Source organism: Silvania confinis (genome assembly GCF_025564085.1).
In the GTDB taxonomy this organism is placed as follows: Bacteria; Pseudomonadota; Gammaproteobacteria; order Enterobacterales; family Enterobacteriaceae; genus Enterobacter; species Enterobacter confinis.
Genome location: NZ_JAMGZJ010000078.1, coordinates 738,884 through 795,533 on the forward strand (window position 1 = coordinate 738,884; position 56,650 = coordinate 795,533).

Here is a 56,650-nt window from a genome sequence, read left to right on the forward strand (position 1 = left end):
CCGCGCATCGCTGGTGATGTACAACACAATGGAAGAGGTCGACAGACTGGTGGCCGGGCTGAAACGCACCCACCATCTGCTGGGCTAACAGAGAGGCAAGAGATGGCCGCATTGCCGGACAAAGAGAAATTACTGCGCAACTTTAATCGTTGCGCCAACTGGGAAGAAAAGTACCTCTATATTATTGAGCTGGGGCAGCGCATGCCTGCGCTCAGTGAGGACGAGCACCGCCCGGAAAACAGTATTCAGGGCTGTCAGAGTCAGGTGTGGATCGTCATGCGCCAGAACGAGGCCGGGGTGATTGAATTAACCGGCGACAGCGATGCGGCAATTGTAAAAGGCCTTATCGCGGTAGTGTTTATTCTCTACCAGCAGATGTCCGCTCAGGATATTGCTGCTTTTGACGTGCGCCCGTGGTTTGAACAGATGGCGCTGGCCCAGCACTTAACGCCCTCCCGCTCGCAGGGGCTGGAAGCGATGATCCGCGCAATCCGCTCCAAAGCCGCCAACATTAGCTAAACTATCAGGACAGCTCTCATTCTGTTTCGCGAGGCGGTTCCCGCCTCGCTGGTTTTTCAGCTTTCTGACGTTCTGTCAGTGCATAAGGAATCTCAGTATGAAGCGCGCGTCTCTTATCACTCTTATTCTTTTCGGTTCGCTCAGTGCGGTTAATAGCGTCAGAGCGATGGATTATCCCTTGCCCCCGGCAGGTAGCCGCCTGATTGGGCAAAATCAGACCTACACCATTCAGGAAGGCGATAATAACCTGCAGGCCATCGCGCGCCGGTTTAATACTGCCGCCCATATCATCCTTGAAACCAATAACACCATTGCACCGGTCTATCCGGCGCCCGGGACGGTGATCACCATCCCGACGCAAATGCTGCTCCCGGATACGCCGCGTGAAGGCATTGTGGTGAACCTGGCGGAACTGCGGCTGTACTACTTCCCACCGGGTGAAAACAGCGTGCAGGTTTATCCGTTGGGGATTGGTCAGTTAGGGCTGGAGACGCCGGTGTCGATCACCCGCGTCAGCCAGAAAATCCCCAATCCGACCTGGACGCCGACAGCGGGCATCAGAGCACGCTCATTAGCTCAGGGCATCAAACTGCCCCCGGTAGTACCCGCAGGGCCAAATAACCCGCTAGGGCGCTATGCGCTACGTCTGGGCATCGGTAACGGTGAATACCTCATTCACGGCACCAGCGCCCCGGACAGCGTCGGGCTGCGCGTCAGCTCCGGCTGTATGCGCATGAATGCCCCTGACATCAAAGCGCTGTTCGCGCAGGCTTCTGTTGGCACGCGGGTGCAAATTATTAATGAGCCGGTGAAGTTCTCGGTGGAGCCGGACGGTAAGCGCTACGTTGAGGTGCATCGCCCGTTGGCCATGCTGGAAGGTGAAAACCCACAAACGGTTCCGATTGCGCAACCCGCGGGTCTGGCATCCTTTGTGGCGGAGCAGGGTAGCGATAAAGTGCTGGTCAACAAGGCCTTGTCGCGTCGGGCAGGGATCCCGGTAGCGGTGTCGACAGGGGAAGGGCCGGTGGTCGAGAGTACCGGGCAGTCAGCGCTTAACCGTGAGGTGCCGGTGGCGGTGACGCAGGCGCTGCAGTGAAGGCAAATGCGGGGCAAAAAAAATGGCGCACAATGTGCGCCATTTTTATTAACAGGTACTATTACTTACGGTATTTAGTAGCCTGGTTGTCCAGACGCTGGTTAGCGCGTGCTGCGTCGTCTTTAGCAGCCTGAACGTCAGAACGCATTGCGTTCACGTCGTTGCTCAGCTGATCAACTTTAGCGTTCAGAGTCTGAACGTCAGAAGACAGTTGATCGATTTTAGCATTGCTTGAACAACCAGCAAGCATAGTAGAAGCCAGGATTACCGCGCCCAGTACCAGTTTAGTACGATTCATTATTAATACCCTCTAGATTGAGTTAATCTCCATGTAGCGTTACAAGTATTACACAAAGTTTTTTAGGTTGAGAATATTTTTTTGATGGGAATACGCCTATTTTTGATCGTTCGCTCAAAGAAGCATCTGTTTTGGCTATTTCATTAAAAATGCTGTATTAAAACAGACCATTTTCATCGGATTCATCTTAGAAAACGCACCCGTTAAATAGAGAAACTCGATTTGATTTTTTAATAAGTTTGTTTGATAGCGGAAATAAAAAAGCGTCCCGAGGGACGCTTTTTAAGCGAATTAATTCTTTCTGAATTATTACAGCACGTGAACAGATGCAGTATTGGTGGTTCCGCTTGGTACCAGCGCACCAGAAACCATCACCACAACGTCACCTTTCTGCGCCAGGCCACGTTCAACCAGCTGCAGGGCAACTTCTTTACCCAGACGGTAGAAATCGTCAGTAGACGCGATCTCTTTCACCAGGTGTGGAACGATACCTTTGCTCAGCACCAGCTGACGGGCAGTGATTTCGTTGGTGGTCAGCGCCAGAATGGTCGCGTTCGGGAAGTATTTACGCACAGCTTTAGCGGATTTACCGCCCTGGGTAGCGACAACGATCAGTGGCGCTTCCAGTTTCTCAGCGGTTTCAACCGCACCGCGGCAGACTGCTTCGGTGATGCGCATCTTACGGCTGTCGTTGTTGTTGTCCAGACGGCTGGTCATCACGCGGTCAGTACGTTCGCAGATGGTTGCCATGATGGTCACAGCTTCCAGCGGGTATTTACCCTTCGCGGATTCACCAGACAGCATCACTGCATCGGTACCGTCGAGGATGGCGTTGGCAACGTCGCCTGCTTCAGCGCGGGTTGGACGTGGGTTTTTGATCATTGAGTCCAGCATCTGCGTCGCGGTGATAACCACTTTACGCGCGCGAACACACTTCTCGATCATCATCTTCTGCGCGAAGATAACTTCTTCAACCGGGATCTCAACGCCCAGGTCACCACGTGCCACCATGATGCCGTCAGATGCTTCGAGGATTTCGTCGAAGTTGTTCAGGCCTTCCTGGTTTTCGATTTTGGAGATGATCTGGATGTGCTCGCCGCCGTGGGCTTTCAGGTGCTCACGGATTTCAACCACGTCAGAACGCTTACGGATGAAAGAGGCAGCAACGAAGTCAACGCCTTGCTCACAACCGAAGATCAGATCCTGTTTGTCTTTTTCAGCCAGTGCTGGCAGCGCGATGGAAACGCCCGGCAGGTTAACGCCTTTGTTTTCGCCCAGGTCGCCGTTGTTCAGCACTTTACAGACTACGTTTTTGCCTTCGATGGCGGTGACTTCCATGCCGATCAGGCCGTCATCCACCAGAATGGTGTTGCCAACGGACAGATCGCTGGTGAAGCCTTCGTAGGTCACAGCAACGGTTTCGCTGTTGCCGACTACGGACTTGTCAGTGGTGAAGGTGAAAGTCTGGCCCGCTTTCAGCGCAACGTCGTTGCCGCCTTCCAGCTTAATGGTACGGATTTCCGGACCTTTGGTGTCCAGCAGGATTGCTGCTTTTTTACCGGTCTTGCTAACGACGTTGCGCAGATTCTGGATACGCTGGCCGTGCTCAGCATAGTCGCCGTGAGAGAAGTTCAGACGCATAACGTTCATGCCGGCGTCCAGCATTTTGGTCAGCATCTCTTCAGATTCGGTTTTCGGGCCGATGGTGCAAACAATTTTCGTCTTTTTCATGACAGTCTTAGTCTTTAAGTTGAGAAAGTTGAGAAGGATTGGGAAATATCACTCCGGGGGCGCACTGCCGTGGAGTTAAACCTGTATTGCGAAATCTACGATGGCACGCACTAAGAATAGGTGACATCAAATGAGCGTGCCGAGGAATGTGTGCCTGAGTTTCAGCCCAACAGAGGAGAGGAAGTTGTATGCGTCTTTTTTTGCAGTCCAAGCGCTGAAACCATTCATCAGGAATTAGGGGCGCATTATACGCTGAAAAATACGCAAAAGGAAAATGAAAACAGCGTTTCAAAAATTTTATGTGCAGATTCACAAAGGATTGTTATCAAGGCGTTAAGGTTCGCGCTGGTGAAAACGACGTTAAGCAAAACTGCGGGCAAATACCTAAACATTCGTATTGGTTTTTGCATTTTTTGTTGAACGTTGCGCAACGTGCTACCGGATATTTCCGCACAGTGACTATTCATATCTGAAAATCAACTATTTGCCGTAGCCGGGCTTTGCGCCAGTCTGCGTGCGCCATATATCTTTTGGTTATATATCTATTCCTTTTTGGTCATTTAAAAAATGATAACTGCTGCTTACTATCGTTTGGACATCCATACTGCTAAACCGCTAAATGCGGCTCGGATAACAATAAGAATGATTGTTCTCAGGAATATTTCGAAGATTTTTGACAACGGAAAAGTGTCGCTGACGGCCGTTGATAGTGTGAACCTCTCTGTTGAGCAGGGGCAGATTTACGGCATTATTGGCTACAGCGGCGCCGGAAAAAGTACCTTGATCCGCCTGTTGAACGGTCTGGAACAACCGACCACCGGCAGCGTCACCATTAACGGCCATGACATTTCAGCGGCAAAGGGCGAAGCCCTGCGCCAGGCGCGACTGAAAATCAGCATGGTGTTTCAGCACTTCAACCTGCTGTGGTCGCGCACGGTTAACGAGAACATTGCGTTCTCGATGCAGATTGCCGGTGTGCCAAAAGCCAAAATTAAAGCCCGCGTTGCCGAGCTGGTAGAGTTGGTTGGCCTGAAAGGTCGCGAACAGGCTTACCCGTCCCAGTTGAGCGGCGGCCAAAAGCAGCGTGTCGGCATTGCCCGTGCGCTGGCCAACAACCCTGACGTGCTGCTCTGCGATGAAGCCACCTCGGCGCTGGATCCGCAGACCACCGATCAAATCCTCGATCTGCTGCTGGATATTAACCGCCGCTTCGGCCTGACCATTGTCCTCATCACACATGAGATGCACGTGGTGCGTAAAATTTGCGACCGCGTGGCGGTCATGGAGAACGGCAAAGTGGTGGAAGAGGGCGAGGTGCTGCAGGTATTTACCCATCCGCAGCAGGCCATCACCCAGCAGTTTGTCCGCCAGGTGAGCCAGTACGCTGAAGAAGAGACCTTTAACACCGAGCTGGCGAACGATCTGGAAGGCACGGTCATTAAGCTGACCTTTACCGGACACAGCACCCATAAGCCGGTTGTCGGTGAACTGACGCTGCGCTACGGCCTGCCGTTTAACATTCTGCACGGAAAAATGACCCAAACCGCCCATGGCGTTTTCGGTCAGCTGTGGCTGCACGTGGTGGCCACGGAAGAACAACTGAACAATATCCTCGCCGATTTGCAGCACAGTGATATTGAAGGCGAGGTAATTAAGCATGGCTGAGACACTTTTTCCGCACCTGAAATGGGACCAACTGTGGGCGGCCACGCTCGAAACATTGTACATGACCGCGCTGTCAGGCATCGCCACCTTTGTGCTGGGGCTGATCCTCGGTCTGGCGCTGTTCTTAACCGCCCGCGGCGGACTGTTTCACAACCGCGCGCTGTACAGCGTTATCTCCATTGTGGTGAACGTGTTTCGTTCCATCCCGTTCATCATTCTGATCGTCCTGCTGATCCCCTTCACCAAAACCGTGGTCGGCACCATTCTGGGCGCGAACGCCGCGCTGCCGGCGCTGATTGTCGGTGCCGCGCCGTTCTACGCCCGTCTGGTGGAGATCGCCCTGCGTGAAGTGGACAAAGGGGTGATTGAGGCGACCCGCTCGATGGGTGCCCGACTGAGCACCTTAATTTTTCGGGTTTTACTGCCAGAATCATCGCCTGCGCTGGTGTCAGGTATCACCGTTACGCTTATTGCGCTGGTCAGCTACAGCGCCATGGCCGGGGTGATTGGCGCGGGTGGTCTGGGAAATCTGGCTTATCTGGAAGGATTCCAGCGCAACCATGGTGACGTCACGCTGGTGGCAACGGTGACCATTTTAATCATCGTTTTCATTATCCAGCTCTGCGGCGATGCCATTACTTCTGTCTTAGACAAACGCTAATAATACAAACACACAGGAACCACATCATGAAAAAAACACTGACGTTGATCGCCGCAGCAACCCTGAGCGCCCTGAGCTTTGCTTCCTGGGCTGATACCCTGACTGTAGGCGCGTCCAACACGCCGCACGCCGAAATCCTCGAGCAGGCTAAGCCGATCCTCGCCAAACAGGGTATCGATCTGGAGATCAAACCGTTCCAGGATTACATCCTGCCGAACACCGCGCTGGCAGGTCGTGACATCGACGCCAACTATTTCCAGCACATTCCTTATCTGAACAGCGTCCTGAAAGATCACGCTGGCGATAAAACCTATGATTTTGTCAGCGCCGGTGCGATCCACATCGAACCAATCGGCATCTACTCTAAAAAATTCAAATCGCTGAAAGATCTGCCGGAAGGCGGCAAAATCATCATGCGTGATGCGGTGTCCGAAGAGGGGCGTATTCTCTCTATCTTCGAGAAAGAGGGCGTCATCAAACTGAAGCCGGGCATCGACAAAGTGACCGCGCGCATCAGCGACATCGTTGAGAACCCGAAAAAGCTGCAGTTCACCCCGAACGTTGAAGCAGCGCTGCTGCCGCAGATGTATAACAACGACGAAGGCGCGGCGGTGGTGATCAACGCCAACTACGCCATCGACGCCGGTCTGGACCCGGTTCACGATCCGATTGCGGTCGAAAGCGGTGAAAACAACCCGTACGCCAACATCATCACCGTGCACCGTGGCGACGAGAAGAAAAAAGATATCGTAGCCCTGGTGAACGTGCTGCACTCCAAAGAAATTCAGGATTGGATCCGCACCAAGTACAAAGGCGCGGTGATCCCGGTTAATAACTGATTCACGGCTACTTTTTGCAAGCCCGGCGAGTGTCTCGCCGGGCTTCTTTTTTGTATACAGCCGGTGAATCAATTAAGCTGACGTTTTAGGCAATGGAGTGAGAGTAATGGGCAATGTGACCAAAGACGAAGCGCTGTATCAGGAGATGTGTCGTGTGGTGGGCAAAGTCGTTCTTGAGATGCGCGACCTGGGGCAGGAGCCTAAGCATATCGTGATCGCCGGTGTTGTGCGCACCGCGCTGGCGAACCAGCGCGTGCCACGCAGTGAATTAACCACCCAGGCGATGGAGACGGTGGTTAAAGCGCTGGCCGGTTAACCCGTTTTACCAGCTGCTCAAGGGAGCAGCACAGCAGGTAATAGACCAGTCCCGTAAAGATAAAAATAGCCGCCGGGTAAATCTGCACCCGGTTGTTAACCTGTCCGGCAACGGTGGTTAGCTCCGGCACGTTGACAATAAAAGCAAGTGAAGTGTCCTTCAGCAGGCTGATAAAAATCCCTGTCAGCGACGGCAAAATGTTGCGCAGCGCCTGCGGCAACAGCAGTCGCCACAGCGTTTGCAGCGCGCTAAACCCCTGCGACTGCGCGGCCTCGTACTGACCGCCAGGTAACGCTCGCAGCCCCGCCAGCACCGAGTGCATCACCGCCGCCGCGCTAAACCACGCCAGCGCCAGCGTGACGGTTAACGCGCCGGGCAGATCGCCCCCGGTGAGAAGCGGCAGCAAATACCACATCCAGAAAATGACAAAAATCAGCGGGATCCCGCGAATCAGCTCTGCCCATGCGAAGAGCGTCTGGCGAATAACGCCCGGGAAACGCCAGGCGAGGCCCGCCAGCGCAATGCCCGCCGGGAGCGCCAGCGCCGCCGCGCCGCAGGCCATCAGCAGCGTCAGCAGCACGCCGCCTGGCTGCCCGGCACTGAGGCGCCCCCACAGCAGATAATCAAGGTTGTCGGTAATTACGCTAAACCCGGCTAACATGACTCTTTACTCCTTAACAGGGTGTTGGTTTTACGCCGCCGTCCGGGCGAAGGCCCCATCTTTGTCAGCAGCATGCCCAGCGCGATGCCGGTCAGCAGGTACAGCACTGTGCCGACGCTGAAGGCTTCCAGCGCGTGGGCGTTATAACTTTCGATCTGGCGCACCTGATAGGTGAGTTCGGCAAAGCCGATGCCGCTGGCCAGCGACGAGAGTTTCATCAGATTAAGGTACTGACCCACCACCGGCTGCCAGGCGTTGGCCAGGCCTTGCGGCAGCAGGATGTGTTGCAGTAGCCGCCATGACGAAAAACCCTGCGCCAGCGCCGCCTCTCGCTGGCCGCTGGAGACCGCCCGCATTCCCGCAGTGACCTCTTCGGTTAAAAACGCCGAGGTAAAGACCCCCAGCCCCCAGGCCGAGCAGAGAAACTCCGGTGTAAACCACCAGACGTTGCCCGGCAGCACCGACCAGGGGTGATCGGCCAGCACAAAGGCGCGAAAGGCCTGAGGCAGGCCGTTCCAGGCAGCGAAATACCAGAACAGAAGCTGCACCAGCAGCGGCGTGTTGCGAAACAGCGAAACCCATACGGCGACGACTGCCGCGCCGGGGCGGCCGCCCGCGAGGCGCAATCCGAGGCAGGCGAGGGCGAGAAAGCTGGCGACCAGCGCACCCGCCAGTGTCACCCACAGGGTGGTTAAGAAACCGGACAGGATCCACTGCAAGGGCTGGCCGGTCAGCACCCCTTGCCAGTCAAGGGTGGGCATTACACTGCGTCCTGATGAAGTGGATTGAGCACCTTCTGTAGAAAACGGCGCGCGCGCGGATGGGCGGGATGCTGAAAGAACTGCTCGGGAGGGGCCACTTCCAGAATCTGCCCCTCATCGATAAACACCACCCGATCGGCAATCTCGCGGGCGAACTGCATCTCGTGGGTGACCACAATCATGGTGATCCCGCTGTGGGCGAGGGCTTTCATCACCAACAGCACCTCGCCAATCATCTCGGGATCGAGCGCCGAGGTCGGCTCGTCAAACAGCACGATCTGCGGCGAGGAGGCCAGCGCCCGGGCAATCGCCACCCGCTGCTGCTGCCCGCCGGAGAGGGTATCGGGATACTGATCGGCTTTATCCGCCATCCCCACCTGACTGAGCAGGGCCCCGGCACGGGTCTGCGCCTGCGCCGACGACCAGCCGTGAACCTGCTCCAGCGCGAGGGTGATGTTTTGCCGGGCGGTCAGATGGGCGTAGAGATTAAACTGCTGAAACACAAAGCCGACCCGGCTGCGCAACTGCCGCAACGCCCGGCGGCTCAACTGGCGCGTCGGTTTCCCGTCGATCAAGATCTCGCCAGAGGTTAAGGTTTCGAGCTGGTTGATCAGCCGAATCAGGGTGGATTTGCCGGAGCCGGAAGGGCCGAGGATCGCCACCACCTCGCCGGGCGTGATGCTCAGGCTGACACCTTTCAGCACCGGGCGATCGCCGTAGCGCTTCACTACATCGCAAAAGGTGACGCTGGCCTGCTCCAGATGCGCAAAATCCGCGGCATCGGCCGCGGAAGATGAAAAGAGACCCGAGAACATCTTACTGGGCTTCTATTGTAAAGGCGCGCGGCTGCGGGGAAGGGGTCTGCGGGCCAAACCAGACGTCGTAAATTTTTGCCGCGTCGCCGCTGCCCTCCAGTTTGACCAGTTCGTCATTCACCACTTTCAGCAACGCGGTTTCGCCTTTTTTCACCCCGACGCCGATCTCTTCTTTACTGAGCAGGTCGGGCAGGATTTTGAAGCTGGCTTTATCTGGTGCCTGGGCCAGCAGACCCGCCAGAATGGTGCTGTCCTGGGTGATCGCCTGCACGTTGCCGTTGCGCAACGCGGTCAGTGCCAGCGGAATATCATCATAAGAGAGCACACGGGACTGCGGGAAGCGCTGATGCAGGGCCTGTTCCCCGGTGGTGCCTTTCACCGCGCCAATGCGTGCCTTACCGTAGGCATCCAGTTTATCCGCGCCGTTGGCCGGGACCAGGAACTGTTGGCCGGTCACAAAGTACGGGGTGGAAAAGTCGATTACCTGTGCGCGCTCCGGGGTGATGGTGATGTCCGCCACGATCAGGTCTGCTTTCCCGGACTGCAGCAGTGGAATGCGGTTTGCCGGGTTAGTGGCGACTAACTCCAGCTTAACCCCCAGGGCTTTCGCCAGCGCCTGGGCGAAATCAACGTCATAGCCGACGATCTCATGGCTTTTGGCATCCACCGAGCCGAACGGCGGGTTGGCGTCGAAGGTGGCTACTTTGACCACCCCGGCGGCTTTAATATCCGCCAGCTGATCTGCCTGCACCTGGGTTGAAAGCAAGCCGCCTGCGGTCAGCAGACCGAGTGCCAGCGCCAGTTTTGTCTGTATTGCCATAAAATTCACTGCCTCTGTGTTTTGGTTTTGTCCTGTTACGCTCCCATAACCTTTACGCCCGGCCAAATAAGAAAAATGACTTTGCTATATGAAAAAAGTGATTAGTGAACAGTGTGTTACGCGTAAGTAAATGACAGGCGGCCTTTTGCAGTTTGCGCACATTCTCTGCCGGTATTCGCATTTCCCTTTGCGCCCCGTTGCAGGTTTACTGAATGCAGGCTGAACACAGAGGAAAGCGGCAATGGGAAAATTACTGAGTACGTTACGACGGTTATTTGCAGGGCGAACCGAGGGTGCAGAGAACAGTGCGCAACGTGTTCTTGAGTCCATCTTGCCTGCTGCCAGCCTGTATGGCGTGGACATTGCCACTATCGATCCGGAGTGGTTCTATGACCAAACGCAACGCTGAACACCGCATGGTGCGGGAAACCTACTGGAACGAGGTGTGCGTCCTTAAAAACTAAACTGGATGTTAACATCCAAAATCACATCCTGGTTTTGTCCCCGGCTCCGCAACCTGCTAAGGTTTCTGGCGACCTCACTTAAGCCAGTTAAGCGGATGAACAACAAACATTTTATCCACCGCGGGATCCTCCTTGGGTTACTGCTCTTCCTGATCAGCAGCGCGTTGCTGTATGCCGAACAGATCCGCCGCCAGTTCTGGGCGCTGGATCAGCAGTTTGCCACCACCTTCTCGGAAGTGGGGGCGATGCTCACGCAAAACGAATCGATCTTACCCCTGCTTAATGGCGACGAAGATCTGGCTGCGCTGCGCAAAAAATTCCCGCAAATCGTCACCCTGCAAAAGACCACCGATCGCGCGCTCGACGCGGCGCGGGTGGAGTCTGCCGAAGGCGAGCAATACTGGCTGTACAACCCCTGGCGGCAAATTAGGGTGTTGATCGACCCGCAAACGGTGCTGCACGCCAACCCGCGTTTTTCCCACATTACCCTGCACCTCGACGGCACGCCGCCTGTTCAGCAAGACGCCTTCTGGCACTGGCAGCGACAGTTTTCGCAGCATACCCAGCCGTTTACGCTCGCCGCCAGTGCGCAACCCGCCTGGACGCAGATCCCGCTGCTGCCTTTCGTGCTGCTGTTTCTGGGCTGGACGATAGTCACCACCGCGGTCGGGGCCATCGTCTGGCAGCGAACGCAGCGGCAAAATGCCGACCGTCGTGCCCGCTATTATCAACATGCCCGTCTCAACACCCTGGGCGAGATCACCGCCGGGATTGTGCATGAGATCAACCAGCCGCTGACGGCCGTACAGACCTGGATCCAGGGGGCGCAGCGCCAACTGGTGCAGGGCAATTCTGCGGCAGTATCGCAGGCGCTGGCTGCCGCCCTGATCCAGACCCAACGGATTAACGCCCTGCTGACGCGCTTTCGCGAGCATGTAGCCGAGGAAGAGGTGACCCTGCGCGAGGTCGATCTGACCGAGTGCTGGCAGCATGTCGGGAATTTGCTGGAGCATGAGCGCAGCGCGAAACATATTCGTGTCACCCATGATTTTGCCCCGGACGCGCGCGCGCTGTTTGCCGACCGGCTGTGGCTGGAGCAGGTGCTGCATAATCTGCTTAGCAACGCCATCCAGGCCCAGCAGGACAAGCCCGCAGGCTGGGTGCACATCGCCAGCCGCGCAGAACGGGATCGCACCACGTTGACCGTCACCGACGGCGGGCCGGGCTTTACCCCGGAGGCGCTGGAGAATGCCTTTATGCCGTTCTACAGCGGACGCAAAGAGGGGATTGGGCTGGGCATGACCTTAACGGAGTCGTTATTGACCAGAATGAACGGCACTATTTCGCTGGATAACGCCCCGGACGGTGGGGCGCGGGTGATGCTGCAGTTTGATCGTCAGGGGAGTCGCACGCATGGATAACATTATTTACCTCATCGACGATGATGCGTCAGTTCGGGAGTCGCTGGTGTTCCTGCTGTCGGGAATGAACTGGCAGATAAAGGCGTTTGACAGTATCGCGGCGTTTACCACCGCACACGGTAGCGATACCGCGCTTACCGGCTGTCTGCTGCTGGATATGCGCATGCCAGGGAAAGGCGGCCTGGCCTGGCTGGAAGAGGGCAGATGGCCATGGCCGCTGCTGCCGGTGATCCTGATGACCGGGCATGGCACCATCGATGCCTGCCGACGCGCGTTTCACAATGGGGTGTTTGAGTTCTTCACCAAACCGCTGGATGCCGACAAGCTGATCGAGTCCGTTACCGCGGCGCTGGCAGAAAGCCAGCAGCGGGTGGGCGTATGGCAAGAGGTCACGCGGGTGCGGGCGCTGTTTGCCCAACTCAGCGCCCGCGAGTTCGAAGTACTGCACGCCCTGATGGACGGGGGCAGTAATAAAGAGGTCGCCGCGCGCCTGGATCTCTCTCCGCGTACGGTTGAAGCGCACCGGGCGGCGGTGTTCCTTAAGCTGGGTGTTGCCAGCCTGGTTCAGGCCATCCGGGAATATGACAAATTGCAATCCGTAGAACTACCAGGCTAGCTGCGTAATCGACCGAATAACATTCGTGCCGCCTCCCCGATATGCTTCAGGTGTTCCCACTGATAAGAGGATGTGCGATGAAAAAGGTAATGATGGCAGTAATCGGGGTTGCAGGGATGGTCGGCGTATCGGCGCACGCACAATCTGTGGCGCAAAACAGCCTGTCGCTGACTCAGGCGAACGCGCTGGCCAGCGCCGCCGTTCAGGCCTGTATGGCGAAAAACTACCAGGTGAGCGTCACGGTGGTGGATCGCGCCGGGGTGGTAAAAGCGGTACAGCGCACGGATAACGCCGGTCCGCATACCCTGAAGGCCAGCGAGATGAAAGCCTTTACCGCGCTGAGCACCAAAAATGCGTCGGGTAAAGTGATGGAGTCGGCGCAAAGCAACGCGGGCGCACAAAACCTGCGTGATATCCCGGGCCTGCTGCTGCTGGCCGGTGGCCTGCCGGTAAAAGAAGGGGATGATGTGATTGGCGCGATCGGTATTGGTGGCGCACCGGGTGGGCACCTGGATGAAGCCTGTGCCCAGCAGGCAATTGACAGCCTGAAGAAGTCGTAATACCCGTCCTGGCAAACATGCTGCATATTGCCCGGCGGCGCTTCGCTTGCCCGGGCCTACGGTCAGGTTTTGTAGGCCGGCTAAGGCGAAGCCGCCACCCGGCAAAAAGGCGGGCACTACAAAAAAAGCCCCGGATAATCCGGGGCTTTTTGCTAGATCTTGCAGGCGTCGCCGCAGTCATCGTCCGCCACTATCGCCTGCGCTTTTTTATCCGCATCGTCCAGACGTTCCGCGTTGCGCTCTTCTGCTTCTTCCAGTCCGTTAAATACCAGATTGTCGAGATCAATTTCCATCATGTACCTGCTTTATTCAGTTTTTGTTCCAGCTCGTATTATAGGGTAAAACCGGCGCAGGAGGCACCCCGCCGCGCAGAGCGCACATAAGGATAATCCTTGCCATACTCAGGCATTAACCCGGTAAAGGAGCGGCAATGATTACCCTATGCCAGACCTGCGGCACGTCCTATGACCAGCCGACAGAACCCAAACGGTGCCCCATTTGTGAAGATGAACGCCAGTATGTGCCCTCGACAGGCCAGGCGTGGATCGCGTTTGACGCCCTGACCGCAACCCATAGCAATAAATGGCAGCAGCTTGAGCCCGGCCTGTTCAGCATCAAAACCGTGCCCAAATTCGCCATTAACCAGCGCGCCATTTTGCTGCGCACCCCGCAGGGCAACGTGCTGTGGGACTGCATTGCCAGTCTCGACAGCGCCACCCACGCGCTGGTGACCGCGCTCGGCGGGATCAGCGCCATTGCCCTTTCGCATCCGCATTACTACACCACGATGCAGGACTGGGCGGCGGCCTTTAACGCCCCGGTGTATCTGCATGCCAGCGACAGGGAGTGGGTGATGCGCGACAGCCCGGCACTGCGATTCTGGGAGGGCGACAGGCTTGAGATTGCCCCGGCGGTTACGCTGGTAAGGCTTGGCGGGCATTTTGCCGGTGGCACGGTGCTGCACTGGAACCGCGAACCGGGTGTGCTGCTGGCGGGTGATATTTTGCAGGTGACCCCCGGAAAAGACGCAGTGTCGTTTATGTGGAGCTACCCGAATATGCTGCCGCTCCCGGCCGCGACGGTGAGGGACATCATCACCCGGCTGGACAGCGTGCGCTTCTCACGGCTGTATGGGGCCTTTGAAGGGCAGAACATTTCTGCCGATGCCAGGGAGATTGTCATCCGGTCGGGCCAGAAATATATTGCTTGTCTCAACCCCGGCCCGGTGGCTAAACTCTAAAAACATGATCTTGATCATGTCTAAATCATTACAGAAAAATGAGACATCGCCATGCAACATATCATTGAAGGTTTTCTCAGCTTTCAAAAAGACGTTTTTCCACAACGTAAAGAACTGTTCCGCAGTCTGGCCTCCAGTCAGAATCCCAAAGCGCTTTTCATCTCCTGTTCTGACAGCCGACTGGTGCCGGAACTCGTCACCCAGCAGGATCCCGGACAGCTCTTTGTCATTCGTAATGCTGGCAACATTGTGCCGCCATTCGGGCCCGAGCCCGGCGGCGTGTCAGCCACCATCGAATATGCCGTGGTGGTACTGGGCGTGACCGATATCGTGATCTGCGGCCACTCTAACTGTGGCGCGATGAAGGCGATTGCCGACAACGCGAACCTCGATCCGATGCCGGCGGTCTCTCACTGGCTGCGCTATTCCGACGCGGCAAAAGCGGTGGTGGAAAACAAAACCTGGGACAATCCGACCGATAAAGTCAATGCGATGGTGCAGGAAAACGTGTTTGCACAGTTGAGCAACATCAAAACGCACCCGTCGGTTGCGGTGGGTCTGCGTAACGACAGCATTCGCCTGCACGGTTGGGTTTACGATATTGAAAGCGGCGACATTCGCGCGCTGGATAAGAACAGCAAGACGTTTGTCTCGCTGTCCGACAATCCTGGCGTTTACTTCGAGTAAAAACGCACCCGCAGGGCGGGATCTCCCGCCCTGAATTTGCTTAAGGCATCACTTCCAGTCTCAAACCCGCTCGCTTCGCCGTTTCAGGCAGCAGATCCACCGCCGTCACATAGCCATCCGGATCGAGACAGCGGTTTGCCGCCCGGGCTTGTTGCAGAATTTCCTGATCCCAGTAGACGCGCTTACGCTGATCGCCCTCGGTCGTCAGGATGCACTCCATCTCACCCTCCAGCGCGCGGTAACGCCGCCAGCTATTAGCCGGAACCGAAATCACAGAACGTTCAGGCGCAACAATACTTACCTCTTCGCCCTCGACATTCCACGTCACTTCCAGCGTGCCTTTAAACACCATGATCACCTGCACGTCCGGGCACAGGTGCCGCCCGACCACGTGATCGGCCGCGAGCCGCAGCCATTCCACCGAGAAGCCGTGCGGGTTAACGATCGTCGGGGCCGCGTGTTTGTCCTGGCTGATGCCAAAGCCAATCACCGGCGCAATCTCGCCGCCGTGACCCGGCAGCACTGAATCCAGTAGCCCTGCCGCAGACCAGCGGCGATCCGCTCCGGCCACCGCCCGCTGGCGCATCTCTTCCACGGAGTAGTGGCGTAGGGCGGCGATCTCTTCCGCCGGCAGCGGTGTCAGCAGCCCCGCGGGTTCCGGCAGGGTATCGCCTGCATTCACGTCGATGAGCATATTCTCTTTGCTTAGATACAGGCCGTATTCGCTGGCCGCATTCAGAATCGACGGGTGCCAGATGATCCCCCCGGTATTGTTCCCGCCCAGCACCGTGTAGACCATCCCGCAGGTCTCTTCCTTACTGACGTTAGTGAAGCCGCGGAAGATCCACGTCGGAATCGACAGAATCGCCGGGGCGCTAAGCTCGGTTTCATTTTCGCCGTTTGCCCCCCAGCGAAAACGCCATGTCCCTTCGTGGATCAAAAACACTTCTGCCGTAAAGTGCAGATGCAAATTATTGGTGACCCCTTTCGGCATCGCCGCCGCGCCGATGTTAAAGCCGTGCGGCTCAGGAATGTTCACCACCTGGGCGGACGACTGGGTCACGCCCGGTCCCACAAACGAGTAGTTCTGTTTCAGGTGCGAACCCGGCAGCTTGCAGTCAATAAACGCAAGATTACAGGACACCATATCTTCAGGTGTGACCAGGCGGCTTTTCGCCAGTTCCGGGGTAATGTGACGTGCTTTCATGTTCTCTCCTGTTAATAGCCAGATGCGCCGGTCGTGGGGATCGCGTTGCCGCGCGCCTGGGCGATGGCCTCACGCGAGGCGCGACCCAGTTGCATGACATCGTTCGCGGGGGTGACAAACTGAAAACCTTCGCTGATGCGCCGGGCGGCGGCATCGCCGGAGGTGCAAAAAATACCGGCCAGTTTGTGGGTCTGACGACAGCGGCTGACCACCCGCTCAACGGCGGCCAGCATCTCCGGGTGACGGGATTCGGCGCTGGCGCTGCCGGTGAGGGTCAGGGACAGATCGTTCGGGCCGATAAACACCCCGTCTAACCCGTCGGTCGCCAGAATCGCATCGAGGTTCGCCAGCCCTTCGCGGGTTTCAATCATCGCCAGGGTCAGAATTTCGTTGTTGGCGTGCTGAGGGTAATCGGCACCGCCGTACAGCAAGCCGCGTGCCGGGCCAAACGAGCGATTGCCCAGCGGGGGATAGCGGCAGGCGGCGACAAAGCGGCGGGCCTCTTCCGGGGTGGAGATCATCGGGCAGATAATGCCGTAGGCCCCGGCATCGAGCATGCGCATGATTTGCGCCGGGTCGTTATCGGAGACCCGCACCAGCGGCACCGCCGGGGTGGCAGAGATCGCCTGCAGCATGGTCAGTGCGCTGGCAAAATCAATCATCCCATGCTGGAGATCGACGGTGATGGCATCGTATCCCTGATGGCCCAGGATTTCGGCGCTGTAGCTGGACGGGATCGCCAGCCAGCCGTTAATAATGGCGGCGTTTTCGCGCAGCGCCTTGAGTTTATTCTGTCGCATCTAAACACTCCTGAATCCACTGGCGCAGCGGGGGCGCAACCTCGTCGGGCGCTTCGAGCACGGTAAAGTGCCCGGCACCGGGGAGGGTGACGCTCGTCGCTTGCGAGGCGCTCCCGGCGGCCAGCTGGTGGTGGTGGGGCGTGCAGATCGGATCGTGCAGGCCGTTAATAATAAGGATCGGGCAGGCCAGGGCGGCCAACGCCTCGCGATTATCGCGCCGGGAAATCGCGATTTCGGTCTGGGTCGCCAGCGTCTCAGGCCCGCACGCTTCTGCCATCTGGCAGATGATGTCGTGCAGCTCCCGGTCGTGGGTGCGCGACGGGGCCACGTACTTTGGCCACAAGCTGGCAGAGAGCCAGTTCGTCAGTCCCTGTTGCCGGGCGGCACTTACCGCCTCGCGGCGTAGCGCCGCATTTTCCGGCAGATCGGCAAGCGGGTTGACCGACAGCAGCGCCAGTCCGGCAATCCGTTCGGGCGCGTCGGCAATCATCTGCAGCGCCACGATCGCCCCCAGCGAAAAGCCCGCCAGCAGGAAGCGCGTCGGAAGTTCGCTCAGCAGCCGCTTCGAGGCATCTTCGGCTGAGGTGTCCGCCGTCAGCTCGGGACAGATCGCCGCGGATACGTTGAGCCGGTCGAGGGTCGGCTGCCAGAGGCGGCGGTTGCACAGCGTGCCGCCAGCCAGCACCAGCGGCAGATGGCGAGTATTGAGCGTGGTCATCATCGTCCTCAGGTTGCGGTCCAGCCGCCGTCGACCATCAGCGCGCTACCGGTGATCATCCCCGCCGCATCGGAGGCCAGAAACACCACCGGTCCCATCACGTCTTCGACGGTGCCCAGCCGCCCGAGCTTAATGTTGTCCAGCACGTAGCGACGAAAGGCGGGTTCGCCCAGCGAACGCGCAGAAAGCGCGGTCTCAATAAAGGTCGGGCACAGGGTGTTAACTCGGATCCCCGCGTCGCCCAGCTCCAGCGCCATCGCTTTGGTTAAGCCCTCCAGCGCGAATTTGGAGGCACAGTAGACGCTGCGGCTCGGGCCGCCGACGTGACCCATCTGCGACGAGATATGGATAATCGACCCGGCAATTTGCTCCTCGCGCATCCGCGCCGCCACCTGCTGGCTGATAAAAAAGGTGGCCCGCAGGTTGATGGCCATCACCGCATCGAAGCTGGCTTCACTCACCGTCAGAAACGGCTCGTGGCGCGCCAGCCCGGCGCTGTTCACCAGGATCTCGAAGGCGGGCAGGGGCGAAAGCACCTGCTCGACCTGCGCGACGTCGGTGATATCCAGCGACACCGGATGCAGCGTCAGCCCGCGTTCGGCGGCGAGCGTGGCGGCCGCGTCCAGCGCCGGGCGATCCCGGGCGGCAATCCATACCTCTGCCCCGGCCTGCGCCAGGGCGACGGCGCAGGCGAATCCCAGCCCTTTGGAGCCACCTGTCACCAGAGCGCGTTTCCCGTGCAGGCTGAAAGAAGGCATTTCAGGAAAGGTCATGCCTTATACCTTTTCTCTGACCGGCGCGGGGGTGGCGTACGGCACATCCACCTGGCCGTAGCGGCGCACGCGGATATTGGCCTGCTCGGCATGCCCGGCGAAGCCTTCCAGCAGCGACAGGCGTGAGCAGTAGCTGCCAATCTCGGCGGTGGCTTCATCGCTGAGCACCTTCTGCCAGGTGCAGGTTTTCATGAACTTGCCGACCCACAGGCCGCCGGTATAGCGGGCCGCTTTTTGCGTTGGCAGGGTGTGGTTGGTGCCAATCACCTTGTCACCGTAGGCGACGTTGGTGCGCGGGCCGAGGAACAGCGCGCCAAAGTTGGTCAGATTTGCCAGGAACCAGTCGTCGCGGTCGGTCATGACCTGCACATGCTCAGAGGCGATGCGGTCGGCTTCGGCGAGCATTTCGTCATAGCTGTCGCAGACGATGATTTCGCCGTAGTCGCGCCACGCCTGGCGCGCAATGTCGGCGGTAGGCAGTTTTTCCAGCAGGCGGTCGATTTCGCGCAGCGTCTCTTTGGCCAGCCGCATCGAGTTGGTCAGCAGAATGGCGGGAGTGGTGACGCCATGTTCGGCCTGGCCCAGCAGATCGGTGGCGCACATTTCGGCGTCGACCGTTTCGTCGGCAATCACCAGCGTCTCGGTTGGCCCGGCAAACAGGTCAATGCCGACCCGGCCAAACAGCTGGCGCTTGGCTTCGGCGACAAAGGCGTTGCCCGGCCCGACCAGCATATCCACCGGGGCCAGCGAATCGGTGCCCAGCGCCATCGCGCCGATGGCCTGAATGCCGCCCAGAGCGTAAATCTCGGTGGCCCCGGCCATTTTTTGCGCCGCCACGATCGCCGGGGCGGGTTCGCCGCCGAACGGCGGAGCGCAGCTGACGATGCGCGAGCAGCCCGCGACGTTGGCGGTAATAATCGACATATGCGCCGAGGCCAGCAGCGGGTATTTGCCACCCGGCACATAACAGCCGACGGCATTAATGGGGATATTTTTATGACCGAGGATCACCCCGGGGCGCGTTTCGATTTCCAGATCGAGCAGGCATTCTCGCTGGGCGCGGGCAAAATTAAACACCTGCTGCTGGGCGAATTCGATATCGATAATATCCTGACGGCTCAGTTTTTTCATACAGGCGTTAATTTCGGCATCGGTCAGGCGATAATCCTGGCGATCGTAGCGGTCGAATTTAATCGATAATTCGCGGATGGCTTTATTCCCACGCTGTTCAATATCCGCAAGAATGGTTTCCACCGTTTCTCTTATCTGACGCTGTGCATCCTGACGTTCCTGAACCGGTTTACTGGTTTTTAATATATAAGCCACAATCGTTTCCTTTCATATTTGAGATGACGGATAGCCTCCCGGCGAACCGGGATAAACATCAATGCTGCAATTTATTGGTCGCGCGCGGGCGCGAGGGAACTATTAAGCGTTAATTCTGCACTCGGGGGTGTTTTACGTGAATTAACCCAGCGGACGGAAAGCGGAGTCGCAATCGCAGCCACCACCGAGAGGGCGGCAATAAACAGATACCCGGAAGAGAGGTTAATGTGCTGCATCATCACCCCCATGATCACCGGCCCGGCAAACATGCCGCAGGAGTAAATGGTCTGGAACAAGCCCATGCGGGTGGACTGTTCATCGGAGGTGGTGTTGACCACGCTCAGGGACATAAATGCGGCGAACGCCATCCCGAAGGAGAAACCGGCCAGCGCCTGCAGCAGATAGATAACGTACATATTGCTGGTGAACGGAATGCCAAACGTCGACACCACCTGCAGCATAATCCCCAGTAACGCCGTCTTCATCAGGCCCAGGCGCTGGTAAAACACGCTGCTGCACAGGGCAATCGCCAGCGCGTAGAAGATCAGATGAATATTGCTCAGCAGGGTCAGGATCCCGGCCCGGCCGCCCAGCTGCTCGGCGTAAATGGGCGTCAGCGTGTCGCGGGTCGCAAAAGGCACCAGGATCACGAGGGTCGCCAGAATGCCAATCAGCCATACCGAACGGTCGGCGAGCTGCAGGCGCGCCCCGGCGATACAGGCTTTCAGCGACGGGGCTTTTACCGGGTCGTGCACATCGCGAATGCGGGTGGTGAGGAACAGCGCCACCAGCGCTGATACGCAGGAGACAAAAAAGGCGATGTTGTTGGCAAAATAGTGAATCAACAAGCCGCCGATGCAGTTGCCGAGGAACACCCCGATCGGCCCTGCCAGCGCCAGAAAGGCCACGGCGGCGGGGGCGTCTTTGCGGTCAAAGTAGCGCATAAACAGGATGTTATACAGCACCCAGGTGGCGGCGGTGACGCCGTCTGCCGCTTTGGCCAGATACAGGGTGAGGGCGTTAGGCTCGAGCCAGGCCAGTGGCCAGGCGATAATCGGCAGGAGTAGCGCAACCTGAATAAAGATTTTTCGGCTTTTCACCACGTCGGAGATGATCCCCAGTGGAAAACGGATCAGCAGCGTGGCCAGCCCGCTGGCCCCCATGATGATGCCCATCACCTGCGGTTCCATCCCCTGGTTAATCATCATCGGGGCCAGAAACGCATCGATGCTGTGGATACAGATAAAAAATAACACGCTGATGATGAAAAACAGCCGGGCTTCCGGTCGGCGTAACAGTGCTCGAAACATGGTTGTGAACCTCTTAATAAGCAATGGGTTATAACCAATCAAGTACAACGTTTACCGGCTCAATCCTTTTGATGACTGCCCAATTTGCCCGGTACAATTGACGGTGTGAAACTGCTCTGCATACGTATTCAAAAATTGAAGTTACGAAAAGGTTTCAATTTTGTAAAGGTTGTTTGTCACCATTGTGAAAAAATAATTTAGGCTGTTGCATACGCATGCAAAGATGGTGTAAGACTAAAAAGTACCCGCTTCCTGAGGCAGCCAGAACGGGGTAGATCGCCAGGTCATCGCGATATCTTGTTGAAAAATGTGCCAGAATCGGGAAGTAACAGGGATAAGGAACAAACGGCAATGAAACGTAAGACTTTTACGGCGGTGACCTCTCAGCAGGTGGCTCAGCTGGCGGGAGTATCACAATCAGCGGTGTCCCGCACCTTCACGCCGGGGGCGAGTATCTCGCCGGCCACGCGTGAGAAAGTGCTCAAGGCAGCGCGCGAGCTGGGCTATCGTCCGAATGCGATAGCCCGCTCGCTGAACACCGCCCGCTCGCGGATCATCGGGGTGGTGATCTCCTATTTTGATAACCCGTTTTATCCGCAGGTCCTTGAGGCGCTGGCGCAAAAACTGGATACCCTCAACTATCACCTGCTGCTGTTTGTCGGTGACAGAGAGGGCAACGTCGACCGCATTTTCGACCAGATCATGCAGTACCGGGTGGACGGCATTGTGCTGGCCTCGGTCACGCTGTCGCTTGATTTGTCGCAGGAGTGTCTCGCCGCCGGGATCCCGGTGGTGCTGTTTAACCGCAGCGACGAAAGTGGGATGACATCCAGCGTCAACAGTAACAACGAAGCGGCGGCCCGTCAGATTGCCGAGTTTTTCCTGGCGGCAGGGCATCAGCGGTTTGCCTGGGTGGGCGGCGTGGCGGATTCGTCGGTCAACATCGCCCGCCAGCGGGGGTATCTGGCCGCGCTGCAGGAGCAGGGCATCAACGATGTCCGGGTGGTTAACGGCAATTACGATGCCCGGGAAACCACCCGCGCGGCGTACGCGCTCTTTTCTGCCTCGCCCGCACCGGACGCCATTTTTGTCGCCAACGATCACATGGCGGTGATCGTGATGGACGTGGCGCGCTACGAGTTTGGCCTGCGCGTCCCGGAGGACGTTTCGGTTATTGGTTACGACGATATCGGGCCATCCGGCTGGTCGTCGTATGCGTTGACCTCCGCGTCGCAGCCGGTAGAGGCGATGGTGACGGCGACGGTTGAGCTGCTGATGAAGCAAATCGACAGCGGAAATATTGAGCCTGAACAGATCACCGTGCCAGGCACGCTGGTGGTCCGGCACTCTGCACGCCGTCCGCAGGCGGGTGTGGTCGAAGAAAACGGGAAAGTGGTGTTCCAGACGCAGGAGGACAAATGAGCAAATTGCCGGGCTTTAGCCCCCAGTTCGACTCCATTCAACAGTTTATTCTGACCCTGACCCACGTGGTCTGGGAGCAGAAAGATATCGGCCAGCTCGCCGACTTTTACGCCACGCCGGTGGTGTTCATCACCCCGGAAAAACAGCTCAACGAGCTCTCCCAGTTTATGCGCTTAACCCTGGAGGCGATGCACAGCTTCCCTCAGCGCACCGTGCTGACCGAGGACATCCTGGCGACCCGCAATCCGGGGGAAGAATACTATGCCGCCCAGCGGACGATCGCCTGCATTCGCCATCAGGGGGAAGGGTTCTTCGGTACGCCGACCGGGAAAACTGTCTGGGTGCGCACCTGGGCAGACAGGATCTGCGCCGACGGCGCGGTGCGCCAGGAGTGGCTGCTGCAGGACCGGGCGGCGATTGTGGCGCAGCTGGGGCTCAACGTGCAGGAGTTTGCGCGTAATCTGGCAAATATGCAGCAGCAGCTCGGCATTCAGCGTGAAGCCGCCGAGACGCTGGATGCTCGCTGGGCTGGTGGGCCAGAAGGCGATGACGTCGAGGGACCGATCGCGGGCGTCGTCGAGCGTTATCTGACGATGTGGGCAGGCGGCAACAGCGGCACCGTGCCGGGCCTGTATCATCCGGCCGCCACCCTGTATGCGCCGGGGCACTGCATCGGCACCGGGGAGCAGGAAATCGCCGCGCTGCTGTCGGGCTACCGGGCCTCGTTCGCCGACAGCGAAGTGCAGCTTCACCACCTGATTGTGCGCCGGGATGCCAACGAGCCGGTGCGCATCTCGCTGCGCTGGTCGTTGCTGACCTGGCACGACGGCTACGGGAAATTTGGCGTACCGACCCGCAAACCGGTGTCGATCACCGGTATCAGCCAGCTTGAATTGCGCGACGGGTTAATTATTCGCGAATATCTCGGCATTGATGAATTAGCTGTTTGGTCGCAACTCGTTAATTAAACGGAGGTTCGCCTCCGTAATATGACTTATCCGTAACGTGATTTAAATCCGCCGCAATGCGAATTGCGGTTCTTTTCTCCATCCATTCCGGGTGCGGGATCGTATTGTCTGAAAATAGATGCAGGAGTTTATATGTCTTCAACCGAAGCAACAAATAAAGCGCCAGCCGTACCTGAAAAAAATAACAAATCAACCCGTGACGAACCGGTATTACAGGTTGAACGTCGGGACTTTATTGATTTGGTGCCGGAAAAACGTCCCCGCGCGCAATCATTACGTGGCTTTGATGATTGCTATACCGATATTGTCGATTATATCGTTCGCTGCACCCACAAAATATGGGATGAACGCGACGTGGGCTTAATTTACACCCACTATACGCACAACTGTATTTTATATAACGCGCTGGGCACGCTGTATAACCGCGAGCAGGTAGTGCAGGACACCCTGCAGCGTTTAGTTGCTTTCCCGGAGCGTCGTGGTATGGCCACCCAGGTTATCTGGAACGGTAACGACGTCGACGGGTTCTATACCTCGCACCTGGTGACCGGCAGCGGGCGTCACACCCAGTTCAGCCATCTGGGCAGGCCGACCAACCGCACCTTCGTCACCCGCACCGTGGCCGACTGTATGATCCACGAAAACAAAATCTACCGGGAGTGGGTGGTCAGCGACAACATGTCCCTGATGAAACAGCTCGGGCTGAACACCGACGAAGTGGCCTTTAACATGGCGAAAGAGCAGTTCGACAAGGGCTTCCGCGTCACCGACATCGGCGAAAATGGCCGCATGCTGGGTCAGTATCCACCGGAAATGGTCTGCGACGTCTCCATCGCCCATACCGACACCGAAGAGCAGTGCCTGCGCTGGCTGCACGAAATTTACAACCGCCGGATGCTCGGCAAGATCAAAGAGGTGTATGCGCCAAACGTGCAGTGGCACGGTCCGCTGATGAAAGAGCTGTACGGCGTGGCGTCGGTGACCCACCAGACGCTGGCCCTGATCGGCATGATCCCCGACGGCGCCTGGCTGCCGCAGCATATCTGCTCCAACCCGTGCGAAGAAGGCGGCACCAAAGTCGCGGTTCGCTGGATTATGGAAGGCCACCATCTGGGCTACGGCGAGCTGGGTAAACCAACCGGTGAACGCCTGTTCGTGATGGGCATGTCTCACTATCACATCATCAACGGCAAAATCGTCGACGAGTGGGTGGTTTACGATCACCTGGCGCTGCTGGCGCAAATCAAACTGGGTCAAATGGAGGATGCGCAATGACAGCTCAATCGATTGTTGACCAGGTCAGCTGGCTGAAACGTCCGCAGGGGCAGGATGCGCAGGCCGATAAGTCGTTAACCGACACCGTCAGCGCCATTATTGAACGCGTCAAGCGTGAAGGCGACGCCGCCCTGAAAGACTACTCGCAGCAGTTTGATAAGGTTGTACCGGCGCAGTTTGAAGTCAGCGCCGAAGAGATTGAAACCGCGCTGCGCGAGATGGATCCGCAGACCCGCCGCGACAGCGAGTTTGCCATTGCCCAGGTGCGCCGTTTTGCCCAGGCGCAGCTTGCCACCATGCTGCCGCTGGAAGTCGAAACCCTGCCGGGCGTGCATCTGGGCCATCGTATTATCCCGGTGCAGACGGTGGGCTGTTACGTACCGGGTGGTCGCTACCCGATCCTCTCCGCGCCGGTGATGTCGATCGTGCCGGCGACGGTGGCGGGCTGCGAGCAGATCATTGCCTGTCTGCCGCCGGCGGCGCATCCGGCGATGATTGCGGTCTGTCACCTCGCCGGTGCGCACCGGATCTTTAAAATCGGCGGCGCGCAGGCGATTGCGGCGATGGCCTGGGGCACCGACAGTGTCCCGGTGGTGGATAAAATTGTCGGGCCGGGCAATGCCTTTGTGAACGAGGCCAAGCGTCAGGTGTTCGGCAAAGTGGGCATCGATGCGCTCGCCGGGCCGAGCGAGATCTTCACCGTCGCCGATGACAGCGCCGATGCGCGCATTATTGCCGCCGATCTGCTGGCGCAGGCGGAGCATGATGTCCACACCCGCGTCGGGCTGGCGACCAGCAGCAGGGCGCTGGCCGAGGGAACGCTGGCAGAAATTGAGCGCCAGCTGACGACATTACCCACTGCCGCCACGGCGGGCGTTGCCTGGCGTCGTCAGGGTGAAATTGTGGTCTGCGACAATGAAGAACAGCTGATTGCCTTTGCCGATTATATGGCGACCGAGCATCTGCAGGTGCATACCCGGGATCCGCACAGCACGGCCGCGAAAATCCGTAACTACGGATCGCTGTTTATCGGCCAGAACGCCAGCGTGGTGTTCTCGGATAAATGCTGCGGCACCAACCATACCTTGCCGACCATGGCGGCCGCGCGCTATACCGGGGGACTGTGGATCGGAGCCTACGTCAAAATTTGTACCCATCAGTGGATTGACGATCACGGGATTGCGGCGATTGCCGAGCCTGCTATCCGCCAGAGCCGCACCGAGGGGATGCAGGGGCACCGTCGCGCCGCGGAAATCCGCCTGCGTCCAGAAGCACTCGACGCCATTACGTCCGGCTTACGGGACTAAATGCGACGGGAGGCCGGGCACTGGCCTGGCCTCCGGCATTGATTAAGGGAACACGATGCGAAACAAACGGCTGATCCCTCCGGCAGATTGCCCCGAGGAGATAACCCGACGGCTGGCCATTATAGAAAGCCGAGCGGATCTGAATGCCATTCTGGGGATTAATCCGCACGCGCTGGCGCAGGCGCAGCAGTGTCAAACGCGACGGCGTCGCGGAGAGCCTACCGGGCCATTACACGGCGTGCCGTTGATTGTGAAAGATAATATCGCCTGTGCCGGACTGCCGCTGACGTTGGGCTGTTCGGCCCTGCATGCGCTGCGGCCGACAGCCGATGCGCAGGTGGTTCGCCGGTTGCGCGATGCCGGGGCCATTATTCTGGCGCGCGCGAATATGTCCGAGTTTGCCTTTGACGTCCGCTCCCGCAGCTCGCTCGGGGGCGACGTGCGCAACCCGCTGTTCCCGAGTGTGACCGCCGGAGGCTCTAGTGGCGGCAGCGCTGCGGCGGTGGCGGCAGGGATGGCAGACGGGGCGTTGGGCACCGATACCGGCGGCTCGATTCGTATTCCGTGCAGCTATACCGGGCTGGTGGGGTTACGGCCGCGAGTGCGTCGGGAACAAATGCAGGGCATTGCGCCGCTGTCGCTAAGTAAAGATACGGTGGGGCCGATGGTCCACTGCGTGCAGGATGCCGCCTTGCTGCACGGGATTATTCACGGGCATGCGCCGTCAACCGTGGAAAGCGTGTCATTGAAAGGAGTACGATTTGGCACGATCCGCGCCCTCGAAGGTGACGATCCGCATCAGCTTGAGGCCTGGCACGCCGCTATCGCCAGGCTGAGGCTGCATGGCGCGGTGGTGGTGGAAGTGGACATTCCACTGCTGCGTGACGTGGAAATGGCGACCTGCCTGAGCCTGTATGAGTTTCGCGTGGCCTTCGACGGCTGGTTGCAAAATCATCCCGGCGCCCCGCGCGATCTTCAGACCCTCGTCGCCTCCGGGCAATGTTTACCGGAGTTCTTGCCGCTGCTGACCCGCATGTTGTCCTCCAGCACGCTAAAAACCCCGGAATGGCTCGCCGGACGGCGTTTGCGGCGGGCATTACGCACGGCGCTGGCGCAGGCGGCGGAGCAGGGACGCATTGACGCGTTTCTCTACCCGACGGTGTGTCGCTTGCCGGACAGCCTGCAAAAAATGCCGCCCGGCCACGCGCCCGAGCTGGCGGCCATCAGCGGCTTTGCGGCGATTACGCTCCCCTGCGCAAGAACGCGAAACAACTTCCCGGTGGGGCTCGAAATCCTCTCGACCGCCGAGGATGAATCCCCGCTGCTGGCGCTGGCCGCCGCTTGCGAAACGGCCTTTAGTCCGCGATAAACGGCAGCCGTCTGCGCGCCCTCGAGGCGGGCTGGACGGCGGCTTTCGCGATCGCCTCACCGATTTCGGCACTCACCACCAGCCCCTGCACAAAGGGGCGGTCGTGCATCAGGTAGGGCAGCGCACCAAAGGCAATTTTACCCCGCAGGTATTCCGGTGCGAGGAGGGTGTAATCCTCGCCGACGTCCGGGATCTCTTCTCCGGCAGACTCGAGCTGCTTGCGCAACACCGGGAACGGCAGGTCTTTGGTTTTGAGCGGCTTCTGCCCGCGGGCGTCGATAAAGGTATCGAACGACCAGCTGTTGCCCTGGGCGTTAATCACCGTTCGATCTGTTTTTAGCGCCATTTCATAATCCGCACCTAACGTCAGAATGCTGATTACGCCCGCCTCGCGCAGGGCCAGCAGCCGGCGAATCGATCGCGACGGAATGGCCGCATAGTTGTCGATAAACACCCGCGCCAGTCCGGCGTTAAAGCGCTCCCGATCCTGTTCGTTAAGATGAGGGACAATTTTCTCTACGGCCTCGTGCAGGCGCAGGATGGTGTAGCGCCACGGCACCGTGCGTTTGTCGCGCTTGTTGCGTTCCACTTCATCGAGATTCGACACCGCCCAGCGGAACGGGCCGTGCTTTTCCCGGTCGGCAAACCAGGCCTCGCGAAGCGTGTCGGCCGTGAGGGTGTGCAGCGCGATAGCGTCGCTCCAGGCCGGATCGGCGTGCTGCAGTTCCGCCACCATCAGCTGAAAAATGCGCTCGAGTAGCCCCTCAGAGCCCGCCTCGATAGCCGCGTCTATCGCGGATTCCGTGGCAATGGTTAACGGCTCATAAGGGATCGGGCAGTAGAAATCCGCTTCCGGCAGGATGCCCGAGCGGGACATCAGCACCATCTTCAGCGCCTCGCTGCCTTTATCCAGCCTGAAGTGGATTTGCTCGGCATCGGACTCGTCAAAGGTGCCGTGCTGGATGGCCACGGCCATCGCCGCGTCCAGACCGCTCAGCGACGTCCCCATAATGCCCACGTTACCGGCCGCGATGGTCGCCTCCATCAACCCCGACCACGGGCTGGGGAAGAAGGCCCGCGATGAGGCGTCTTCCTCCGGCCAGACGTGCCCGGTGGCGATCGCTACCAGGTCGAACGATGTTGGCTGCGGATCGTGCGTCGTCCACAGATCCACCCCCTCCGGCGTGGCGGCAATGTCGATAACCGGACAGGATTCCTGAACGGTGATCTCAAACCCCTGGGCTCTGGCCCGCTCAACCAGCAGTAAAAACTGGTCGCGGAAATATTCACCCAGCAGAATGCGCGGCAGAAATTGCCGGTCGTGCAGCGTAGCTTTTTGCACCCCGTAGCGCGCCAGATGCGCATCATTTTGCGCGCGCAGCCAGTCGAGATAGGTCGAGAACAGGGGCGGGATTTCGATACTGGCGATATTGGCCAGCATCAGTCTGGAGTTGTCTTCGTCGCTGTAGGGCATCCCCACACCGGCTTTGTCTGCTTGCTCATAGACTGAGATGCAAAGCGGTGTCCTGGTTTTCAACAGCGAATACAGCGTATAAATGCCGGTCGGCCCTGCGCCAATAATGGCAATCCTTTTCATTATGCTCACCCTTTATCATTATTGCCTGCCATCGTTTCAGGCGATGCGCGTCATATCCATGAAAAGTAAGTGTGGTCGAAAACGGCGAATCAGCAACTGGCGCGGTATGGCGTCCCGTGAATCATCATTACTATGTATATATTTAATATGAATTATTCATCTATTTTATTGATTTTGATATATAAAATGAAAATACCCCAACCGGCCTGCGACAATTTTCCTCAGTTGATTCATATCAAGTACCTCTAAAGCATTATAAGGAAGAATACCCCTCTTTTTTTAGAGGGAATAACATGTCAGAACCAAAAGAAAACCGGGACAGCGTCTTCCCCTCCATCACGCGCAGAAGCTTGCTCAAAGCGGGCTCCGCGCTGGTCACGCTGCCGTTTGTGATGTCCGGTAAGAGCTTCGCCATGCAGGCCAATGCGCCTGAAACCGCACAGGCGTCGGGCGCCGCAGAACGCGTCGTCCAGACCTGCAGTACCTTTGACTGCGGCGGAAAATGCGATATCCGCGCCCACGTCGCAGACGGGGTGATTACCCGGATCACTACTCGCCCGGATAGCGAGTTGGATCCCCAGATGCCGATTATGCGCGCCTGCGTGCGCGGCCGAAGCTATCGCAAGTTTGTTTACCATCCGGACCGCCTGAAGTATCCGATGAAGCGCGTGGGCAAACGGGGGGAGGGCAAATTTGAACGTATCTCCTGGGAGGAAGCCACGACCCTCATCGCCAACAACCTGCAGCGGATCACCGCTCAATATGGCCCGGCATGCCGTTTTGTGCATAACAATACCGCGACCAGTGGGGGCACTTTCTCCGGGGATAAAATGATGCGCCGCCTGCTTAACCTCACCGGTGGCTATCTGGAGTATTACCACTCGGTCAGCATGGGCAACACCGCCGCCGCCACGCCCTATACCTATGGTGCGGTCGCCAGCGGAAACTCGCTGGATACGCTGGCAGAGACGAAGCTGGTGATCCTGTGGGGCCACAACCCGACTGAAACCATCTTTGGTCACAGCAACCACTATTTTCAGCAGATGAAACAGAACGGCACGCGCTTTATCGTCGTCGACCCGCGCTATTCCGACACCGTAGCGTCACTGGCCGATGAGTGGATCCCGCTGCTGCCGTCGACCGACAACGCGCTGATGGATGCGATGATGTACGTCATTGTCAGCGAAAATCTGCATGATAAAGCCTTTATCGAACGCTATACCCTCGGCTTTGACGAAGCCTCTATGCCCGAAGGCGTGCCCGCCAACGAGTCGCTGGTGGCGTACCTGATGGGCGACAAAGACGGCCAGGTTAAAACCCCCGAGTGGGCAGAAAAAATTACCAATGTTCCGGCGCAAACGATCCGCCAGCTGGCGCGCGACTATGCCAACACCAAACCGGCGGCGTTAATTCAGGGCTGGGGGCCGCAGCGTCATAACTGCGGTGAGCGCACCGCCCGCGGGTCGACGCTGCTGGCGACCCTCACCGGCAACGTCGGGATTAAAGGCGGCTGGGCGGCAGGCTACGGCGGCTGCGGCAATCGTAAGTTCGCGGCAGGGCCGGAAATGCCGGATAACCCGGTCAAAGAGAGTATCTCGATCATGAACTGGGTGCAGGCCGCCGACGATGCCAGCAAGGTGACGGCTGACGCGGGCCTGAAAGGGGCGGAGACGCTCAACAGCAATATTAGGATCCTCTTTTCCCTTGCGGGAAACTATCTGGCAAACCAGAACCCGGATCTTCACCAGGCGGTGAAGGTGCTGGAGGATGAGTCAAAAATCGAGTTTATCGTCGCCAGCGATCTCTACATGACCCCGAGCGCCCGCTATGCGGATCTGCTGCTGCCGGAAACCAGCTTTATGGAGCGCTGGAATATCGGCGAAACCTGGGGCACGGCAAGCTACCTGATCCTGTCTGAAAAGCTGATTGAGCCGGAGTTTGAACGTCGCTCGGACTATGACTGGCAGCGTGAGGTCGCCGCTAAACTGGGGATTGAATCACAGTTCAGCCAAGGCCGCACCGAACAGCAGTGGATTGAACATATCTGGGAGCAGACCCGCCTGTCGATGCCGGATGAACATCTGCCTACGTTCAGTGAACTGCGGGTACAACGCAAGCATCTCTTTAAAAGTAAGCCGTACGTGGCGTTTGAAGACAACATTCGCGATCCGCAGAATCACCCGTTCCCGACGCCGTCCGGGAAAATTGAGATCTTCTCTCAGCGTCTGTACGACATGCACAACCCGGAAATCCCTGCGCTGTCGCATTACGTTCCGGCGCATGAAGGCCCGGAAGATGCACTCGCGAAGCAGTTCCCGCTTCAGCTGATCACCTGGAAAGGGAAAAACCGCGCCAACTCCACGCAGTACGCCAACCCCTGGCTGCAGGAAGTGCAGGTGCAGAAATTGTGGATCAACCCTCTCGATGCGCAACAGCGCGGGATACGCCAGGGCGATACCGTGCGTATTCACAACGCGCGGGGTATCTGCCAGGTACCGGCAGAGGTCACCGTGCGCATTATGCCGGGCGTCGTCGCCATGCAGGCCGGGGCCTGGTGGCAGCCCGATGCCGAGGGGGTCGATCACGGTGGCTGTGCCAACGTCCTGAGCTCGGCGCGTATCACCCCGCTTGCGAAAGGCAATTCTCATCAAACCATGCTTGTGGAGGTCGCAAAGTATGCGTCAGCAGTATAAGGAATACCCACCTGTCAGCGATAAGCAGCTTGGCTTTTTCATTGACTCGTCGCGTTGCTCCGGGTGCAAGGCCTGCCAGGTAGCCTGTAAAGACAAGAATAATCTCGAGGTCGGACGGCGTTTTCGTCGCGTCTATGAGGTGAAAGGGGGCGGGTTTATCCCGACCGGGCAGGGCGGCTTAGCGAATAACGTCTATGCGTACACGCTGTCGATCTCCTGCAACCATTGTGCGGATCCGATTTGCACCAAAAACTGCCCGACCACGGCGATGCATAAGCGCCCTGGGGATGGCATCGTGCGCGTTGACACCACCAAATGCGTCGGCTGCGGGTATTGCGCCTGGTCCTGTCCCTACGGCGCGCCGCAAATGAATGAGGAAGCCGGGCAGATGTCAAAATGCGATTTCTGCGTGGATTTGCAGGCCAAAGGCGAACAGCCGATGTGCGTGGCAACCTGTCCGCTGGGGGCGATCCAGTTCGGGCCGATTGATGAACTGCGCGCGAAGTACGGCAACCTTTGCGACGTGCAGGGCTTACCGGATTCGTCCATCACCCGGCCAGGCCTTGTGATTAAACCGCATCAGGGCGCGGAGAAAGAGGAGCAGCCGCATGCATGAGTTACCGCTGCTGATGTTTACCCTGCTGGTTCAGGGCTCGGTTGGCATGACCCTTTTCCTGACCCTGTCCGCCCGCGCGGCGTCGCGCGTGCCGGAGGTGAAAACCCAGCTTCTGCCGGGAATGTTGATCGCCTGCATGGCCGGGGGCCTGGGGCTGGTGATTTCTACGCTGCACCTCGGCTATCCGCTGAATGCGTTTAATGCCCTGCGTCATGTCGCCAGTTCATGGTTGAGCCGTGAAATTGTCTTTGCCAGCCTGTATCTGGCGGCGTTGGGCCTGTGTACGCTGATGATGCTGGTCAGAAAACAGCTAATTCCTCTGCTGCTGCCCGTCGCTGCCGTGCTGGGACTGGTCGATGTCTGGTGCATGAGCGCGATCTATGCCCATACCGCCGTCATCACCTGGAGCCACTTCAACACCTGGGTGATGTTTTATGGTGCCGTTGGGGTGATGGGCGCGGCGGCGCTGGCATGGCTGCCGATGTTGAAGGTCAGGTCGGTGGCGTACGAGCGTCAGACAGTGATGCGCGTCGCGGCGGTGGTGGTCGTGACGATACTGGCGGTTCGTCTGCTGGTGCTGCCGAACTATATGGCCTATCTGGCGAGCGCCAGCCTGAGCGGGGTGGTCACTCTGCCGCACCAGCCGATGGCGATCTTCACCCAGATAAGCGGTCTGCGGCTGTGTAGCTGGGCAGTGTCCATTCTCGGCGCGCTGTTGTTTGCGATTAGCGCATGGCGCGACCGCAAGGTTGGGCTGATGGTCGGCAGTCTGCTGCTGGTGCTGGCTGAAGTGCTGTTCCGCTTTATGTTCTTCTGCATTAACTGATGGCGTTATTTCGCCTGACGCAACCCCCCGCGCCGCCCGGCGTGGGGGGGGCCTGCTTGCACAAACTTCTTCCTCGCCACGACTGCCAGGCCTGTGTGGCGGTATGCCCGGTGCAGGCCATTACCGCAACGGACACCGCGCCAACTCTTAACGCGGCTGAATGCCTGCACTGCGGCCGTTGTTTGTTCGTTTGTCCGACGGATGCGCTGGATCATCTCCAGCCTGAAACCCGTCGCTTTCGCGCATCGACACTGGTTGCACCGTTTTCTACGCTGGAGCCGTTCGTTGATGAGTTGTTGATGTGGCATCAGCAGGTGGGGATCCGGGCGGTAGAAATGGATATCGAGACGTTTCCCGGCTGGGTGCGCGCCGTTGCGGCTCTGAATATCCGGCTTCGGGAGCTGAATATTCCGGTCTGGCAGATCCTCCCGCCGCCGAAAAAAACGATTAATACGGCGCGCCGACATTTTATCAAAGCCAGCGAAGTGGGTGTGCAGTCAGCCACCGTTCCGACCGGGCGTCGGGCCCGTCGTCAGGCATTTTTTGTCGTCAGCGAATATCAGCTGTCGCTGGATCACGCGCAGTGTACGGTCTGTGGCGCCTGTAGCAGGGTCTGTGGGGAGAAGGCGCTTCGCCTGAGCGACGGGGCGCTGACGTTCTGGTCGTCATCCTGTACCGGCTGCAACAGCTGCGCGGTGGTCTGTCCCGTGAATGCTTTACGCATCGACGAGCAGGTGAGTGAAAACAGGGAGCTGCGCTTTAGCTCGATACAGAAATCCTGCCGTTGCTGCCAGCGGGAGTTTTATACCTTTGATCCGGAAACGGAACGCTGTGCGGTTTGTCAGCGGCATATTTATGGTATGCGAGAGGCGTAAATTATTATTGCATATGGTCGAATTGGCTGTATTTAAGAAGTTTCCAACGAAAATTCTTAAATATATACACCCATCTATATGCGTTTCAACGGAGTATAACTACCAGGGGGGAATAACCCGAAAACCGAACCTTCGTCAATTCATTCAAGGTAAATAATAAATATTGTGTATATGTAATGGTTGTTTAATATTACTTGTCATCTGAAAGTGGAAGTGACTTTTTGAAGGGAGATCTACTTATGGACTGTTAATTGGTTGATTCATCGCAGTAACTTGTTCTAATATCATTTTTCAACAAACACGATTTGCCTGGCAACTATTCTTTAAGGATAAGGGATTATTATGGCGGATACATTCCAGAATGAAGTTTCCACGTTGCAGGAAAGATTTCGTGCCCTAACAGGTTGCCATCAACCTCTCAACTTCGCGCCATGCAGACGATGTACAGGTTATTACGTGCTCTGAAAATCTTTCTCCTCCACAACGCTGTTTTCAAAAAAGAACTCACATAAATTCTTCAGGGTTGAACGTTTCCCGGGAATTATGCCAGGAAATGAGTCCGCTTGTCTTCAATGAAAACGTGGGCATCTCTTTCACTGGATTAAACGTGAATATGCGGATGTTAGTGAATACTGAAACAGCCCGATTCCCGGAGCAGACTGAACCATCTACTTTTTTTTGCTGAATATCAGTCTTGGCGGGTATTCAGCAAAAAAATAAATCTGCTGGCCTGACCTTATGCGCTTTGGGTTCCTTGAATAAGGAAAGCGATGGGCGGTAGCGTGTCCGGAACTGATAAAAAGAGAATCTCATGGAAAATCCAGCCTCCCTGTGCCTGACCCTGACTCATACAAAATTTCTGCCCGAGCACGGGCAGTTTAAGCTGCTGAACCTACTGAAGCTGGAGGAAAGCGATCTCACGCGTTACGAGTGGCATCAGAAATCACAGTCGTTCCGCCTTAGCTGGAATGAGGAAGAGGGGATCGGGCTGGAGTTTGACCGTACACAAGGAGTGCACGCATGAGCACCAATCCCCCGATCAGATTCAGCCACAACCATCACCAGCTGTCGGTGAAGGGATGTAAAGCCGAGCCCGATGTGCTGGCGTTTGAAGGTGATGAAGCCCTGAGCCGGCCTTTCAGCTATCTGGTTCCGTTTCACCACCGACACGCGCCTCAATATCGATGTGGTGGAGTTTTACGACAGCCAGCAGGGTTACGAGAAAGGCCTGACCAGCGGACAACATCTGCAGGTATCTGCCGGGCAGAACCTGATAGCCACTGCCGGTAAAAATGCAGACGTCAGCGTGGTGAAAAATCTGTTCATCGGGGTAGGTAACGCCCTGAGCGTGTTTGTTCGCAAGTTTGGGATCAAGCTCATCGCGAACCAGGGGCCGGTGCAGGTACAGGCACAGAACGACCTGATGGATCTGATCGCCCGCGGCGAACTCAGTCTCACCAGTACCGAAGATGAAATTCATATTACTGCGAAGAAAAAAGTGACGATTAACGGGGGCGGAAGTTATATCACGCTTGATGCCAATGGCATTGAGTCTGCCACTCAGGGGGATTACCGGACCAAAGCTGGGCATTATGGACGAAAAGATAAGGCCAATGAGCCAAAAGACTTCCCGAATATGGCACCTGAAACGACCGAATCTTCCAGTAAATTCAGCTTTTCCTGACAAGGAGTCACAACATGATTATCAGTCCTCCGTTTCTGAGAGATAAAGATGCCACTCAGTCTGACGCAGAGTGGGTTAAAGCGATGATGCCTGTCAATCCTCGCCGGGGATATCCTCTCAATGCATCAGAGTCCTGGCATGGGGGCATCCATATATTGCATACGGATGCAGGCGCAACGTCGGAGAAAGTAAGGGCAATCGCTGACGGGACGGTGGTATCGTTCCGCAAGCCCTCCTCGCCAGAGAAAAGAGACCAGATCCCACTGAAATATGCCCCTGTCAGGGGAACGGATGATGGCTATGTTTTATTGAAACATGAGACAGAAATTGGTTCCGGAGAGGACGGTAAGGTCGTTTTTTACTCTTTGTATATGCATCTGAAGTTTTTGGAAGCAGAGATAAAAGCTGACGCCAAAATCTACCGTAAAGATCCGCTAGGCTCTTCCGGTATGACTGATGGCCAGAATGAATTTCACTTCCAGGTTTTCTGTGATAATGACAACATCAGCAAACTGACTGGCCGAAAAACGAAGGAACTGGATATTTCGAAGGATGGTCGTAGTGATGCGGTTTACGGTGATATCCATTTTTATCTGCCAGCAGGAACAACGTTTTACGACAAAGCACCCGCAAATAACAATACTTCCCTGGCCGGGCTTTCTGAGCTGTATACCAGTAGTGCGCCTCTGTATGTCAGCATGACTCTGGCACAAGGCAACTGTACGATGGTGACCCGACAGAAGAATACACAGACTGTCGGGAAGTATGATCTGCTGGGCGAGCCGCTGGTTAACGCCGATGGTGAAGATTATGAATACAATCTTTATAAAACTGCTATGCGGAATTATAAGGAAAGCCCCAGTGCCGGATTTGAGTTGCTTCGTTTTGGGCGGGTACGAAGCTCAAAGCAACAGGCTTATCTGCTGTTTACCATTCGAGTGGGAAAAAAGCACAATAGATGCCAGGTATAAATGGCTGATGACCGGTCTGCCCTGGGAGCTGTGTACTTCAGAAAAAACGGCCATATGGCAGGTTCCCGGGAGGCAGGAATCAAATGAACGAACGCTGATGAGTGAGGAAGACTATGGCAAATTTAAACAGCATGCAGAAGCGCTGTGCTTTGATGCCGGAGCGTTTAGTTCTGGTCGGTTATGGCACTTTCACCCTGTTGAATTCATTAGTTTTGTCCGAAAATGTAACTGGCTAAGTGAACAGGACTTTATTAGAACGATCAGAAAAACAGTAAAGAATGAATCTACATTAAGAGAAGAAGGACGGCTCACGGAAAAAACAGTCATTGAGCATCTTAATCAAGAGAAAGAAAAATCGACAGGAGTCATAGTCCGTCCATCAGAAATGAGAAAAAGTCTTGCGTTGATAATGAGAAATTGTGGTGTAAATAGCACTATGAGAGTTGCTCACTTTTTATCGCAAATCTATTGCGAAACTGGCCGTGTGAGTGAATGTGAAGAAAAAGGGAAGGATTCATATTTTGATAAATACGAACCTGAATTTGATTTAAAACGCAAAAATACAAACGAACTTGCTAGAAAACTTGGTAACAATCAAGTTGGAGATGGTATTAAGTTTAAAGGCCGTGGAATTATACAGCTTACAGGTAGGGATAATTATAGTTTGTATGGCAAGTATAAAGGAGATGACACGAAATTCATAAGCTCAGAAGGTGCGGGTAATTTAATGTCATCATCTTACTATTGTTGTGATGTAGGCGGTTTCTATTGGGTTCAGAAACAAAGAATGAAGATGGAAAATAAAAAATTAGTTAATTGGGGATCGTTGAGTATACATTGCTGGGCCGATAAAGGAACTACCTATGCAGAAGTCAAGGCTGTTACTAAGTGTGTTAATGGCGGGAGTAATGGGCTAGATGGTATCCGATGGCCTTGTTTTGAACACGCATTTTACGCTTTAAATGATAGTGTTTCTCCAAATGATAATGTTAAATTTCTAAGCTAAAGGTGCAGGTATGAAAATTAAAATTTTAGTTGTCATTTTGGCGATGGGGACCGCTATTGATGCTTATGCAAGAAACATTGATTATTTATTGTAAGACGATAGAGTTTGATACTGGAAGTTTTAATTACCCTGCCATTGAACAAGCGTCTTCTAATTCTGATTGTCGTGATAAATCAGTTCCAATTCAGTATAAAGGGATTAAAGATGTATTCAACCTGACTTCAGAAGCAAACCCAACTGGTGGAGCAAGCTATCTAACATGGGATGAATCAAATAAGTCATATGGGTATGATATAGATGAATTAAAAAACACAATACATGACATTGTAAAACAGAGCAGAGACTATAAATATATTGAAGCATTAAATCCGATTGTAAAAATAAGATTTATCCCTAAGGACAATGGCGGCGTGGTTGTTTCTGATATCCTCTTCAAGGATAAAAATAACAAGCCGATAACTATCGTCAGAGACATATATTTTTACTCGCAAGATAATTATGCTGCAGTGTATAGTTCCACGCCAATAAAATACACTCATAAAAATAAAATATTCTTTATAGATAAAGTTGAGTCACTTTTCGAGTCAATGGATGTAAATTGGTGAAGCTTTGGGCTTTGTTAATGGTGAAAAATGTCTAAAGGCTACAGGGAAATAAACTGAAAGAGGGCGTGCAAAAAATGAAAGGATGATTTAAACAGAGTTCATTCGAGCACACCTGAAAGTATCAGAGAGAAGTGCTGTGCTTCATTGAATTGTATATTGACTAAATGTGGAATGAGTACTCCCGTAAGAACCCCCTATTTCATTGGGCAGGGAGCGATTGAATCGAAAAATTTAAATATTATAGTTGAGGTTTCTGTTTCATATAGTCAAAATACTGAGCACCCATCATTTGCGGATGGAATCAATGGCTATTACGTAGACCCGAAAGATACATATGGCTATTTTCATAACTATGAACGTGATGGCAATGATTTGGGCAATGTGAAAAAATCGATCTGTGTGATTCAAGAAATAATCACTTAGTTGTCGTGATTGGAAGAGATTCCAGAAACAAACCCGTGGTAACTTCTCCACAACGAGAATCTATTGAGTCAAACATTATCAAATGTTGGCGATGGAATGATATTCCGTGGAAGAGGTTTTATACAGCTAACTTAACTACCTCGCTAACCATGTTTTTGGAGGGTTTTTTTAAGTTAATGAAATAATTATTTTTATTATTTCCATTGTTTTGCCTGTGCAAATCCTGCGCCAGGTTTTTCACCAAGAGGAAATGACCTCCCTGATGGAATTCTGGTCAGACTGAAGAACAGCTTCATAACCGAGATCAGCCAACCTACGCTTCAGGCTCAGCAGGGCAGTCTGACGAGCACGCATGGGTTTATTCAGGATTGTGTTATGCCGATAAAGTTTATGGGGAATAAATACATGAAACACATTCATCTCTTGGTGTTTTTTCTTGGCGCAGCATTGAATGCCTCCGCCTCAGAAATCAAAGAAATATTTAACCGCCAAAAACCATTAACGATTGAAGGTGTAACGATTACACCTCAAAGAAAACTGGTATCACTATACAGTGATGGGAAGTTGCATACCGTCGGAAAGAAACAATACTTCCTTGTAATTAATGGGTTCCCCTCACGCCCGGGGAATCCCACCGCGCAGTGCGGGGTCGGGCAGGAAATGTATGCCGATATTTATCAGGTTGAAGCTAAAAATGCGACCAGGGTGCAACGTATAATGGTTGTCAGTTGCTGGCGCTCACTGGAATTAGATAGCTGGCAGAAGCAGGATGATTTTTCATCGATCACATGGAATAAGGACGGAGTTATATTTGACTGGATTGTGCCGCCTAAATTTACCAACCTCCGTGCACAACTCAATCTTAATACAGTTTCACCTGAACTGGTCTTTATACCCTGATTATGCCGATAAATCTTAAAATCATTCCCCCCGCAGCTTTGCGCCCGACTCTCATCCATTTCGGTTACTGGTTTTCAGCTCTGGGGGCGCTGGTTGCTGTGGCTGCAATAGCGGGTCTGGCATTTGATCGGCAGGGAGAGAGTACAAAATTTTTGATTTTTTTTCCTGTGGCCATCATGCTGGTTTGGTCACTGGTGTTTGTTCTGAGAGTGCTGTTCTGGCTATTTCAGCATAATCATGCTTATGGCTGGGACAGAAGGCGTGAAGAAACATTAATGCGGGAAACCCGACGAGGCCGCCGGGCGCTTCAAATCCTGCATATAAGTGTGGATATTCCATTAACAGAGGTACCGGGGCAGACTCCAGTGACATTATTAATGGAAGGGTCCTCAATACTCAAAAGCCAGGTCGGTCGTGGTAGGGAAGATTATTATTTACACACATTTTTCTCAATATCTCCTGATTATTCACTAGAGCCCGAACAACAGGATCTAGTGGTGTTTCAGGCCCAGCTTCAGAAGCTACTGGCTGACGTTGCAATCGCACTCGCACCGTTCTCCCCGAAACAGAAGCTCGCCGTGCTGTTTGAGGCCGACACATCTATTTTGCCACGTCGTTTCATTCCGATCTGGCACGACAGCCTGACGAAGGCTGGCATAATCCAGCCGATTGAATATGTTGATGGCCACGGTGCGCAGTTTATTGATGAGTGGCTTGATAACCGCATCAACGACAAATCACTACTGCTCATAATTGCTGCTCAGGTCGCCCCTGAAATACGTCATGGAAGTGCGGAGGCAATGGTGGCGTTGCTGCTGGGTAATAGACTTACGCAGAACACGGTACCGCCGCTAGCATGGTTACACCGCCCAGAACTTACCGATCTACAGTTGCTTGAAGAAGGCATAGCGCAGGCAGCTGACTGGGTACCCCTGGAGGCAGGGCAGGTTAAACACCTCTGGCTCAGTGGTCTGACGTCAGAGGAGGCTTCTGCCATTATCCCGGCGATGGCGATACCAATTCTTTCCGGCGTACCTTCACCGGTAGGCCGTCATAACACCGACCTTATTATAGGACGTGCCGGTTGCGTGTCCCCGTGGTTGGCCGCAGCCGCGGCGACACTTTCTGCGCAGCAGACCGGCTCAGCACAACTGGCTATCAGTGCCGATGGCGGTACGGGGGCTCTTTGGATACAGGCCATTACACTCGCGTAAGTCAGGGATTAAACAGGGAGAGCAAGCGTGAAACATATTTTCCGCATGCTCCGCAGCAGATTATTTCTCTGTATTTTCATTACGTTTTTAATGGCAGGGATACTCTTTCTGTTCGGGCTTGTCTGGCATCACCCTGATCTGCTGGCTGACACGACAACTGGCAGACGTGACTGTTCGTAGCTACCGTACTGGAGATTTTACTCAACGTGCTGATGTACTTGAACACTTGCTTTGGCGGGCTAAGTGATTTTGATCAGTATCTTACCCATGCGTCCACCGATGAAGAATCTTAACCGATCAGTTCACCACAACTGGCTCCCTCGCTTTCACATAATATCGCCTGTGAGATGCACGAATACTCTTCTCAGTTTACAGCTTCTTCCGGCGTTCCAAAAGTCTGTCTGCTGTTGTGGCGGCGATGTGGACACCTTGGCACGTAGTTACGTGAGCACAGCTGGGCTGAAGGCCAGCTGTGCTGATTGCTTGGGGTGATCTTAAAGCGAAGCCGGGCGTGGGAAGAAATAGTACTGCACACACTGGCTGAATAGGTCCGTAGGCAGCGGCAACGATGTTATGTGCAGACAAAAGTGCATAAACCCATAAAAGTAAAAAGTAAGGACAACATGATGACTGTTGGACATTTTTTGTTTCAGGACGATAAGACAAGCTGCGGTGGGGTGATCACTGAAGGAATGTCCGATCACATGCATTTCGGGAGATTGCAGTCCTGCGAGGAGCACAGTGTAACCTGTGGTAAGCATCCCGGTCTTTTTAAAATCATGGGGGGCTTACCTGACGATTTTATTCATGGCCGTCGTATCGCCGGTACGCTGCACAGCAGAAGTACCTGTCCGTGCCGGGCTGAGTTAATTCCATCGATTTACACCGACACATATGAATTTACTCCCCAATAGAGTAAAGGCGGCAATAACTCAGCCGATCCGGATAATCGTGTCAATGAAGGGTCATAATTTACTGGTATGCCGTGAACACAAAAATGGAAAGGTGTGGAATATGGTTGTATCCCCTGTGACTTCCACTAAGGATGGTGAGGCATGAAGCGATTCCTCTCGCTGTTTAAGAAACCGGAAATTGTATTCTGGCTTATGGCGTTAATCGTGCTGGTAGGCAGTATTGTTGTGGCGGGCATCGTTTACTGGCGACCTGAAAGGTTACAACTCATCAGGGATACTTCTGCCTGGTATGCCTGGCTGAGCGGTACTGTGGCAGTAAGCATTGCTCTGGTCGTAATTGGAATCTTTCTGTTCTTTGGTGCACGTGCTGAGGGTAAGCACAGTTTCAGTAAAGAACTACAACATGCACGGGGTGATGATGTTAAGGAATCACCAAACGAAGATGCGGAGCCCGTATCTGCTGCAGCGACGAACGGTCAACAAATTCGCGCCCACCTTAGCCGTCGATATACCTTCTTCTGGTACCACAAAATCCGCCTGCTGCTGGTCACCGGTGATGATGCGGCCATCGAACAATTACTCCCCGGCCTGCAACAGCAGCAGTGGCTTGAAGGCAACCGTACCGTTCTGATTTACGGCGGCAGTCTGGCTGCTGAGCCCGATAAGGAAAAATACACCGCCCTGCGTAAACTGCGCCGCGGGCGCCCACTGGACGGTATTATCCGTGTGCTCCCGCAGTCGCTTAACCTGACCCCACAAATCAGCGACAACGATTTACGCGGCCTGGAAAAAATCAGCGAACTACTCCGTTATTCCGCCCCGGTCTGGCTGTGGCAACTGTGCGACAGCCAGTGGTCGCAGGAAAAGCGCGCTGAGCAAGCTGTGGGGGCAAACTTCCCGCTGCGTGCAAATGAAGACGACATTATCCGCCAGCTTGAACTGATGCTGCCGACACTGCAGGCGCAGGGGATGCGGCAGGTCGCTGAGAACAACCGTCACGACTTCCTGCTGCGCCTGGGCCAGCACCTCAAAGACGGCGGTATCGCCCGTTGGGCCCAGCAGCTGCTGCCATGGCTGTCTGCCTCCCAGCCGCGTGTTCCGCTGCGTGGCCTGATGTTCAGCCTGCCGGAGAATAAACCCGTTGCTATTACAGGAGAAACAGTCGGTGCTTCACCTGCCGACATTGAGATATATATCCCGGAATCACACCGCCATGCCCTGACCCTGCCGGCGACCTGGCAGGGCATCGTGGATGACTGCCACCGTGTGCGTGGCCGCCGCGTCGGTATGGCGTGGGAACAGACGCTGGCGTGGACGCTGATGGCCATTATCGGTGTCTGGGGGGCGGGAACGCTGCTGTCGTTTGCGGTCAACCGCCAGCAGATTGCCTCTGTGGCGCAGCAGGCGCATGCCCTGGTTGAACATCCTTCCGTATCGGATTATCAGCTGACGGCCCTGCATACGCTGCGTAATGATGCCGGCCGCCTGCAGCACCGTATTCAGGACGGCGCCCCCTGGTATCAGCGCTTTGGTCTCGACCGTAATCAGCAGCTGCTCGACGCGATGCTGCCCTGGTACGGTGTGGCGAATCATCGCCTGATACGCGATCCGGCAAATACGGCCCTGATTCAGAAGCTCAACGCACTGGCAAACTCTGCCCCCAACAGCGACCAGCGCGTACAGCTGGCGAAGCCGGGCTATGACCAGCTGAAAGCCTGGCTGATGATGGCCCGTCCGGATAAAGTCGACGGCGCGTTTTACGCCCAAACCCTGAAAACCGTCCAGCCGACACGGATGGGCATCTCAACCGGCCTGTGGCAGAGCCTGTCGCCGGATTTGTGGGCCTTCTACATCACCGCACTGCCTGAGCAACCACAGTGGAAAATCACGCCGGATGCGCAGCTGGTCAGCCAGAGCCGTCAGGTGCTGCTGCAGCAAATTGGACGGCGTAACGCGGAAAGCACCCTGTATGAGAACATGCTCAAATCGGTGCGCCGTAACTTTGCCGATGTGTCTCTGGAAGACATGACCAGCGGCACCGATGCGCGGCGACTGTTCACCACCGAGGAAGTCGTGCCGGGCATGTTCACCCGCCAGGCGTGGGAAGGGGGCATTCAGCAGGCTATCGACAAGGCTGCAAATTCCCGCAGGGATGAAATTGACTGGGTGCTGAGCGATTCCCATAAAGCAGTATCAGCTGACCTGTCGGCAGAAGCCCTGAAAGCGCGCCTGACGCAACGTTACTTCACCGACTTTGCCGGCAGCTGGCTGAGTTTCCTCAACAGCCTGCGACTTAATCCGGCAAACAACATTGCTGACGTTACCGACCAGCTGACGCTGATGAGTGACGTCCGGCAGTCGCCACTGATTGCCCTGATGAATACCCTCGCCTGGCAGGGAGAGACTGGCCAGCAACGCGAAGGCCTTTCGGACTCCATCATCAAATCGGCTAAAGACCTGGTCGGCGGAAAAGGCAAACCCGCGATTGACCAGTCTGCGTCAGGGCCGCAGGGGCCGCTGGACGAAACCTTTGGCCCGTTGCTTCAGCTTCTGGGTAAAAACAAAGGCAGCAACCTGATGTCGGCGGATAACTCCCTGAGCCTGCAGACGTATCTGACCCGCATCACACGCGTACGTCTGCGCCTGCAACAGGTGGCCAGCGCCTCTGATCCGCAGGAGATGATGCAGACCCTGGCGCAGACCGTATTCCAGGGCAAAAGCGTGGACCTGACCGACACCCAGCAGTACGGCAGCCTCATTTCGGCAAGCCTGGGCGAAGAGTGGAGTGGCTTTGGCAACACGATGTTTGTGCAACCGCTGACCCAGGCCTGGGAGACCGTGCTTCAGCCGTCGGCGGCGAGCCTGAATGACAAGTGGAGCCGCGCTGTGGTGGCGAACTGGCACACCGCCTTTGACGGGCGCTTCCCGTTTGCTGCAAGCAAAAGTGATGCCTCTTTGCCGATGCTGGCTGAGTTTGTGCGCAAGGACAGCGGGCGTATTGAGCGTTTCCTGACGACAGAACTCAGCGGTGTGCTGCACAAAGAGGGCAGCCAGTGGGTACCGGATAAGGTCAACAGCCAGGGGCTGAGTTTCAACCCGGCTTTCCTGCGGGCGATTAATCAGCTGAGCCAGCTGTCGGACATTCTGTTTACCGACGGCAGCCAGGGCATCAGCTTTGAGCTGCAGGCACGTCCGGTAGCGCAGGTAGTGGAAACCCAACTCACGATTGATGGACAAAAGCTGCACTACTTCAACCAGATGGCCGACTGGCAGAGCTTCCGCTGGCCGGGCGAGACTTACAAGCCGGGAACGATGCTGACCTGGACCACCGTCAATGCCGGTGCGCGTCTGTTCGGGGATTACAGCGGGACCTGGGGCTTTATTCGCTGGCTGGAGCAGGGTAAACGCCAGCAGCTCGACCGCAGCCAGTGGATGATGAACTTTACGGCTCCTGATGATCGCACCCTGCAGTGGGTCCTGCGTTCACAACTCGGAAAAGGTCCGCTGGCGCTGCTGGATCTGCGCGGTTTCACGCTGCCGGATCAACTATTCAGTGTCGACAGCGCGGCTACGGCTCAGGCGCTGAGGGCTAACACAGGAAACAGTGACATGGACGAAATCGAATAATGAGCACTCTGCAGAATCTGGTCACGGCCTGTCAGGCTGACGAATCTGAACAGCGGTAACAGACGCAGGCACGCACTATGTTTAACCATGATCGTGCACACGATACGCGTGAAGTGTGAGTAACAAGTACAAGTTACATCTGATATAAGTTTTGGAAAGATACGAGGAAAAGATAGGACTAACTGAAATGGTGCGTCCGAGTGGACTCGAACCACCGACCCCCACCATGTCAAGGTGGTGCTCTAACCAACTGAGCTACGGACGCACTGTAGAGAATGGTGCGTTCAATTGGACTCGAACCAACGACCCCCACCATGTCAAGGTGGTGCTCTAACCAACTGAGCTATGAACGCAATGTTGTGTGTGACAACGGGGTCGAATATTAGCGGCAGTGGCCGCATCAGGCAAGAGGTAAACTGCATTTTTCTTTCAGATTTCACGCGATTGCTTCATTCCCGCGCAAAGTGAAGAGAAAGTAGCCGCCCGCAGGCGGCCGATGGATAATTAGCGAGCAGCGCGTTGCAATATCACGCTTGAAGGCTGGCGCTGCAGGAAGCGCATCCGCAGCATCATCATGATAGCGGCTGAGGTTAAGCCGATAATAAAGCCTATCCAGAAACCGGCAGGGCCCATCCGCTCAACCACCAGATCGGTGAGTGCCAGGATATAGCCGCTCGGCAGGCCCAACACCCAGTAGGCGATAAAGGTGATAAAGAAAATCGACCGCGTATCTTTATAGCCGCGCAGCACGCCGCTGCCGACCACCTGGATGGAGTCGGAGATCTGATAAATTGCCGCCAGCAGCATCAGGTGCGAGGCCAGAATTATCACTTCCGGGTTGTCGTTATACAGCAGCGCAATTTGCTCACGCAGGGTGATGGTGAACAGGGCGGTACAGACCGCCATGCAGATACCGACGGCGATCCCGGTACGGGCGGCGGTTTGCGCCTCCAGCGTCGAGCCCTGGCCGAGGCGATACCCAACGCGAATGGTCACGGAGGCGGCGAGCGACAGCGGCAGAACGAACATCAGCGAGCTGAAGTTAAGGGCAATCTGGTGCCCGGCGACGTCGACAATGCCCAGCGGCGACACCAACAGGGCGACCACGGCGAACAGGGTAACTTCGAAGAACAGCGCCATCGCGATCGGCAGCCCAAGCTGCATCAGACGTTTCACCACTGCCATATCTGGCTTGCTGAAGCCAGCTTCGTTGCGGATATCACGCATTGAGCGGGCGCGCTTCACGTAGGCGTGCATACAGAAGAACATCACCCAGTACACCGCAGCCGTCGCCACGCCGCAGCCGACGCCGCCCAGTTCCGGCATGCCAAAGTGACCATAAATAAAGACGTAGTTGACCGGAATATTAATCAGCAACCCGATAAAGCCCATCACCATACCCGGTTTGGTTTTTGCCAGACCTTCGCACTGATTACGCATCACCTGGAAGAATAAATAACCCGGCGTTCCCCACAGCAGGGCGCGTAAATAGCCGACGGCTTTATCCGCCAGCATTGGGTCAATATTGTGCATCGCGTGAATAATATAGCCCGCGTTCCACAGCACAATCATGATTAACACCGACACAAACCCGGCCAGCCAGAAACCCTGACGGATCTGGTGAGCAATGCGCTCCCGACGCCCGGAACCATTTAACTGCGCCACCGTCGGGGTGAGCGCCAGCAGCAGTCCGTGACCAAATAAAATCGCTGGCAGCCAGATAGAGGTACCGATAGCGACGGCGGCCATGTCGGTGGCGCTGTATCCCCCGGCCATGACGGTATCAACGAATCCCATTGAGGTTTGGGCGATTTGCGCGAGGATCACCGGGATTGCCAGAGCTAATAACTGACGCGCTTCACTTATGTACTTCTGCACGTGAACACCTTTGATCTTGTTGTTATTTGAGAGAATAAAGAAGCCGCTGCGAAAAGCAGCAAAAAGAAGATGCGGGGAATTGCAGCTATTGTAGCGGGGAATGGTTAATTATCTAGTGAAAAAATCGCCAGTAAAGCCGGGTCACTGGCAACCTCTATTTTCAGCTGTTATTGTGGTGCGATTAAACGGTGTTAGCACCGAAGGAACAAACAGGAGTCGTAAGCATGTTTACTGGTATTGTGCAGGGCACCGCGAAACTGGTGTCCATTGATGAAAAACCGAACTTCCGCACCCATATTGTGGCCTTGCCGGAGTATATGCTCGATGGCCTGGAAACGGGCGCCTCGGTTGCACACAACGGGTGTTGCCTGACGGTCACCGAAATTAACGGCAACCTGATTAGCTTTGATTTAATGAAAGAGACGCTGCGTATCACCAACCTGGGTGAGCTGGTGGTGGGTGACGACGTTAACGTGGAGCGCGCGGCCAGGTTCAGCGATGAAATTGGCGGCCATTTAATGTCCGGTCATATTATGACCACTGCCGAAATTTCGAAAATTCTGACCTCGGAAAATAACCGCCAAATCTGGTTTAAAGTGCAGGATCCGTTGTTACTGAAATACATCCTCTATAAAGGCTTTATCGGCGTGGACGGCATCAGCCTGACAGTCGGTGAAGTGACGCCAACCCGCTTCTGCGTACACCTGATCCCCGAGACGCTGCAGCGCACGACGCTGGGCGCGAAAAAACTGGGGCATCGGGTCAATATTGAGATCGACCCGCAAACCCAGGCGGTGGTGGATACCGTTGAACGCGTGCTGGCGGCAAAAGAAGCCGCCATCCAACAAGCGCTCAGTTAAGCGTAAAAAATACCCCGGTTTCCCGGGGTATTTTTTTATCGCGCTACCCGCAGACCATTCTCCATCCCGCGGCTGAAGACCACCTGCCACAGATGAATATCCCGCGCACGAAATGCACCGGCACACGCGTTCAGGTAATAGCTGAACATCCGTTTAAATCGTTCAGAATAGTTGTCAGCGATCTCCGGCCAACTGGCAAGGAAACGCGAATGCCACGCCATCAGGGTGATGTCGTAATCCGCGCCAAAGTTATGCCAGTCTTCCATCACAAAATGCGCTTCGCTGGCGTTCGCTATCTGGCGAACGGAGGGCAAACAGCCATTCGGAAAGATGTATTTATCGATCCACGGATCGACGCGATGGTCGGTTTTTTGCGAACCAATGGTGTGCAGCAGAAACAGGCCGTCCGGCTTGAGATTACGATCGACAACGTCAAAATAGGTGGGGTAGTTTTTTGGCCCGACGTGTTCAAACATCCCCACTGAGACGATCCGGTCGAACTGGTCGTCCAGGTCACGGTAGTCCTGCAGTAAAATAGTCACATCCAGATCGCGACAGCGGGCCTGGGCCATTTTTTGCTGCTCTGCCGAAATGGTGACGCCCACTACGCTGACGCCATAGTATTGGGCCAAAAAGTGCGCCAGCCCACCCCAGCCGCAGCCAATATCGAGCACCCGCATCCCGGGTTGAAGCTGCAGTTTTTCGCCGATCAGCCGCAGCTTATCCTGCTGTGCCTGCTCAAGACTTTCGGCCTGTTTCCAGTAGCCGCAGGAGTATTGCATCGTGGGGTCAAGCATGCGGCTGAACAGATCGTTGCCGAGATCGTAATGCTCCTTGCCGACAATCCAGGCGCGTTTCTTGTTTTGCAGATTGAACAGGCGGGCGGTGGCAATGCGCAGGGTGTCTTTCAGGTGGCTGGGAAGCTGATTTTCCAGTCCGGCCCGCAGGACCTTATTGAAAAAAATATCCAGCCGTTCGCACTCCCACCAGCCGTCCATATAGCTTTCGCCGAGACCGAGGGAACCTTCCTGCATAATGCGTTTGAAAAACTCGGGATGTTTGACCTGCAGATCGGACGATGCCGTACCGTTGACGGTAATGCCCGCCCGGGTCAGCATTTCATTCACAATCCTGAACCAGTCGTCGTTGCGAAAACTGACTTCGTCTATACACGATGAACTCATAGCTTCTCCATCACTTGCTGTGATCATAACCCTGTGTGCAGGGCTGTGAGAAATCTCACGGTTTGACCCGCGAGGCTAGTATCCGACGTAGAACAGAGGAAGGGTGATGACCCTTGCCGAAAGGCCATCCATGGTGAAACGGGAGCGTTCCTGCTCCCGTTACTGCCTAATATTTATCGTATTTATAAAATGCATTAATAAGTATAGGCCTGAAAAAAGCGCGGTTCAACACAATATGGTTAGCACGCTAATGACATGGTCGGTGCCATCAGGCACGCGAGGATCCCGCGGTCAGACTGTCCTGCTGCTGGCTGGCACGGACGTACTGCATCCGATAGCCCATCACCGCCAGCGCCACGGTCACCAGCATCACGCTGGTGGTGGTCAGCAGCGGGGTGGCGATAAGCCACGAGACCAGCAGGCTTGCGAGGAAACAGAGGCCCAGTTGCAGGGTGTTCTGCAGGGCGGCCGCGCTGCCGGTAGCCTGCGGGAACGGACGCAGTGCCTGTGCGACGACAATAGGGTAGATTGCGCCGTTGGCGACCGCCATCAGGCAGAAAGGCACCAGCAGCGGAGCCAGACCCACGCCCGGGATAAACCCGACCGCCCAGGTGGCGATAACGCTGACCGCGTACAGGCCAAGAAGCCACGGCAACATCTGCGGCCCTTGCCATTTTTGCAGCGCGGCGCGACAGCCGTAGCCGCCAACCAGGAAAGCAATGGTTTGCGGAACATAGCTCAGGCCGATCGCCGCCGGGCTATAGCCCATTTCGCTGAGGATAAACGGCGAGCCGGTCAGCCAGGCGAAAAAGCTGGCCGAACAGGCGGCGTAAATCAGCACGTTGCCGCGATAGACGCGTGAGCGCAGCAGCGATAAAAAGGTGACGCGTGATTCCGAGGGTGCTTTTGCCGCCGCAGGTTTCAGGCTAAAGGCCGGGATCATCAGCACCAGGGCGATAACGAACAGTACCGCAAAAATTGACTGCCAGTCGAAATGGGCGAGGATCCAGCTGCCGAGCAGCGGCGCCAGCGCCGGTGAAAGTCCGACCAGTGGCATGATGGTGGCGAAGATACGATTAACGCGCGAAGCCGGATAGTAGTCCGTTACCAGCGCCTGCCAGGTCACCGCTGCGGCGCAGACTCCAACCGCCTGAATAAAGCGCAGCACCAGCAGCCAGGTGGCGTCGCGAACCCACAGCATCCCGAGGCAGCCGAGGGCAAAGATCGCCAGCCCGGCCAGCAGAATCGGTTTACGTCCGAAGCGATCGGAGAGCGGTCCCCACAGCAATTGCGCAAAGGCAAAGCCCGCCAGAAACACGCTCAGACTGGCGCTGATGGCGGCCGCCGGGGTTTGCAAATCTGCCTGCATCACCGCAAAGGCGGGCAGGTACATGTCGGTAGCCAGAAAGCCCAGCACGCTTAAGCCGGCGAGCCAGACTAAAAATCCTTTCCCAGGTATCACTGTGTTTTTTCTCCGTTATAGGTGCAGGTGTCAGTGCCGCAGAGTGTAGGCAGTGCAATCCAGCTTGTGAAACGCTAATATTTGGCGGTTGCATTCAAAAATTTTGCAGGCAGAAAATGTGGTCAGAATATTCTCTTGAAGTGGTGGATGCCGTCGCGCGCAACGGCAGTTTCAGCGGCGCGGCGCAGGAGCTACACCGGGTGCCTTCCGCCATCAGCTATACGGTGCGTCAGCTGGAGGAGTGGCTGGCGGTGCCGCTGTTTGAAAGGCGTCACCGGGATGTGGAGCTAACGCCAGCCGGGGTGTGGTTTCTTAAAGAAGGGCGCTCTGTTATCAAAAAAATGCAGATCACCCGCGAACAGTGCCAGCAGATTGCCAACGGCTGGCGAGGCCATCTGTCGATTGCCGTCGATAATATTGTGCGCCCCGAACGCACCCGTCAGATGATCGTCGATTTCTATCGCCATTTTTCTGACGTGGAGCTGCGGGTGTCCCAGGAAGTCTTCAACGGCGTCTGGGATGCGCTGGCGGACGGCAGGGTAGAGATGGCGATCGGTGCGACCCAGGCCATTCCGGTAGGGGGGCGCTATGCGTTTCGCGATATGGGGACGCTAAGCTGGAACTGCGTGGTGGCCAGCCACCATCCGCTGGCCGCGATAGCAGGGCCGCTCAGCGATGATACCTTGCGCAACTGGCCGTCGCTGGTGCGCGAAGATACCTCGCGTTCTTTGCCGAAGCGCATCACCTGGCTGCTGGACAACCAGCGGCGGATCGTGACCCCGGACTGGGAGTCGTCAGCGTCCTGTCTCTCTGCCGGGCTGTGCGTGGGGATGGTGCCGGCGCATGTCGCCCGTCCGTGGATTGACAGCGGCAAGTGGGTGGCGCTATCGCTGGAAAACCCGTTCCCGGATGCCGCCTGCTGCCTGACCTGGCAGCAAAACGATATTTCTCCGGCCCTGGCGTGGCTGCTGGATTATCTTGGCGATAGCGAAACGATGAATAAAGAGTGGCTGCGGGAGCCAGAGATACTGGCTCCCGGTGAGGCTTAACGGCGGTAGTCGCGGAAAGGACCATCCGCGACCGAGCGGCGTTCAATCAGGCGCGGATGCACCTCAATTGAGTGGGACTCTTCGCGCTTGCTGACGATACGATCCAGCAGCATATTAAAGGCCGTTTCCCCCAGTGAATCTTTTGGCTGGTGGATGGTGGTCAGCGCCGGGGTAAAGAAGCGGGCGTTTCGCACGTTGTCATAACCGATCAGCGAAATATCCTGCGGTACGCGCAGGCCCATTTCGTCGGCAGCGCATAGCGCGCCCATTGCCATAATATCGCCGCCGCAGAAGATTGCCGTCGGACGCGGGGTCTGGGAGAGGATCTGCTGCATAGCGCGGTAGCCGGATTCCGGCTCAAAGTCACCCTGCACGATCCAGTTTTCCGGAACAGCGATCAGCGTCTCTTCCATCGCTTTCATAAAGCCTGCCAGACGACCGGCACCGGTGTTGCGCTCCAGTGGCCCGGGGATCACGCCAATTTCGCGGTGGCCGCGTTCGATAAGATACCGTCCGGCCATATAGCCGCCCTCAAAGGCGTTATCGATCACCGAGTCGGTAAAGTCGGCCTTGGCTTCGCCCCAGTCCATTACTACCATCGGAATATTGCGATACTCCTCCAGCATGGTGAGCAGCGATTCCGGGTATTCGGAACACATCACCAGCAGGCCATCCACGCGCTTTTGCGCCATCATCGACAGATAGGCCCGCTGCTTCTCGAGGCTGTTCCAGGCGTTGCCCAGAATCAGGGTGTAGCCTTTCTGGAAGCAATTCTTCTCTACGGCTTCAATAATTTCCGCAAAATAGGGCGCTTCGCTGCTGGTCGCCAGTAAGCCGATCGTCTTGGTGTGATTCACTTTCAGGCTGCGGGCCACGGCACTCGGAGAGTAGTGCAGCTCTTTAATCGCCGCCCAGACGTTGTTGCGCGTCTCTTCCGCGACAAAGCGCGTTTTGTTAATCACATGTGATACGGTTGTAGTGGAAACGTTTGCGAGTTTCGCCACGTCTTTAATTGTTGCCATCAGATGTCACTCCAGACCATATCTAAGCTCCTGAAAAACCAATAGGTAAACGTTTGCCTTCACTCGCCCTAATTGCGCAATTTGAATTGCGGTACGCCGGGAAAACGACACAGGACGTCAGGAGGGGGTCAATGGCCGGTACGCTAATAAATTTAGCGTGGAATTTTGTCTGATCTTGACCAAAAGGGGAAGAACAAAAACGGTAATCCACCTAAAACCCGCAAGATTTTTACTGTGAACTGTGCAAAAATGAGCAAGCTCACTCTTCATGGGGTGATTAAAAGGAGAAAAATTGATGAGTACCGATCTTAAGTTTTCACTGGTGACGACCGTTATTGTTCTAAGTTTGATCGTGGCGAGTGCTTTTACTGCTGCGCTGCACTGATCGACACGGGGGAGCCTGCTCTCCCTCGTTTCTCCCGCTTGATTGTTACGCCTCCTGCAATAATCTTTTGCCAAAATGTAAACTTCTCATTTTTTGTGATTGATGTCATGCTTTCGCCTTCATTGTTCTGTGTCGCCTGACGACACGGTGTCTGGAGTCGAAGTATGAAAATCAATTTTCCCCTGCTGGCCCTCGCGATTGGTGCGTTTGGGATTGGCACCACTGAATTCTCCCCGATGGGACTGTTACCGGTGATCGCCCGGGGTGTGGATGTGTCTATTCCCGCCGCAGGGATGCTGATCAGCGCCTATGCCATCGGTGTGATGGTGGGGGCACCGCTGATGACGCTACTCCTCTCGCATCGTGGTCGTCGTAATGCGCTGATCTTCCTGATGGCGATTTTTACCGTCGGTAACGTGCTGTCGGCCCTCGCGCCCGATTACACCACTCTGATGCTGTCGCGGATCCTCACCAGTCTGAACCACGGGGCCTTCTTTGGCCTGGGTTCGGTGGTGGCCGCAAGCGTGGTGCCTAAACATAAGCAGGCAAGCGCGGTCGCCACCATGTTTATGGGGCTGACGATTGCCAATATTGGTGGCGTCCCGGCGGCGACCTGGATGGGCGAGGTGATTGGCTGGCGAATGTCGTTCCTGGCGACCGCGGGGCTTGGCGTGGTGGCAATGATCGCGCTGTTCTTCTCGCTGCCGAAGGGCGGGGCGGGTGAAAAGCCGGAGGTGCGCAAGGAGCTGGCGGTGCTGATGCGCCCGCAGGTGCTGTCTGCTTTACTGACTACGGTGCTGGGTGCCGGAGCGATGTTTACCCTCTATACCTATATTTCGCCGGTGCTGCACGACATCAACCAGGCGACCCCGGCCTTTGTCACCGCCATGCTGGTGCTGATCGGCGTCGGGTTCTCGCTGGGCAACTATCTTGGCGGCAAGCTGGCGGATAAGTCGGTGAACGGTACGTTGAAGGGCTTTTTACTGCTGCTGATTGTGATTATGCTGGCGATCCCATGGCTGGCGCGCAATGAGGTCGGTGCGGCCATTGCGATGGTAGTGTGGGGCATGGCGACCTTCGCCGTGGTTCCGCCGCTGCAGATGCGCGTAATGCGCGTCGCCAGCGATGCGCCGGGGCTGTCGTCGTCGGTGAATATCGGTGCCTTTAATCTGGGCAATGCACTCGGCGCGGCGGCAGGTGGGGCGGTGATCTCCAGCGGAATGGGATACAGCTTTGTGCCGGTGATGGGGGCCATGATTGCGGCGCTGGGGTTGATTCTGGTGCTCGCGTCCGGCCGGAACCAGCCGGAGCCGGTTCAGGCCACCGAATAACGGAAATACCTGCCCTGCTGGATAACCCGCAGGGCAGAGGATTAACGGATGGTGTTAGCTTTCATCACCCGGCGCGCGCCAACGTAATGACGCTGCCAGTAATCTTCGCTCAGGGAGGTTATCTGGATATCCTGACCGCTGCGCGGGGACTGGATAAATTTGCCATTGCCGACATACACGCCGACGTGATCGGCCGTTCCGCGACCCTGGGTGCGGAAGAACACCAGATCGCCGTTTTCCAGTTCACTACGGGTGACCGGAGACGCATCGCGCAGATGATACATTTCGTTGGCAGTGCGTGGGATACGGAATTTGACCAGATCTTTATACGCGTAATAGACCAGACCACTGCAGTCGAAACCGGTACGCGGGGAAGACCCACCCCAGCGATACGGTTTGCCAATCTGTCCCATCAATTTATTTAACGCCGTGCTTTGCGCTTTTTGCACCCGGACTTTATGTGCGGCGGCAAGGGTGGTGGGTTTGCTGGTTTTTACGCAGTGCGCTTTGTGGCCTTTACGGGTGGTGCATTTTTCTGTCACAACGCGTGAAGCCGTTTGTGCGGCTCGGTTGGCATTGCGGGGGGAATTTTTGCTTTTCTTGCTGGAGGCGGTTTGCGGTGTTTTCGCGAGGGCTTTCTTTGCGGTGCTCTTTTTGATGGTGCTTTTTTTACTGCTGCTCTCTTTTTTAGTGGTCTTGCTGGTCGCGCTTTTTTTCTTGGGTTCGGTTGCTTTCGCCAGATGCGTTTTATGCGCGACAGAAGACCGCGCCTGCTCTGAGGCGTTAGCCAGCGGCGTGAAAGAGAGAGTCGAAAAAAGCAAAGCACAGAGCGTGATCGAGAATTTATTTATTCGCGCCACTGGGCAGTCCCCTGGTAATTGCTGGCATGAATAATGCCGGCAGGTGATTTACAAAACTTGTCGATTCTAATCTATAAAAAGCCCCGACGGTAATAAACTTTTTGCATCTAAAACTGCGTTTTGTAATCGAGTGCAAAAAAAATAATCATTCTTTTGCTGGGGTGGTCATTCCCTGAACAAAATTACACCTGGATAGGTAACGTGCATTAATAATGCATCTTTTACCTGCGCGCGGTAAAATAATAAACGTGACGAAAATGTTATTTTCCGTTGTCGGTCTGAGACGCTACAATGTCAGACGATTGCCGTAACAGAAGTTTAAGGAAGCAAGACATGAGCGCTACTATTGAAAAAATTCAGCAACAAATCGCTGAAAACCCGATTCTCCTGTACATGAAAGGTTCCCCAAAGCTGCCAAGCTGCGGTTTCTCCGCACAAGCAGTTCAGGCGCTGTCCGCCTGTGGTGAACGTTTTGCTTACGTTGATATTCTGCAGAACCCGGATATCCGCGCTGAGCTACCAAAATACGCTAACTGGCCAACCTTCCCACAGCTGTGGATTGACGGTGAACTGGTCGGCGGTTGCGATATCCTGATCGAAATGTATCAGCGCGGTGAACTGCAGCAGCTGATCAAAGAAACTGCAGCGAAGTACAAATCTGCAGAGCCAGACGCAGAGTAATTTCTCGCGCACTGGATACAAAAAAGCGACCACTAAGGTCGCTTTTTTTATGCTTCGGATTCCGCTTCCGGCAGCGGCCAGCCGCCGAGGCGTTTCCAGCGGTTAACAATTTCGCAAAACAGCTCGGACGTGCGTTCAGTATCGTACAGGGCAGAGTGCGCCTGCGTGCCATCGAAGGCGATACCCGCTGTGAGACAGGCTTTTGACAGCACGGTTTGTCCCAGCGCCAACCCGCTCAGTGCTGCGGTATCGAAGGTGACGAACGGGTGGAACGGATTGCGCTTGAGCGAAGCACGCTCGGCAGCGGCCATCATAAAGCTGTGATCGAAGGTAGCATTGTGC

General features: G+C 55.9%; 55 protein-coding genes, 2 tRNA genes and 4 pseudogenes (2 of these 61 cut by a window edge). 38 read left to right on the forward strand and 23 right to left on the reverse strand.

Features of this window, described 5'->3' with window-relative positions:
* The 4 genes and pseudogenes from sufS to M8013_RS23710 form a co-directional block, all read left to right on the forward strand.
* Window positions 1-88, forward strand: the final stretch of a protein-coding gene (gene sufS, locus M8013_RS21420) for a cysteine desulfurase SufS (protein WP_271269773.1). It extends 1,133 nt beyond the left edge of the window; the window shows 88 of its 1,221 coding nt (coding positions 1,134-1,221); the start codon falls outside the window, past its left edge; the stop codon is at window positions 86-88.
* Window positions 89-102: 14 nt separating this feature from the next.
* Window positions 103-519, forward strand: coding sequence for a cysteine desulfuration protein SufE (gene sufE, locus M8013_RS21425; RefSeq protein ID WP_271269774.1), 417 nt, complete (start codon window positions 103-105; stop codon window positions 517-519).
* 97 nt (window positions 520-616) lie between these two features.
* Complete coding sequence (ldtE, locus tag M8013_RS21430; protein WP_271269775.1) at window positions 617-1,615, forward strand: L,D-transpeptidase LdtE; 999 nt, start codon at window positions 617-619, stop codon at window positions 1,613-1,615.
* A gap of 4 nt (window positions 1,616-1,619) precedes the next feature.
* Window positions 1,620-1,667, forward strand: a pseudogene (locus M8013_RS23710) (hypothetical protein); the annotation flags it as partial.
* Window positions 1,668-1,676: 9 nt separating this feature from the next.
* Here M8013_RS23710 and M8013_RS21435 read toward each other — a convergent pair.
* The 3 genes from M8013_RS21435 to ynhH all read right to left on the reverse strand — a co-directional run bounded on the left by M8013_RS21435 (window position 1,677) and on the right by ynhH (window position 3,855).
* On the reverse strand, window positions 1,677-1,913 hold the full coding sequence (locus M8013_RS21435; RefSeq protein WP_012017161.1) for a major outer membrane lipoprotein: 237 nt from the start codon (window positions 1,911-1,913) through the stop codon (window positions 1,677-1,679).
* Between the two features lie 309 nt (window positions 1,914-2,222).
* Window positions 2,223-3,644 carry a pyruvate kinase PykF gene (gene pykF / locus M8013_RS21440; protein ID WP_271269776.1) on the reverse strand — a complete coding sequence of 474 codons (1,422 nt, stop codon included), beginning with the start codon at window positions 3,642-3,644 and terminating at the stop codon, window positions 2,223-2,225.
* Between the two features lie 7 nt (window positions 3,645-3,651).
* Window positions 3,652-3,855, reverse strand: a complete 204-nt coding sequence (gene ynhH, locus M8013_RS23650) for a protein YnhH (RefSeq protein WP_418939554.1) — start codon at window positions 3,853-3,855, stop codon at window positions 3,652-3,654.
* Between ynhH and M8013_RS21445 the strand changes: the two genes are divergently transcribed.
* From M8013_RS21445 to fumD, 5 genes are all read left to right on the forward strand, one after another.
* Window positions 3,795-4,064: a hypothetical protein gene (locus M8013_RS21445; RefSeq protein ID WP_271269777.1), complete on the forward strand. Its 270-nt coding sequence runs from the start codon at window positions 3,795-3,797 to the stop codon at window positions 4,062-4,064. The two genes, ynhH and M8013_RS21445, sit on opposite strands and share 61 nt — an antisense overlap.
* Window positions 4,065-4,286: 222 nt before the next feature.
* Entirely contained in the window at window positions 4,287-5,309 is a 1,023-nt protein-coding gene (locus M8013_RS21450; protein ID WP_271269778.1) for a methionine ABC transporter ATP-binding protein, read from the forward strand.
* On the forward strand, window positions 5,302-5,970 hold the full coding sequence (locus M8013_RS21455; RefSeq protein ID WP_271269779.1) for a methionine ABC transporter permease: 669 nt from the start codon (window positions 5,302-5,304) through the stop codon (window positions 5,968-5,970). Before M8013_RS21450 ends, M8013_RS21455 begins: the two co-directional genes overlap by 8 nt.
* Window positions 5,971-5,996: 26 nt before the next feature.
* On the forward strand, window positions 5,997-6,809 hold the full coding sequence (locus M8013_RS21460) for a MetQ/NlpA family ABC transporter substrate-binding protein (protein WP_271269780.1): 813 nt from the start codon (window positions 5,997-5,999) through the stop codon (window positions 6,807-6,809).
* A gap of 106 nt (window positions 6,810-6,915) precedes the next feature.
* Entirely contained in the window at window positions 6,916-7,125 is a 210-nt protein-coding gene (gene fumD / locus M8013_RS21465; RefSeq protein ID WP_271269781.1) for a fumarate hydratase FumD, read from the forward strand.
* Here the strand turns inward: fumD and M8013_RS21470 are convergent.
* The 4 genes from M8013_RS21470 to M8013_RS21485 are packed head-to-tail and all read right to left on the reverse strand — an operon-like array spanning window position 7,106 to window position 10,182.
* Window positions 7,106-7,786 (reverse strand): amino acid ABC transporter permease, encoded by a 681-nt coding sequence (locus M8013_RS21470; RefSeq protein WP_271269782.1) that lies wholly within the window; start codon window positions 7,784-7,786, stop codon window positions 7,106-7,108. The genes fumD and M8013_RS21470 overlap by 20 nt on opposite strands.
* A complete protein-coding gene (locus tag M8013_RS21475) occupies window positions 7,780-8,547 on the reverse strand; it encodes an amino acid ABC transporter permease (protein WP_271269783.1) in 768 nt (255 codons plus the stop codon). The genes M8013_RS21470 and M8013_RS21475 overlap by 7 nt, the downstream gene beginning before the upstream one ends.
* Window positions 8,547-9,362 carry an amino acid ABC transporter ATP-binding protein gene (locus M8013_RS21480; protein WP_271269784.1) on the reverse strand — a complete coding sequence of 272 codons (816 nt, stop codon included), beginning with the start codon at window positions 9,360-9,362 and terminating at the stop codon, window positions 8,547-8,549. Before M8013_RS21480 ends, M8013_RS21475 begins: the two co-directional genes overlap by 1 nt.
* A gap of 1 nt (window position 9,363) precedes the next feature.
* Window positions 9,364-10,182, reverse strand: coding sequence for an ABC transporter substrate-binding protein (locus M8013_RS21485; protein WP_271269785.1), 819 nt, complete (start codon window positions 10,180-10,182; stop codon window positions 9,364-9,366).
* Between the two features lie 241 nt (window positions 10,183-10,423).
* Here M8013_RS21485 and M8013_RS21490 point away from each other — a divergent pair, with 241 nt between their 5' ends.
* From M8013_RS21490 to M8013_RS21505, 4 genes are all read left to right on the forward strand, one after another.
* Window positions 10,424-10,591 carry a hypothetical protein gene (locus tag M8013_RS21490; protein WP_271269786.1) on the forward strand — a complete coding sequence of 56 codons (168 nt, stop codon included), beginning with the start codon at window positions 10,424-10,426 and terminating at the stop codon, window positions 10,589-10,591.
* 150 nt (window positions 10,592-10,741) lie between these two features.
* Window positions 10,742-12,067 carry a sensor histidine kinase gene (locus M8013_RS21495; protein WP_271269787.1) on the forward strand — a complete coding sequence of 442 codons (1,326 nt, stop codon included), beginning with the start codon at window positions 10,742-10,744 and terminating at the stop codon, window positions 12,065-12,067.
* The gene (locus M8013_RS21500; RefSeq protein WP_271269788.1) at window positions 12,060-12,683 is read left to right on the forward strand and encodes a response regulator transcription factor; all 624 of its coding nucleotides are present in this window, start codon (window positions 12,060-12,062) and stop codon (window positions 12,681-12,683) included. Before M8013_RS21495 ends, M8013_RS21500 begins: the two co-directional genes overlap by 8 nt.
* Window positions 12,684-12,760: 77 nt before the next feature.
* On the forward strand, window positions 12,761-13,243 hold the full coding sequence (locus tag M8013_RS21505) for a GlcG/HbpS family heme-binding protein (protein WP_271269789.1): 483 nt from the start codon (window positions 12,761-12,763) through the stop codon (window positions 13,241-13,243).
* A 152-nt stretch (window positions 13,244-13,395) separates the two neighbouring features.
* Here the strand turns inward: M8013_RS21505 and M8013_RS21510 are convergent, their stop codons facing one another.
* Entirely contained in the window at window positions 13,396-13,536 is a 141-nt protein-coding gene (locus tag M8013_RS21510) for a hypothetical protein (RefSeq protein WP_101737839.1), read from the reverse strand.
* A gap of 137 nt (window positions 13,537-13,673) precedes the next feature.
* Between M8013_RS21510 and M8013_RS21515 the strand changes: the two genes are divergently transcribed.
* Together M8013_RS21515 and M8013_RS21520 are read left to right on the forward strand one after the other, a co-directional pair.
* Complete coding sequence (locus M8013_RS21515; RefSeq protein ID WP_271269790.1) at window positions 13,674-14,483, forward strand: MBL fold metallo-hydrolase; 810 nt, start codon at window positions 13,674-13,676, stop codon at window positions 14,481-14,483.
* Between the two features lie 51 nt (window positions 14,484-14,534).
* On the forward strand, window positions 14,535-15,170 hold the full coding sequence (locus tag M8013_RS21520; RefSeq protein ID WP_271269791.1) for a carbonic anhydrase: 636 nt from the start codon (window positions 14,535-14,537) through the stop codon (window positions 15,168-15,170).
* A 40-nt stretch (window positions 15,171-15,210) separates the two neighbouring features.
* On the opposite strand, the gene M8013_RS21525 is transcribed toward M8013_RS21520, so the two are convergent.
* From M8013_RS21525 to M8013_RS21550, 6 genes are all read right to left on the reverse strand, one after another.
* On the reverse strand, window positions 15,211-16,377 hold the full coding sequence (locus M8013_RS21525; RefSeq protein ID WP_271269792.1) for a cupin domain-containing protein: 1,167 nt from the start codon (window positions 16,375-16,377) through the stop codon (window positions 15,211-15,213).
* 11 nt (window positions 16,378-16,388) lie between these two features.
* The gene (locus tag M8013_RS21530) at window positions 16,389-17,177 is read right to left on the reverse strand and encodes an HpcH/HpaI aldolase family protein (protein ID WP_271269793.1); all 789 of its coding nucleotides are present in this window, start codon (window positions 17,175-17,177) and stop codon (window positions 16,389-16,391) included.
* Entirely contained in the window at window positions 17,164-17,898 is a 735-nt protein-coding gene (locus tag M8013_RS21535) for an alpha/beta fold hydrolase (RefSeq protein WP_271269794.1), read from the reverse strand. Before M8013_RS21535 ends, M8013_RS21530 begins: the two co-directional genes overlap by 14 nt.
* A 5-nt stretch (window positions 17,899-17,903) precedes the next feature.
* Window positions 17,904-18,668, reverse strand: a complete 765-nt coding sequence (locus M8013_RS21540; RefSeq protein WP_271269795.1) for an SDR family NAD(P)-dependent oxidoreductase — start codon at window positions 18,666-18,668, stop codon at window positions 17,904-17,906.
* Window positions 18,669-18,671: 3 nt separating this feature from the next.
* Window positions 18,672-19,994 (reverse strand): histidinol dehydrogenase, encoded by a 1,323-nt coding sequence (gene hisD / locus M8013_RS21545; RefSeq protein ID WP_271269796.1) that lies wholly within the window; start codon window positions 19,992-19,994, stop codon window positions 18,672-18,674.
* A gap of 71 nt (window positions 19,995-20,065) precedes the next feature.
* Complete coding sequence (locus M8013_RS21550; RefSeq protein ID WP_271269797.1) at window positions 20,066-21,304, reverse strand: MFS transporter; 1,239 nt, start codon at window positions 21,302-21,304, stop codon at window positions 20,066-20,068.
* Window positions 21,305-21,655: 351 nt separating this feature from the next.
* Here M8013_RS21550 and M8013_RS21555 point away from each other — a divergent pair, with 351 nt between their 5' ends.
* The 5 genes from M8013_RS21555 (at window position 21,656) to M8013_RS21575 (ending at window position 27,645) form a co-directional block, all read left to right on the forward strand.
* Entirely contained in the window at window positions 21,656-22,726 is a 1,071-nt protein-coding gene (locus tag M8013_RS21555; RefSeq protein ID WP_271269798.1) for a LacI family DNA-binding transcriptional regulator, read from the forward strand.
* Window positions 22,723-23,694: a nuclear transport factor 2 family protein gene (locus M8013_RS21560; protein WP_271269799.1), complete on the forward strand. Its 972-nt coding sequence runs from the start codon at window positions 22,723-22,725 to the stop codon at window positions 23,692-23,694. Before M8013_RS21555 ends, M8013_RS21560 begins: the two co-directional genes overlap by 4 nt.
* Window positions 23,695-23,826: 132 nt before the next feature.
* Window positions 23,827-24,969, forward strand: a complete 1,143-nt coding sequence (locus tag M8013_RS21565; protein ID WP_271269800.1) for a nuclear transport factor 2 family protein — start codon at window positions 23,827-23,829, stop codon at window positions 24,967-24,969.
* Window positions 24,966-26,276, forward strand: coding sequence for a histidinol dehydrogenase (gene hisD / locus M8013_RS21570; protein ID WP_271269801.1), 1,311 nt, complete (start codon window positions 24,966-24,968; stop codon window positions 26,274-26,276). Before M8013_RS21565 ends, hisD (M8013_RS21570) begins: the two co-directional genes overlap by 4 nt.
* Before the next feature lie 55 nt (window positions 26,277-26,331).
* Entirely contained in the window at window positions 26,332-27,645 is a 1,314-nt protein-coding gene (locus M8013_RS21575) for an amidase family protein (protein WP_271269802.1), read from the forward strand.
* Here the strand turns inward: M8013_RS21575 and M8013_RS21580 are convergent.
* The gene (locus tag M8013_RS21580; protein WP_271269803.1) at window positions 27,632-29,242 is read right to left on the reverse strand and encodes an FAD-NAD(P)-binding protein; all 1,611 of its coding nucleotides are present in this window, start codon (window positions 29,240-29,242) and stop codon (window positions 27,632-27,634) included. The two genes, M8013_RS21575 and M8013_RS21580, sit on opposite strands and share 14 nt — an antisense overlap.
* Window positions 29,243-29,535: 293 nt before the next feature.
* On the opposite strand from M8013_RS21580, the gene M8013_RS21585 reads away from it, so the two are divergent.
* The 13 genes and pseudogenes from M8013_RS21585 to M8013_RS21635 all read left to right on the forward strand — a co-directional run bounded on the left by M8013_RS21585 (window position 29,536) and on the right by M8013_RS21635 (window position 45,596).
* Complete coding sequence (locus M8013_RS21585; RefSeq protein ID WP_271269804.1) at window positions 29,536-31,935, forward strand: DMSO/selenate family reductase complex A subunit; 2,400 nt, start codon at window positions 29,536-29,538, stop codon at window positions 31,933-31,935.
* On the forward strand, window positions 31,919-32,551 hold the full coding sequence (locus M8013_RS21590) for a DMSO/selenate family reductase complex B subunit (RefSeq protein WP_271269805.1): 633 nt from the start codon (window positions 31,919-31,921) through the stop codon (window positions 32,549-32,551). The genes M8013_RS21585 and M8013_RS21590 overlap by 17 nt, the downstream gene beginning before the upstream one ends.
* Window positions 32,544-33,377 (forward strand): dimethyl sulfoxide reductase anchor subunit family protein, encoded by an 834-nt coding sequence (locus M8013_RS21595; protein ID WP_271269806.1) that lies wholly within the window; start codon window positions 32,544-32,546, stop codon window positions 33,375-33,377. Before M8013_RS21590 ends, M8013_RS21595 begins: the two co-directional genes overlap by 8 nt.
* A gap of 56 nt (window positions 33,378-33,433) precedes the next feature.
* The gene (locus M8013_RS21600) at window positions 33,434-34,252 is read left to right on the forward strand and encodes a 4Fe-4S binding protein (RefSeq protein WP_271269807.1); all 819 of its coding nucleotides are present in this window, start codon (window positions 33,434-33,436) and stop codon (window positions 34,250-34,252) included.
* 811 nt (window positions 34,253-35,063) lie between these two features.
* A complete protein-coding gene (locus tag M8013_RS21605; RefSeq protein ID WP_271269808.1) occupies window positions 35,064-35,276 on the forward strand; it encodes a hypothetical protein in 213 nt (70 codons plus the stop codon).
* A pseudogene (locus M8013_RS23655) lies at window positions 35,273-35,410 on the forward strand (type VI secretion system tip protein VgrG); the annotation flags it as partial. The gene M8013_RS21605 and the pseudogene M8013_RS23655, both read left to right, overlap by 4 nt.
* A gap of 70 nt (window positions 35,411-35,480) precedes the next feature.
* Window positions 35,481-35,936: pseudogene (locus M8013_RS21610) on the forward strand (DUF2345 domain-containing protein); the annotation flags it as partial.
* A gap of 14 nt (window positions 35,937-35,950) precedes the next feature.
* Window positions 35,951-37,187, forward strand: a pseudogene (locus tag M8013_RS21615) (M23 family metallopeptidase); the annotation flags it as partial.
* A gap of 785 nt (window positions 37,188-37,972) precedes the next feature.
* Window positions 37,973-38,518, forward strand: a complete 546-nt coding sequence (locus M8013_RS21620) for a hypothetical protein (protein ID WP_271269809.1) — start codon at window positions 37,973-37,975, stop codon at window positions 38,516-38,518.
* Between the two features lie 828 nt (window positions 38,519-39,346).
* A complete protein-coding gene (locus M8013_RS21625) occupies window positions 39,347-39,841 on the forward strand; it encodes a hypothetical protein (RefSeq protein ID WP_271269810.1) in 495 nt (164 codons plus the stop codon).
* A 2-nt stretch (window positions 39,842-39,843) separates the two neighbouring features.
* On the forward strand, window positions 39,844-41,055 hold the full coding sequence (locus M8013_RS21630; protein WP_271269811.1) for a hypothetical protein: 1,212 nt from the start codon (window positions 39,844-39,846) through the stop codon (window positions 41,053-41,055).
* Window positions 41,056-41,681: 626 nt separating this feature from the next.
* Window positions 41,682-41,969 (forward strand): PAAR domain-containing protein, encoded by a 288-nt coding sequence (locus M8013_RS23560; RefSeq protein WP_336264456.1) that lies wholly within the window; start codon window positions 41,682-41,684, stop codon window positions 41,967-41,969.
* A gap of 141 nt (window positions 41,970-42,110) precedes the next feature.
* On the forward strand, window positions 42,111-45,596 hold the full coding sequence (locus tag M8013_RS21635; protein WP_271269812.1) for an ImcF-related family protein: 3,486 nt from the start codon (window positions 42,111-42,113) through the stop codon (window positions 45,594-45,596).
* A gap of 188 nt (window positions 45,597-45,784) precedes the next feature.
* Here the strand turns inward: M8013_RS21635 and M8013_RS21640 are convergent.
* The 3 genes from M8013_RS21640 to mdtK form a co-directional block, all read right to left on the reverse strand.
* Window positions 45,785-45,861, reverse strand: a tRNA-Val gene (locus M8013_RS21640).
* 11 nt (window positions 45,862-45,872) lie between these two features.
* A tRNA-Val gene (locus tag M8013_RS21645) sits at window positions 45,873-45,949 on the reverse strand.
* 151 nt (window positions 45,950-46,100) lie between these two features.
* A complete protein-coding gene (mdtK, locus tag M8013_RS21650; protein ID WP_271269813.1) occupies window positions 46,101-47,474 on the reverse strand; it encodes an MdtK family multidrug efflux MATE transporter in 1,374 nt (457 codons plus the stop codon).
* A 224-nt stretch (window positions 47,475-47,698) separates the two neighbouring features.
* Between mdtK and M8013_RS21655 the strand changes: the two genes are divergently transcribed.
* The gene (locus M8013_RS21655) at window positions 47,699-48,334 is read left to right on the forward strand and encodes a riboflavin synthase subunit alpha (protein WP_271269814.1); all 636 of its coding nucleotides are present in this window, start codon (window positions 47,699-47,701) and stop codon (window positions 48,332-48,334) included.
* A gap of 35 nt (window positions 48,335-48,369) precedes the next feature.
* On the opposite strand, the gene cfa is transcribed toward M8013_RS21655, so the two are convergent.
* Window positions 48,370-49,518, reverse strand: a complete 1,149-nt coding sequence (gene cfa, locus M8013_RS21660) for a cyclopropane fatty acyl phospholipid synthase (RefSeq protein WP_271269815.1) — start codon at window positions 49,516-49,518, stop codon at window positions 48,370-48,372.
* A gap of 268 nt (window positions 49,519-49,786) precedes the next feature.
* Window positions 49,787-50,980: a purine nucleoside transporter PunC gene (gene punC, locus M8013_RS21665; RefSeq protein WP_271269816.1), complete on the reverse strand. Its 1,194-nt coding sequence runs from the start codon at window positions 50,978-50,980 to the stop codon at window positions 49,787-49,789.
* A gap of 116 nt (window positions 50,981-51,096) precedes the next feature.
* Here punC and punR point away from each other — a divergent pair, with 116 nt between their 5' ends.
* The gene (gene punR, locus M8013_RS21670) at window positions 51,097-52,029 is read left to right on the forward strand and encodes a DNA-binding transcriptional activator PunR (protein WP_271269817.1); all 933 of its coding nucleotides are present in this window, start codon (window positions 51,097-51,099) and stop codon (window positions 52,027-52,029) included.
* On the opposite strand, the gene purR is transcribed toward punR, so the two are convergent.
* On the reverse strand, window positions 52,026-53,051 hold the full coding sequence (purR, locus tag M8013_RS21675) for an HTH-type transcriptional repressor PurR (protein ID WP_271269818.1): 1,026 nt from the start codon (window positions 53,049-53,051) through the stop codon (window positions 52,026-52,028). The genes punR and purR overlap by 4 nt on opposite strands.
* 295 nt (window positions 53,052-53,346) lie before the next feature.
* Between purR and cydH the strand changes: the two genes are divergently transcribed.
* Together cydH and M8013_RS21685 are read left to right on the forward strand one after the other, a co-directional pair.
* On the forward strand, window positions 53,347-53,436 hold the full coding sequence (cydH, locus tag M8013_RS21680; RefSeq protein WP_271269819.1) for a cytochrome bd-I oxidase subunit CydH: 90 nt from the start codon (window positions 53,347-53,349) through the stop codon (window positions 53,434-53,436).
* 164 nt (window positions 53,437-53,600) lie between these two features.
* A complete protein-coding gene (locus M8013_RS21685) occupies window positions 53,601-54,767 on the forward strand; it encodes an MFS transporter (RefSeq protein WP_271269820.1) in 1,167 nt (388 codons plus the stop codon).
* Window positions 54,768-54,808: 41 nt separating this feature from the next.
* Here M8013_RS21685 and M8013_RS21690 read toward each other — a convergent pair whose 3' ends face one another.
* On the reverse strand, window positions 54,809-55,627 hold the full coding sequence (locus M8013_RS21690) for a C40 family peptidase (RefSeq protein ID WP_271269821.1): 819 nt from the start codon (window positions 55,625-55,627) through the stop codon (window positions 54,809-54,811).
* A gap of 333 nt (window positions 55,628-55,960) precedes the next feature.
* Between M8013_RS21690 and grxD the strand changes: the two genes are divergently transcribed.
* Window positions 55,961-56,308: a monothiol glutaredoxin 4 gene (gene grxD / locus M8013_RS21695; protein WP_271269822.1), complete on the forward strand. Its 348-nt coding sequence runs from the start codon at window positions 55,961-55,963 to the stop codon at window positions 56,306-56,308.
* Window positions 56,309-56,355: 47 nt separating this feature from the next.
* Here grxD and rnt read toward each other — a convergent pair whose 3' ends face one another.
* On the reverse strand, window positions 56,356-56,650 hold the 3' portion of the coding sequence (gene rnt, locus M8013_RS21700; RefSeq protein ID WP_271269823.1) for a ribonuclease T. 356 nt of this gene lie beyond the right edge of the window; only the last 295 of its 651 coding nucleotides appear in the window; the start codon falls outside the window, past its right edge; the stop codon is at window positions 56,356-56,358.

Bases quoted from the DNA above. Each gene is read 5' to 3' on its own strand.
- M8013_RS21635 (WP_271269812.1), top strand. From the start codon at position 42,111: ATGAAGCGATTCCTCTCGCTGTTTAAGAAACCGGAAATTGTATTCTGG.
- hisD (WP_271269801.1), top strand. From the start codon at position 24,966: ATGACAGCTCAATCGATTGTTGACCAGGTCAGCTGGCTGAAACGTCCG.
- M8013_RS21470 (WP_271269782.1), bottom strand. From the start codon at position 7,786: ATGTTAGCCGGGTTTAGCGTAATTACCGACAACCTTGATTATCTGCTG.
- M8013_RS21605 (WP_271269808.1), top strand. From the start codon at position 35,064: ATGGAAAATCCAGCCTCCCTGTGCCTGACCCTGACTCATACAAAATTT.
- M8013_RS21485 (WP_271269785.1), bottom strand. From the start codon at position 10,182: ATGGCAATACAGACAAAACTGGCGCTGGCACTCGGTCTGCTGACCGCA.
- M8013_RS21525 (WP_271269792.1), bottom strand. From the start codon at position 16,377: ATGAAAGCACGTCACATTACCCCGGAACTGGCGAAAAGCCGCCTGGTC.
- M8013_RS21455 (WP_271269779.1), top strand. From the start codon at position 5,302: ATGGCTGAGACACTTTTTCCGCACCTGAAATGGGACCAACTGTGGGCG.
- M8013_RS21460 (WP_271269780.1), top strand. From the start codon at position 5,997: ATGAAAAAAACACTGACGTTGATCGCCGCAGCAACCCTGAGCGCCCTG.
- M8013_RS21515 (WP_271269790.1), top strand. From the start codon at position 13,674: ATGATTACCCTATGCCAGACCTGCGGCACGTCCTATGACCAGCCGACA.
- M8013_RS21510 (WP_101737839.1), bottom strand. From the start codon at position 13,536: ATGGAAATTGATCTCGACAATCTGGTATTTAACGGACTGGAAGAAGCA.
- M8013_RS21575 (WP_271269802.1), top strand. From the start codon at position 26,332: ATGCGAAACAAACGGCTGATCCCTCCGGCAGATTGCCCCGAGGAGATA.
- pykF (WP_271269776.1), bottom strand. From the start codon at position 3,644: ATGAAAAAGACGAAAATTGTTTGCACCATCGGCCCGAAAACCGAATCT.
- M8013_RS21480 (WP_271269784.1), bottom strand. From the start codon at position 9,362: ATGTTCTCGGGTCTCTTTTCATCTTCCGCGGCCGATGCCGCGGATTTT.
- cydH (WP_271269819.1), top strand. From the start codon at position 53,347: ATGAGTACCGATCTTAAGTTTTCACTGGTGACGACCGTTATTGTTCTA.
- M8013_RS21595 (WP_271269806.1), top strand. From the start codon at position 32,544: ATGCATGAGTTACCGCTGCTGATGTTTACCCTGCTGGTTCAGGGCTCG.
- M8013_RS21620 (WP_271269809.1), top strand. From the start codon at position 37,973: ATGCTTATGCAAGAAACATTGATTATTTATTGTAAGACGATAGAGTTT.
- M8013_RS21550 (WP_271269797.1), bottom strand. From the start codon at position 21,304: ATGTTTCGAGCACTGTTACGCCGACCGGAAGCCCGGCTGTTTTTCATC.
- M8013_RS21540 (WP_271269795.1), bottom strand. From the start codon at position 18,668: ATGACCTTTCCTGAAATGCCTTCTTTCAGCCTGCACGGGAAACGCGCT.
- purR (WP_271269818.1), bottom strand. From the start codon at position 53,051: ATGGCAACAATTAAAGACGTGGCGAAACTCGCAAACGTTTCCACTACA.
- M8013_RS21435 (WP_012017161.1), bottom strand. From the start codon at position 1,913: ATGAATCGTACTAAACTGGTACTGGGCGCGGTAATCCTGGCTTCTACT.
- M8013_RS23560 (WP_336264456.1), top strand. From the start codon at position 41,682: ATGACTGTTGGACATTTTTTGTTTCAGGACGATAAGACAAGCTGCGGT.
- fumD (WP_271269781.1), top strand. From the start codon at position 6,916: ATGGGCAATGTGACCAAAGACGAAGCGCTGTATCAGGAGATGTGTCGT.
- M8013_RS21580 (WP_271269803.1), bottom strand. From the start codon at position 29,242: ATGAAAAGGATTGCCATTATTGGCGCAGGGCCGACCGGCATTTATACG.
- M8013_RS21450 (WP_271269778.1), top strand. From the start codon at position 4,287: ATGATTGTTCTCAGGAATATTTCGAAGATTTTTGACAACGGAAAAGTG.
- M8013_RS21565 (WP_271269800.1), top strand. From the start codon at position 23,827: ATGTCTTCAACCGAAGCAACAAATAAAGCGCCAGCCGTACCTGAAAAA.
- M8013_RS21505 (WP_271269789.1), top strand. From the start codon at position 12,761: ATGAAAAAGGTAATGATGGCAGTAATCGGGGTTGCAGGGATGGTCGGC.
- M8013_RS21520 (WP_271269791.1), top strand. From the start codon at position 14,535: ATGCAACATATCATTGAAGGTTTTCTCAGCTTTCAAAAAGACGTTTTT.
- grxD (WP_271269822.1), top strand. From the start codon at position 55,961: ATGAGCGCTACTATTGAAAAAATTCAGCAACAAATCGCTGAAAACCCG.
- ldtE (WP_271269775.1), top strand. From the start codon at position 617: ATGAAGCGCGCGTCTCTTATCACTCTTATTCTTTTCGGTTCGCTCAGT.
- M8013_RS21490 (WP_271269786.1), top strand. From the start codon at position 10,424: ATGGGAAAATTACTGAGTACGTTACGACGGTTATTTGCAGGGCGAACC.
- M8013_RS21535 (WP_271269794.1), bottom strand. From the start codon at position 17,898: ATGATGACCACGCTCAATACTCGCCATCTGCCGCTGGTGCTGGCTGGC.
- M8013_RS21500 (WP_271269788.1), top strand. From the start codon at position 12,060: ATGGATAACATTATTTACCTCATCGACGATGATGCGTCAGTTCGGGAG.
- M8013_RS21495 (WP_271269787.1), top strand. From the start codon at position 10,742: ATGAACAACAAACATTTTATCCACCGCGGGATCCTCCTTGGGTTACTG.
- M8013_RS21655 (WP_271269814.1), top strand. From the start codon at position 47,699: ATGTTTACTGGTATTGTGCAGGGCACCGCGAAACTGGTGTCCATTGAT.
- sufE (WP_271269774.1), top strand. From the start codon at position 103: ATGGCCGCATTGCCGGACAAAGAGAAATTACTGCGCAACTTTAATCGT.
- M8013_RS21625 (WP_271269810.1), top strand. From the start codon at position 39,347: ATGAAACACATTCATCTCTTGGTGTTTTTTCTTGGCGCAGCATTGAAT.
- M8013_RS21590 (WP_271269805.1), top strand. From the start codon at position 31,919: ATGCGTCAGCAGTATAAGGAATACCCACCTGTCAGCGATAAGCAGCTT.
- M8013_RS21560 (WP_271269799.1), top strand. From the start codon at position 22,723: ATGAGCAAATTGCCGGGCTTTAGCCCCCAGTTCGACTCCATTCAACAG.
- M8013_RS21685 (WP_271269820.1), top strand. From the start codon at position 53,601: ATGAAAATCAATTTTCCCCTGCTGGCCCTCGCGATTGGTGCGTTTGGG.
- M8013_RS21475 (WP_271269783.1), bottom strand. From the start codon at position 8,547: ATGCCCACCCTTGACTGGCAAGGGGTGCTGACCGGCCAGCCCTTGCAG.
- M8013_RS21530 (WP_271269793.1), bottom strand. From the start codon at position 17,177: ATGCGACAGAATAAACTCAAGGCGCTGCGCGAAAACGCCGCCATTATT.
- M8013_RS21585 (WP_271269804.1), top strand. From the start codon at position 29,536: ATGTCAGAACCAAAAGAAAACCGGGACAGCGTCTTCCCCTCCATCACG.
- punR (WP_271269817.1), top strand. From the start codon at position 51,097: ATGTGGTCAGAATATTCTCTTGAAGTGGTGGATGCCGTCGCGCGCAAC.
- M8013_RS21555 (WP_271269798.1), top strand. From the start codon at position 21,656: ATGAAACGTAAGACTTTTACGGCGGTGACCTCTCAGCAGGTGGCTCAG.
- cfa (WP_271269815.1), bottom strand. From the start codon at position 49,518: ATGAGTTCATCGTGTATAGACGAAGTCAGTTTTCGCAACGACGACTGG.
- M8013_RS21630 (WP_271269811.1), top strand. From the start codon at position 39,844: ATGCCGATAAATCTTAAAATCATTCCCCCCGCAGCTTTGCGCCCGACT.